53 protein-coding genes, 1 tRNA gene and 4 pseudogenes (1 of these 58 cut by a window edge) are annotated in these 55,162 nt (G+C 62.1%); 21 read left to right on the forward strand and 37 right to left on the reverse strand.

Annotated elements, in window-relative coordinates; translation table 11 throughout:
- Positions 1-247: 247 nt before the first annotated feature.
- The 5 genes from AC13FW_RS00005 to AC13FW_RS00025 form a co-directional block, all read right to left on the reverse strand.
- A complete protein-coding gene (locus tag AC13FW_RS00005; protein WP_481533141.1) occupies positions 248-751 on the reverse strand; it encodes a hypothetical protein in 504 nt (167 codons plus the stop codon).
- 73 nt (positions 752-824) lie between these two features.
- The gene (locus tag AC13FW_RS00010) at positions 825-1,310 is read right to left on the reverse strand and encodes a hypothetical protein (protein ID WP_482987760.1); all 486 of its coding nucleotides are present in this window, start codon (positions 1,308-1,310) and stop codon (positions 825-827) included.
- 402 nt (positions 1,311-1,712) lie between these two features.
- A complete protein-coding gene (locus tag AC13FW_RS00015; protein WP_482987761.1) occupies positions 1,713-1,940 on the reverse strand; it encodes a hypothetical protein in 228 nt (75 codons plus the stop codon).
- 65 nt (positions 1,941-2,005) lie between these two features.
- The gene (locus AC13FW_RS00020) at positions 2,006-2,305 is read right to left on the reverse strand and encodes a ribonuclease E inhibitor RraB (RefSeq protein WP_482987762.1); all 300 of its coding nucleotides are present in this window, start codon (positions 2,303-2,305) and stop codon (positions 2,006-2,008) included.
- Positions 2,306-4,755: 2,450 nt separating this feature from the next.
- Positions 4,756-5,052, reverse strand: a complete 297-nt coding sequence (locus AC13FW_RS00025) for a hypothetical protein (RefSeq protein WP_482987763.1) — start codon at positions 5,050-5,052, stop codon at positions 4,756-4,758.
- A gap of 169 nt (positions 5,053-5,221) precedes the next feature.
- Here AC13FW_RS00025 and AC13FW_RS00030 point away from each other — a divergent pair, with 169 nt between their 5' ends.
- Complete coding sequence (locus tag AC13FW_RS00030) at positions 5,222-6,280, forward strand: integron integrase (protein ID WP_482987764.1); 1,059 nt, start codon at positions 5,222-5,224, stop codon at positions 6,278-6,280.
- Here AC13FW_RS00030 and AC13FW_RS00035 read toward each other — a convergent pair.
- Together AC13FW_RS00035 and ilvD are read right to left on the reverse strand one after the other, a co-directional pair.
- Positions 6,268-6,873, reverse strand: a complete 606-nt coding sequence (locus tag AC13FW_RS00035) for a hypothetical protein (protein WP_482987765.1) — start codon at positions 6,871-6,873, stop codon at positions 6,268-6,270. The genes AC13FW_RS00030 and AC13FW_RS00035 overlap by 13 nt on opposite strands.
- Positions 6,874-6,903: 30 nt before the next feature.
- Positions 6,904-8,742, reverse strand: a complete 1,839-nt coding sequence (ilvD, locus tag AC13FW_RS00040; protein WP_482988037.1) for a dihydroxy-acid dehydratase — start codon at positions 8,740-8,742, stop codon at positions 6,904-6,906.
- 554 nt (positions 8,743-9,296) lie between these two features.
- Here ilvD and AC13FW_RS00045 point away from each other — a divergent pair.
- Both AC13FW_RS00045 and AC13FW_RS00050 read left to right on the forward strand, forming a co-directional pair.
- Positions 9,297-9,863, forward strand: coding sequence for a DUF1190 domain-containing protein (locus tag AC13FW_RS00045; protein ID WP_482987766.1), 567 nt, complete (start codon positions 9,297-9,299; stop codon positions 9,861-9,863).
- Positions 9,864-9,867: 4 nt separating this feature from the next.
- Positions 9,868-11,055, forward strand: a complete 1,188-nt coding sequence (locus AC13FW_RS00050) for a glutathionylspermidine synthase family protein (protein WP_482987767.1) — start codon at positions 9,868-9,870, stop codon at positions 11,053-11,055.
- Between the two features lie 653 nt (positions 11,056-11,708).
- Here the strand turns inward: AC13FW_RS00050 and AC13FW_RS00055 are convergent.
- The 11 genes from AC13FW_RS00055 to AC13FW_RS00105 form a co-directional block, all read right to left on the reverse strand.
- A complete protein-coding gene (locus tag AC13FW_RS00055; RefSeq protein WP_482987768.1) occupies positions 11,709-13,007 on the reverse strand; it encodes a DUF58 domain-containing protein in 1,299 nt (432 codons plus the stop codon).
- 160 nt (positions 13,008-13,167) lie between these two features.
- The gene (locus AC13FW_RS00060; RefSeq protein ID WP_482987769.1) at positions 13,168-14,193 is read right to left on the reverse strand and encodes an AAA family ATPase; all 1,026 of its coding nucleotides are present in this window, start codon (positions 14,191-14,193) and stop codon (positions 13,168-13,170) included.
- Positions 14,190-15,338 carry a DUF4350 domain-containing protein gene (locus tag AC13FW_RS00065; RefSeq protein WP_482987770.1) on the reverse strand — a complete coding sequence of 383 codons (1,149 nt, stop codon included), beginning with the start codon at positions 15,336-15,338 and terminating at the stop codon, positions 14,190-14,192. The genes AC13FW_RS00060 and AC13FW_RS00065 overlap by 4 nt, the downstream gene beginning before the upstream one ends.
- Positions 15,335-16,918 (reverse strand): DUF4129 domain-containing protein, encoded by a 1,584-nt coding sequence (locus tag AC13FW_RS00070; RefSeq protein WP_482987771.1) that lies wholly within the window; start codon positions 16,916-16,918, stop codon positions 15,335-15,337. The genes AC13FW_RS00065 and AC13FW_RS00070 overlap by 4 nt, the downstream gene beginning before the upstream one ends.
- Positions 16,908-17,900, reverse strand: a complete 993-nt coding sequence (locus tag AC13FW_RS00075; RefSeq protein ID WP_482987772.1) for a stage II sporulation protein M — start codon at positions 17,898-17,900, stop codon at positions 16,908-16,910. The genes AC13FW_RS00070 and AC13FW_RS00075 overlap by 11 nt, the downstream gene beginning before the upstream one ends.
- Positions 17,897-18,592 carry an RDD family protein gene (locus AC13FW_RS00080; protein WP_482987773.1) on the reverse strand — a complete coding sequence of 232 codons (696 nt, stop codon included), beginning with the start codon at positions 18,590-18,592 and terminating at the stop codon, positions 17,897-17,899. The genes AC13FW_RS00075 and AC13FW_RS00080 overlap by 4 nt, the downstream gene beginning before the upstream one ends.
- Positions 18,593-18,775: 183 nt before the next feature.
- Complete coding sequence (locus tag AC13FW_RS00085) at positions 18,776-19,696, reverse strand: DUF2167 domain-containing protein (RefSeq protein WP_482987774.1); 921 nt, start codon at positions 19,694-19,696, stop codon at positions 18,776-18,778.
- 78 nt (positions 19,697-19,774) lie between these two features.
- Positions 19,775-20,314: a gamma carbonic anhydrase family protein gene (locus AC13FW_RS00090; RefSeq protein ID WP_282267913.1), complete on the reverse strand. Its 540-nt coding sequence runs from the start codon at positions 20,312-20,314 to the stop codon at positions 19,775-19,777.
- A gap of 65 nt (positions 20,315-20,379) precedes the next feature.
- Positions 20,380-21,198 (reverse strand): nucleotidyltransferase domain-containing protein, encoded by an 819-nt coding sequence (locus AC13FW_RS00095; protein WP_482988038.1) that lies wholly within the window; start codon positions 21,196-21,198, stop codon positions 20,380-20,382.
- A gap of 222 nt (positions 21,199-21,420) precedes the next feature.
- Positions 21,421-23,310 (reverse strand): tRNA uridine-5-carboxymethylaminomethyl(34) synthesis enzyme MnmG, encoded by a 1,890-nt coding sequence (gene mnmG, locus AC13FW_RS00100; protein WP_482987775.1) that lies wholly within the window; start codon positions 23,308-23,310, stop codon positions 21,421-21,423.
- 491 nt (positions 23,311-23,801) lie between these two features.
- Positions 23,802-24,416, reverse strand: coding sequence for a hypothetical protein (locus AC13FW_RS00105; RefSeq protein ID WP_482987776.1), 615 nt, complete (start codon positions 24,414-24,416; stop codon positions 23,802-23,804).
- A gap of 144 nt (positions 24,417-24,560) precedes the next feature.
- Between AC13FW_RS00105 and AC13FW_RS00110 the strand changes: the two genes are divergently transcribed.
- Both AC13FW_RS00110 and AC13FW_RS00115 read left to right on the forward strand, forming a co-directional pair.
- Entirely contained in the window at positions 24,561-25,523 is a 963-nt protein-coding gene (locus AC13FW_RS00110; RefSeq protein WP_481533125.1) for a pyridoxal-phosphate dependent enzyme, read from the forward strand.
- Positions 25,520-26,128, forward strand: a complete 609-nt coding sequence (locus AC13FW_RS00115; protein ID WP_282267903.1) for a YdcF family protein — start codon at positions 25,520-25,522, stop codon at positions 26,126-26,128. Before AC13FW_RS00110 ends, AC13FW_RS00115 begins: the two co-directional genes overlap by 4 nt.
- A 231-nt stretch (positions 26,129-26,359) precedes the next feature.
- On the opposite strand, the gene bioC is transcribed toward AC13FW_RS00115, so the two are convergent.
- The 4 genes from bioC to bioB form a co-directional block, all read right to left on the reverse strand.
- Positions 26,360-27,247, reverse strand: coding sequence for a malonyl-ACP O-methyltransferase BioC (bioC, locus tag AC13FW_RS00120; protein ID WP_282267901.1), 888 nt, complete (start codon positions 27,245-27,247; stop codon positions 26,360-26,362).
- Positions 27,248-27,346: 99 nt separating this feature from the next.
- Positions 27,347-28,114: a pimeloyl-ACP methyl ester esterase BioH gene (gene bioH / locus AC13FW_RS00125; protein ID WP_296246765.1), complete on the reverse strand. Its 768-nt coding sequence runs from the start codon at positions 28,112-28,114 to the stop codon at positions 27,347-27,349.
- Between the two features lie 17 nt (positions 28,115-28,131).
- Entirely contained in the window at positions 28,132-29,340 is a 1,209-nt protein-coding gene (gene bioF, locus AC13FW_RS00130; protein ID WP_482987777.1) for an 8-amino-7-oxononanoate synthase, read from the reverse strand.
- Positions 29,341-29,430: 90 nt separating this feature from the next.
- Positions 29,431-30,459 carry a biotin synthase BioB gene (gene bioB / locus AC13FW_RS00135; RefSeq protein ID WP_481513442.1) on the reverse strand — a complete coding sequence of 343 codons (1,029 nt, stop codon included), beginning with the start codon at positions 30,457-30,459 and terminating at the stop codon, positions 29,431-29,433.
- Positions 30,460-30,532: 73 nt separating this feature from the next.
- Here bioB and AC13FW_RS00140 point away from each other — a divergent pair, with 73 nt between their 5' ends.
- Positions 30,533-31,234: a ComF family protein gene (locus tag AC13FW_RS00140; protein WP_482987778.1), complete on the forward strand. Its 702-nt coding sequence runs from the start codon at positions 30,533-30,535 to the stop codon at positions 31,232-31,234.
- 141 nt (positions 31,235-31,375) lie between these two features.
- Entirely contained in the window at positions 31,376-31,957 is a 582-nt protein-coding gene (locus tag AC13FW_RS00145) for an HdeD family acid-resistance protein (protein ID WP_482987779.1), read from the forward strand.
- Positions 31,958-32,107: 150 nt separating this feature from the next.
- On the opposite strand, the gene ubiA is transcribed toward AC13FW_RS00145, so the two are convergent.
- Positions 32,108-33,001, reverse strand: a complete 894-nt coding sequence (gene ubiA, locus AC13FW_RS00150) for a 4-hydroxybenzoate octaprenyltransferase (RefSeq protein ID WP_482987780.1) — start codon at positions 32,999-33,001, stop codon at positions 32,108-32,110.
- Positions 33,002-33,128: 127 nt separating this feature from the next.
- Between ubiA and AC13FW_RS00155 the strand changes: the two genes are divergently transcribed.
- From AC13FW_RS00155 to AC13FW_RS00165, 3 genes are all read left to right on the forward strand, one after another.
- A tRNA-Arg gene (locus AC13FW_RS00155) sits at positions 33,129-33,205 on the forward strand.
- A gap of 162 nt (positions 33,206-33,367) precedes the next feature.
- Positions 33,368-34,546, forward strand: a complete 1,179-nt coding sequence (locus AC13FW_RS00160; RefSeq protein ID WP_482987781.1) for a tyrosine-type recombinase/integrase — start codon at positions 33,368-33,370, stop codon at positions 34,544-34,546.
- A 71-nt stretch (positions 34,547-34,617) separates the two neighbouring features.
- Positions 34,618-34,845 (forward strand): hypothetical protein, encoded by a 228-nt coding sequence (locus AC13FW_RS00165; protein ID WP_482987782.1) that lies wholly within the window; start codon positions 34,618-34,620, stop codon positions 34,843-34,845.
- 108 nt (positions 34,846-34,953) lie between these two features.
- Here the strand turns inward: AC13FW_RS00165 and AC13FW_RS00170 are convergent, their stop codons facing one another.
- The 3 genes from AC13FW_RS00170 to AC13FW_RS00180 all read right to left on the reverse strand — a co-directional run bounded on the left by AC13FW_RS00170 (position 34,954) and on the right by AC13FW_RS00180 (position 36,469).
- Positions 34,954-35,367 carry a tyrosine-type recombinase/integrase gene (locus tag AC13FW_RS00170; protein WP_482987783.1) on the reverse strand — a complete coding sequence of 138 codons (414 nt, stop codon included), beginning with the start codon at positions 35,365-35,367 and terminating at the stop codon, positions 34,954-34,956.
- 367 nt (positions 35,368-35,734) lie between these two features.
- On the reverse strand, positions 35,735-35,941 hold the full coding sequence (locus AC13FW_RS00175) for a hypothetical protein (RefSeq protein WP_482987784.1): 207 nt from the start codon (positions 35,939-35,941) through the stop codon (positions 35,735-35,737).
- Between the two features lie 225 nt (positions 35,942-36,166).
- Positions 36,167-36,469: a putative quinol monooxygenase gene (locus AC13FW_RS00180; RefSeq protein WP_482987785.1), complete on the reverse strand. Its 303-nt coding sequence runs from the start codon at positions 36,467-36,469 to the stop codon at positions 36,167-36,169.
- Positions 36,470-37,240: 771 nt separating this feature from the next.
- On the opposite strand from AC13FW_RS00180, the gene AC13FW_RS00185 reads away from it, so the two are divergent.
- Positions 37,241-37,549, forward strand: coding sequence for a helix-turn-helix domain-containing protein (locus tag AC13FW_RS00185; protein WP_202935623.1), 309 nt, complete (start codon positions 37,241-37,243; stop codon positions 37,547-37,549).
- A gap of 128 nt (positions 37,550-37,677) precedes the next feature.
- Positions 37,678-38,823 carry an alkene reductase gene (locus tag AC13FW_RS00190; protein WP_482987786.1) on the forward strand — a complete coding sequence of 382 codons (1,146 nt, stop codon included), beginning with the start codon at positions 37,678-37,680 and terminating at the stop codon, positions 38,821-38,823.
- A gap of 134 nt (positions 38,824-38,957) precedes the next feature.
- Here AC13FW_RS00190 and AC13FW_RS00195 read toward each other — a convergent pair.
- The 5 genes and pseudogenes from AC13FW_RS00195 to AC13FW_RS00215 all read right to left on the reverse strand — a co-directional run.
- Positions 38,958-39,152 (reverse strand): annotated as a pseudogene (locus AC13FW_RS00195) (IS3 family transposase); the annotation flags it as partial.
- Positions 39,153-39,181: 29 nt separating this feature from the next.
- A pseudogene (locus AC13FW_RS00200) lies at positions 39,182-39,355 on the reverse strand (integrase core domain-containing protein); the annotation flags it as partial.
- Between the two features lie 270 nt (positions 39,356-39,625).
- Positions 39,626-40,615 (reverse strand): zinc-dependent alcohol dehydrogenase family protein, encoded by a 990-nt coding sequence (locus AC13FW_RS00205; RefSeq protein ID WP_482987787.1) that lies wholly within the window; start codon positions 40,613-40,615, stop codon positions 39,626-39,628.
- A gap of 219 nt (positions 40,616-40,834) precedes the next feature.
- Positions 40,835-41,578, reverse strand: coding sequence for an SDR family oxidoreductase (locus AC13FW_RS00210; RefSeq protein WP_152385616.1), 744 nt, complete (start codon positions 41,576-41,578; stop codon positions 40,835-40,837).
- Positions 41,579-41,717: 139 nt separating this feature from the next.
- The gene (locus AC13FW_RS00215; protein WP_482987788.1) at positions 41,718-42,728 is read right to left on the reverse strand and encodes a zinc-binding alcohol dehydrogenase family protein; all 1,011 of its coding nucleotides are present in this window, start codon (positions 42,726-42,728) and stop codon (positions 41,718-41,720) included.
- 104 nt (positions 42,729-42,832) lie between these two features.
- Here AC13FW_RS00215 and AC13FW_RS00220 point away from each other — a divergent pair.
- Together AC13FW_RS00220 and AC13FW_RS00225 are read left to right on the forward strand one after the other, a co-directional pair.
- Positions 42,833-43,087, forward strand: a pseudogene (locus AC13FW_RS00220) (LysR family transcriptional regulator); the annotation flags it as partial.
- A 48-nt stretch (positions 43,088-43,135) separates the two neighbouring features.
- Positions 43,136-43,273 (forward strand): annotated as a pseudogene (locus AC13FW_RS00225) (IS3 family transposase); the annotation flags it as partial.
- 4 nt (positions 43,274-43,277) lie between these two features.
- Here AC13FW_RS00225 and AC13FW_RS00230 read toward each other — a convergent pair.
- Genes AC13FW_RS00230 through AC13FW_RS00240 form a run of 3 tightly spaced genes read right to left on the reverse strand, consistent with a single transcriptional unit; the run spans position 43,278 to position 45,200 of the window.
- Complete coding sequence (locus AC13FW_RS00230) at positions 43,278-44,186, reverse strand: carbon-nitrogen hydrolase family protein (RefSeq protein WP_482987789.1); 909 nt, start codon at positions 44,184-44,186, stop codon at positions 43,278-43,280.
- A complete protein-coding gene (locus AC13FW_RS00235; protein WP_482987790.1) occupies positions 44,183-44,791 on the reverse strand; it encodes a GNAT family N-acetyltransferase in 609 nt (202 codons plus the stop codon). Before AC13FW_RS00235 ends, AC13FW_RS00230 begins: the two co-directional genes overlap by 4 nt.
- Position 44,792: 1 nt before the next feature.
- A complete protein-coding gene (locus AC13FW_RS00240) occupies positions 44,793-45,200 on the reverse strand; it encodes a ketosteroid isomerase-related protein (RefSeq protein ID WP_482987791.1) in 408 nt (135 codons plus the stop codon).
- A gap of 157 nt (positions 45,201-45,357) precedes the next feature.
- Here AC13FW_RS00240 and AC13FW_RS00245 point away from each other — a divergent pair, with 157 nt between their 5' ends.
- From AC13FW_RS00245 to AC13FW_RS00275, 7 genes are all read left to right on the forward strand, one after another.
- The gene (locus tag AC13FW_RS00245) at positions 45,358-46,263 is read left to right on the forward strand and encodes a LysR family transcriptional regulator (RefSeq protein ID WP_482987792.1); all 906 of its coding nucleotides are present in this window, start codon (positions 45,358-45,360) and stop codon (positions 46,261-46,263) included.
- A gap of 581 nt (positions 46,264-46,844) precedes the next feature.
- Entirely contained in the window at positions 46,845-47,300 is a 456-nt protein-coding gene (locus AC13FW_RS00250) for a hypothetical protein (protein ID WP_482987793.1), read from the forward strand.
- A gap of 76 nt (positions 47,301-47,376) precedes the next feature.
- Positions 47,377-47,955 (forward strand): MltR family transcriptional regulator, encoded by a 579-nt coding sequence (locus AC13FW_RS00255; RefSeq protein ID WP_482987794.1) that lies wholly within the window; start codon positions 47,377-47,379, stop codon positions 47,953-47,955.
- Between the two features lie 429 nt (positions 47,956-48,384).
- Positions 48,385-49,326 (forward strand): DUF932 domain-containing protein, encoded by a 942-nt coding sequence (locus AC13FW_RS00260; protein ID WP_482987795.1) that lies wholly within the window; start codon positions 48,385-48,387, stop codon positions 49,324-49,326.
- Entirely contained in the window at positions 49,326-49,508 is a 183-nt protein-coding gene (locus tag AC13FW_RS00265) for a cytochrome b (RefSeq protein WP_482987796.1), read from the forward strand. The genes AC13FW_RS00260 and AC13FW_RS00265 overlap by 1 nt, the downstream gene beginning before the upstream one ends.
- A gap of 424 nt (positions 49,509-49,932) precedes the next feature.
- Positions 49,933-51,411: a SulP family inorganic anion transporter gene (locus AC13FW_RS00270; protein ID WP_482987797.1), complete on the forward strand. Its 1,479-nt coding sequence runs from the start codon at positions 49,933-49,935 to the stop codon at positions 51,409-51,411.
- Positions 51,412-51,518: 107 nt separating this feature from the next.
- Positions 51,519-52,052: an arsenate reductase ArsC gene (locus AC13FW_RS00275; RefSeq protein WP_482987798.1), complete on the forward strand. Its 534-nt coding sequence runs from the start codon at positions 51,519-51,521 to the stop codon at positions 52,050-52,052.
- On the opposite strand, the gene AC13FW_RS00280 is transcribed toward AC13FW_RS00275, so the two are convergent.
- The 3 genes in view from AC13FW_RS00280 to arsB are tightly spaced (at most 24 nt apart) and all read right to left on the reverse strand, a layout consistent with a single transcriptional unit that may run on beyond the window.
- Complete coding sequence (locus AC13FW_RS00280; protein WP_482987799.1) at positions 52,013-53,098, reverse strand: ArsO family NAD(P)H-dependent flavin-containing monooxygenase; 1,086 nt, start codon at positions 53,096-53,098, stop codon at positions 52,013-52,015. The two genes, AC13FW_RS00275 and AC13FW_RS00280, sit on opposite strands and share 40 nt — an antisense overlap.
- A gap of 24 nt (positions 53,099-53,122) precedes the next feature.
- Positions 53,123-54,109, reverse strand: a complete 987-nt coding sequence (gene trxB / locus AC13FW_RS00285; RefSeq protein WP_482987800.1) for a thioredoxin-disulfide reductase — start codon at positions 54,107-54,109, stop codon at positions 53,123-53,125.
- Positions 54,110-54,112: 3 nt separating this feature from the next.
- Positions 54,113-55,162: the 3' portion of an ACR3 family arsenite efflux transporter gene (gene arsB, locus AC13FW_RS00290; RefSeq protein WP_482987801.1), read on the reverse strand. Its footprint extends 9 nt past the window's final position; the window shows 1,050 of its 1,059 coding nt (coding positions 10-1,059); its start codon lies off the right edge, out of view — the gene reads right to left on this strand; its stop codon occupies positions 54,113-54,115.

A 55,162-nucleotide genomic window follows, 5' to 3' on the forward strand; every position in this document is an offset into this window, starting at 1 on the left:
AACCTGCTTCAACGTCGTAACGATCTGACTCTCGGTGAATTTGCTCTTGCGCATCAGTGGTCTCCTTGGGGCTAGTTTGCCCGGAGACCTCTAAGAATGCCTGGATCAAGTTTACGGGCAGGCGACACGGTGACTTGCCGATGTTGCCGCCGAAAGAAGAAGGGCCAGCCAACCAAACCCGCCGCCGCCTAACTCTGGAATTAAGCCGCGCCGCGAAGCGGCGTCGGCTTGAATGAACTGTTAGGCGTCAATCGAAGTCGGTGACGCAAAGAAACCACCATAAACCTCTGGCGCCCTGCCAACAAAAGTACGACTTGGAAATCGTAGCTTGGCTGGTAAGTACTGACCATTCTGGATCATCCATGCGGAGGACCAGAAGTTCATCAAATGGCTCCGGGAAGAGCGCGGCCACTCCATTTTCCACGAGATGCCTGCCTTCTTGCTTTGGCAGGCTCCCCTGGCCATGGCACCCGCCCTGAACAAGCAAAGATGTAAGTGACCCCTCGAACTCCAAGCGATCCAGTGCTGATGCGGCGCGCCGTGAGGCACAGACCTGGCCGAGCTTGGAAAGTGCGACCTCAAACTCACTTGTTTGAGACAGTTCCTCTAGCGGAAAGTCGGCTCCTTCAAAGTAGGGCTTAGTCGAGGCGGTGCCCTTCATTAACACGGAAATCACGTCGCCGCATTCTTGTAGTGCAGAGTGCAGAGAGGCTGAAGCTGGCTTTTCGAACAACCGCCGGAATGGGTCCATGACGCCTAACTCTGGAATTAAGCCGGCCCGCGCAGCGGGTTCGGCTTGAATGAACTGTTAGCCCAAGTCGCGCTCACTGAAAGAGCCGGCGCCATAGTGGCTTAGCGGGAGGCGCATACACCTCTGCGGGTATGCCAACAAGGGCCGGGCCCGAGAGCGTTGCACCCTCAAGCGGGTTGCCTTGATTAAGTGCCTTATTGACAGCATCCAATGTGGAACCACGAAGTGCGACATTACCAAAAGTGCTTCTTTGCTCGGAATGGTACATGTCCATGCCGAGGCGAATCGCGACTTCAAAGATTGGTTCTAGTTGAAACGAAAATTCTATCCAACTGCCACTTTTTGACCTTGCACTGAACGTGGTTGGCAAATTGACCTTGGCGATGTGAGGGATCAGAATGAGCCCAAACGCCTCAGGTGGCCAATCAATGAGCCGCCTGGCTAGCATCGAATCCTGGGTCAACGATAAAACATTGGACTCGATTTCCGCATCGGTGATGCCGTCCGTGCCGAGGATGGCAACCGCTTGCGCTACTAGCTCAGACAGAACTGTGGACATTGGTAAAGGGCTAACTCTGGAATTAAGCCGCGCCGCGAAGCGGCGTCGGCTTGAATGAACTGTTAGGCGGCTGTGGCCCTTGCCGCTCCCCGGGCCAATGCTGCCTTGCTTGTGCAACCCAATGCGAACCGATCATGCCACAGCTCGCGGGATGGAGCTTGCCCGGGAAGCCTTGCCGAGCGCTGCCGCCGAAGTGCGATGAATTGATTGCGGCAGACCTGTGAAGCGTAAGACGAAGTGGCGGACTTGCCGCTGCCAGGAACAGTTGGAACTGTTACCCGGAGCCGACCGGTGACTTGCCGATGTTGCTGCCGAAAGAAGAAGGGCCAGCCAACCCAGAACACCGCCGCCTAACTCCGGAATTAAGCCGACTCGCGAAGCGAGTTCGGCTTGAATGAACTGTTAGGCGCCGCAAGCATCCTGTGAGCTCATTGACTTGCCTACCCAACCAGCCTCAATAACCTCGACTGCCGATAGAATTTGCTGTGCAAACGAACGGGCCTGAGCCACGTCGAACTCCACTGCATCCTCATGAGGCATTGCCACAACTTTGATGAAAATGAGTCCCTCATCTTGGCGCGGCTCGCAAGTCACCGTCTCTTTGTACTTCTGCTCGGGAGAGTCTGTCATGGCAATCTTGCGCCTAACGCCTGAATTAAGCCGACCCGCGAAGCGGGTTCGGCTTGAATGAATTGTTAGGTGCGCGCCGCCTGGACGACGCACCCCCACCCATCGTAGTCGAGCCCGAACAACTCACAAACACAGGCCATGAAGCCTGACACGGATTGAATGGCATGCTGCTCAATTGGCATGTTGACGACAACCAGAACAACCGGCGAATCCTCCGAGCCTTGCGCTGTAGCAACGCCATACTGTTGGTCGTTGATGAAATCTGCGACGACCGTTGCCTTTTCCGCGGACGGGGACTTGAGCAAGAACTCGACGTCGCGGGGAACGCTGAAGCGATCTCCTTGTGCGTCCAGCTTGCGGAGCAAGTCCGTGTCTGAGACTGCTGTGTCTACCAGTACATCGAGTACTGCCATAGCGCACCTAACTCTGGAATTAAGCCGCGCCGCGAAGCGGCGTCGGCTTGAATGAACTGTTAGGCACCAAGCCCGCCATCTAGATGCGCAGGTATTGGGCCACGATAGAATGTGCCAGGAACAGGCACAGCACGCCACCCAGTAAAAGCGCCGAGCGTAATGTGCTGGAGCAATGCAACACAGCCAAGGATGGTGCCGGACTCGTCGCCACACCAGATAAAGACCGTCGTGCGATCTCTGGCCGGTATTGCAGCAAGCGCATCCTTATCTAAGGCGTAGATGCTCTCGTCGCCGCCACCGGCCCAGCCGCAGGCATTGAAGTCTGCCCAGACATAGGGCATTGGCTGAGTGGGTAGATGGCCTTCCATTGGTGCCTAACTCCGGAATTAAGCCGACCCGCGAAGCGGGTTCGGCTTGAATGAACTGTTAGGCACGGCGTGTGGCCTCGCGCAAGTTTACAACTGCGAGCCAAAGAGCCCCAGCGCTGCCGCCCAGCCAGAACAGAACGCATGTCCAGAACATCTTTGGCGAGGAAGCACGAACGACCTGGAACGCCTCTCTCTTGCTCGGGTACTCGACTACACCTTCAAGAATGCCGGTCAAGCCGAAGTAGAAAGAAACTCCGGCTATGGCCAAGATCATCAACGCAAGAACAATCTGAAAGGAGGGTCTCATCAGCCGTGCCTAACTCTGGAATTAAGCCGACCCGCGAAGCGGGTTCGGCTTGAATGAATTGTTAGGCATCTGCCCGAGAGAACTGAGTTGCTCCTCTAGCCATGCCCTGAACTCTTGCTCCGACAGCGGATGGGGACAGTGGCCCCACTCATTCCAACGCCGATCAACCATAGCGGACCAGTCGCCAGCGACCTCCGCAAGTGCAGGGTGACCGCCCCAGAACTTTGCTGCTGTAGCTAGCTCACTGACGCGACCGTTGAGCTCTTGGATGGAGCATGCCCCTGCCAAGTAGCGTCGACCAGCCTCAAGCATTTGGCGGAACTCTCCGATCTCAGTAGCCATTCTGCTAATGCCTAACTCTGGAATTAAGCCGCGCCGCGAAGCGGCGTCGGCTTGAATGAACTGTTAGGCGGCTGTGGCCAACTACTGCCCCCTGACCAATGCTGCCTTGTTTGTGCAACCCAACGCGAACCGATCATGCCACAGCTCGCGGGATGGAGCTTGCCCGGGAAACCTTGCCGAGCGTTGCCGCCGAAGTGCGATGAAATGATTGCGACCGGGCAGTGAGGCGTAAGACGAAGTGGCGAGCTAGCCGGTGCAAAGAACACTTGGAACTGTTGCCAGGAGCCGACCGGTAACTTGCCGATGTTGCTGCCGAAACGAGAAGGGCCAGCCAACCCAACACATCGCCGCCTAACTCTGGAATTAAGCCGCGCCGCGAAGCGGCGTCGGCTTGAATGAACTGTTAGGCGGCTGTGGCCACTTACCGCTCCCCGGGCCAATGCTGCCTTGCTTGTGCAACCTAACGCGAGCCGATCATGCCACAGCCTGCGGGAAGGAGCTTGCCCGGGAAGCATTGCCGAGCGCTGCCGCCGGAGTGCGATGAAATGATTGCGGCAGAGCAGTGAAGCATAAGGCGAAGTGGCGGGCTTGCCGCTGCCAGGAACAGTTGGAACTGTTACCCGGAGCCGACCGGTGATTTGCCGATGTTGCCGCCGAAAGAAGAAGCGCCAGCCAACCCAACGCACCGCCGCCTAACTCTGGAATTAAGCCGACCCGCGAAGCGGGTTCGGCTTGAATGAACTGTTAGGCGGCTGTGGCCATTGAAGGAGCTCAGGACCAACGCTGCCTTGCTTGTGCCACCCAATGCGATCCGATCATGCCACAGCTTGCGGGATGGAGCTTGCCTAGGAAACTTTGCCGAGCGTTGCCGCCGAAGTGCGATGAAATGATTGCGGCAGGACAGTGAAGGGTAAGACGAAGTGGCGGGCCTACCGGCGCCAGGAACAGTTGGAGCTGTTACCCGGAGACGACCGGTGACTTGCCGATGTTGTTGCCGAAAGAAGAAGGGCTAGCCAACCAAACCCACCGCCGCCTAGCTCTGGAATTAAGCCGACCCGCGAAGCGGGTTCGGCTTGAATGAACTGTTAGGGCCCATGCTAGCCAAAAGCTCGGCGATGAGCAGCCTCTAGCCAGATGCGGTCAACTGGCCCATCGAAACCAATAACCGCATCTACTCCGCAGTGTGGACAGACTGCGGTCTTATCTTCCTCATCGCACCACTCAAAAATGGAGCTTGGTGCGAACTCTTTGAAGCAGTAGACACAGACTGCGGCTTCGCTGGTGAGAAGCCGTCTGCGGTTTGTTGAAGTGTCGGTGATTCTTCCCAAGGGGCCTAACTCTGAAATTAAGTCGCGGCGCGAAGCGGCGTCGGCTTGAATGAACTGTTAGGCCTCATGGCTGGAGATCTCCGACAGCCAATGCGCGCCCCCTGTATCTGCCAACGCGAAGTGCCCAAGAGCAGAGCTGTGGGCGATTGTGCCATTGAATAGCAGCGCATCCCATTTTCCAGATGGGCCTAGCTCCTCTTGGACAAAGGTGAAGCGCGAACCTAGGGCCGAATCAGGCGTTTGGCCCAAGGCTCGAAGGTCATCAAGCGTGCCTTGTACCAGAGCGAAAGAGCGCTCTGCGAGCTGGGAGTTGCCATCAAAGTAGAGACGCGGATGTGCGGTCTTGATCTGCATGAGGCCTAACTCGTATTGGACCGCCTAACAGCGGTGTAGCGCAGAGTATCCTTGTTTTCTTGCCGCTTTCAAACTGAGAAATTCCCACGTTGAATCATGGATTTAGCCGATAGGGGCAACCAAAGCTGCACTGCATGCTTCCCAGAAACTACCGCTTGGGAGCGGCCATATGCGTTACGACCCTGTTCCAAGCGGTGTAACACCGGCGCAGCCGCCGCGATTGCTGGATAGCGTTAGGGCACAGATTCGTTTGCGGCACTACAGCATCCGTACCGAGCAGGCCTATCTGGGGTGGATCAGGCGTTTCATCCTGGCCAACGGAAAGCGCCACCCCCGCGAGATGGGCGGCGATGAAGTTGCGGTATTCCTCAGTCGGCTGGCGACGGAGGGCAAGGTGGCGCCAGCCACCCAGAACCAGGCGTTGGCGGCTTTGCTGTTCCTCTATCGCGAGGTGCTGCGGACGGAGCTGCCGTGGTTGCAGGATGTTGTGCGTGCGAAGCGCCCCAAACGTTTGCCCGTCGTTCTGTCCGTGGAGGATGTTGCCCGGTTGTTGTCGGCGATCCCGGAAGGTGTCACTGCACTGATGGCGCGCCTGCTGTATGGCACCGGCATGCGACTGATGGAATGCCTTCGCTTGCGAATCAAGGATGTGAACTTCGCGCGCAGTGAGATCTGCGTGCGTGCCGGCAAGGGCAACAAGGATAGGCGTGTTCCGCTGCCCGTGTCGCTGCGTGATCGTTTGCTGCAGCAGCGCGAGCAGGTGCTGTTTCAGCATCAACGCGATCTTGCTGCAGGCGTGGGGCGGGTCCATCTGCCGAATGCCTTGGCAAGGAAGTTCCCATCAGCTGACGTACAACCGGGCTGGCAATACCTGTTCCCTTCGCACAGGATGTCCCGCGACCCACGCACGGGGCGGCGTGGCCGCCATCATCTCAGTGAGGAAGTGCTGCAGCGGGCGATCAAGCAGGCGCGCTTGCAGGTGGCAATCCTGCAGCCGGCCAGCTGCCATACCCTGCGGCACTGTTTTGCCACCCATCTGCTGGACGCGGGCTGCGACATCCGTACGCTGCAGGAACTGCTGGGCCATAAGGACATCGCCACGACACAGATCTACACGCATGTACTGGGGCGCGGTGCCGGTGCCGTGCTCAGTCCCTTGGATCGACTGCCGGTGCCGGCTTTGTCGGTGCTGGAAAGCCCCCGCGGGCTTGACGATCAGCGCGTGTGAATCGGGCGGAAGCGTGCAACACCGTACTCGTCGCATTCGAATGCGTAGTGGTCGGGGTCAACCACGGTTGCGATGTGTTCGCGGGCCTGGGCCTGATCGCGGCGCCCGCAGGCAATGGTGGTGAACGTCAACGGCGCGAGCATTTCGATCCTTGCCGGGCCATGCATGCCTTCGCAATGGCCATTGAGCGCTATCCATAACTGGCCGTCGCGTTCACTCAGCGCAAAGCCGCCGTTGTCGAGGGCAAGGTGCTCGCCGGTGTAGAGCAGTACTTCGGGTTCGTCCTTGCTGGCGAACGTGATCTGCATGCCGGCGATGTCGTTGCAGTGCGTCACTGCGCCCGGGCCGCTGCTGAAAGCCGGGCAGTCATGCACACGAAGGTGCAGCGCAGCGGGCGGAAGATCGTCTTCGTCCAGCACGATGTCGTCGGGGTCGATACGCTCGGCGTGGATGTCGAAGTCCCACAGCAGTGCGGGAAGGTGGGCATCCACATAAGCCCCCAGCTCGGCAGTCGTCACCCGATACGGGTGGCCATTCCACAAGCAGCTGGCGATGGCAGGCAGCGGGGGCGGGCAGGGGAGGGCCGTGTTCATGGCCACATTCTGCCGCGCCCGCTTGCACGGTCAAGCGTCCAGCAGCGCCTTGTCGCGCACGGCGCCCTTGTCGGCGCTGGTGGCGAGCAGGGCATAGGCCTTCAGTGCGGTGCTTACCTTGCGTGGGCGTGCCTCGGCCGGCTTCCAGCCCTTGGCATCCTGTTCGCTGCGGCGGCGTGCGAGTTCGGCATCGTCCACCAGCAGGTTGATGCCACGCTGCGGGATGTCGATCAGGATGCGGTCGCCGTCACGCACCAGGCCGATGGTGCCGCCACCTGCGGCTTCGGGCGAGCAGTGGCCGATGCTCAGGCCGGAGGTGCCGCCGGAGAAGCGCCCGTCGGTGAGCAGGGCGCAGGCTTTGCCCATGCCCTTGGACTTGAGGTAGCTGGTGGGGTAGAGCATTTCCTGCATGCCCGGGCCACCCTTCGGTCCCTCGTAGCGGATCACCACCACGTCGCCGGCCTGCACCTCATTGCCGAGGATGCCCTTCACTGCGGCGTCCTGGCTTTCATAGACGCGGGCATTGCCTTCGAACACGTGGATGGATTCGTCCACGCCGGCGGTCTTCACCACGCAGCCATCGGCGGCGAGATTGCCGTACAGCACAGCCAGGCCGCCTTCGCTGGAGAACGCATGGGCAACGTCACGAATGCAACCTTCGGCACGGTCCACATCCAGCGACGGCCAACGCGTGGATTGGCTGAAAGCCACCTGCGTGGGGATACCTGCAGGACCAGCCTTGTAGAACTGATGGGCGGCCTGATCCTGGGTCTGGGTAACATCCCATTGCGCGATGGCATCGCCAAGTGTGCGGCTGTGCACGGTGGATGCATCGGTATGCAGCAGGCCGCCACGCGCCAACTCGCCGAGGATGGCCATGATGCCGCCAGCGCGGTGCACGTCTTCGATGTGGTACTTCTGCGTGTTCGGCGCCACTTTGCACAGCTGCGGAACACGTCGCGACAGGCGATCGATATCGCGCTGGTCGAAGGCCACTTCGGCCTCCTGTGCGGCGGCCAGCAGGTGCAGGATGGTGTTGGTGGAACCGCCCATGGCGATGTCCAGCGTCATCGCATTCTCGAACGCTTCGAAGGTGGCGATGCCGCGCGGCAGCACGTTGGCCTCCTCGCCGCCGTACCAGCGATGGCAGAGCTCGACGATCAGGCGACCGGCGCGCTTGAACAGCGCCTCGCGGTCGCTGTGCGTGGCCACCACGGTGCCGTTGCCAGGCAACGACAGGCCCAGTGCTTCGGTCAGGCAGTTCATCGAATTGGCGGTGAACATGCCCGAGCAGGAACCACAGGTTGGGCAGGCGCTGCGTTCGATCGCGGCCACCTGCTCGTCGCTGACCTTGTCATCGCCGGCAGCAACCATCGCGTCGATCAGGTCGAGTTTGTGGTCGGCCAGCTTGGTCTTGCCGGCTTCCATCGGGCCGCCGGATACAAACACCGCGGGAATGTTCAGGCGCAGTGCGGCCATCAACATGCCGGGGGTGATTTTGTCGCAGTTGGAGATGCACACCAGCGCATCGGCGCAGTGGGCATTGGCCATGTACTCGACCGAGTCGGCGATGATCTCGCGGCTGGGCAGCGAATACAGCATGCCGTCATGGCCCATCGCGATGCCGTCATCCACGGCGATGGTATTGAATTCCTTGGCCACGCCGCCGGCTGCTTCGATCTCGCGCGCCACGAGCTGGCCAAGGTCCTTCAGGTGCACGTGGCCGGGCACGAACTGGGTGAAGGAGTTGACCACCGCGACGATGGGTTTGTGGAAGTCGCCATCGGTCATGCCGGTGGCTCGCCACAGGGCGCGGGCGCCGGCCATGTTGCGGCCGGCGGTGGAGGTTTTAGAGCGGTATTCGGGCATGGGGGCGAGCTGGAACGGGCTGGCAGAAGTGCAGTGCGATTGATTCTGCATCAAGTTCCCGGTTGCAGCTGCAACCATTGGTTTGCGGTGGTTTGAGTGTGGAGTGGGGTGGTTGGTTGGGGCTTGAATGTTGCTCGGTGGGGCAGGTGGCAGAGCCAGAACAGGAACCAAAGCCAGTACCAGAACCACGGCCAGGTAAAGCCAACGCGGAAGCGGAAGCGAAAAGCCCCCCTCCCCAACCCTCCCCTGCGCTGCGCGCAAGGGGGGGGCTGTTTGCTGCGCTTGTTCAGGCCGCGAACGAGCCGCCTTTACCCCCTCCCTTGCGCGCAGCGCAGGGGAGGGCTGGGGAGGGGTGCTCTGGATTTTGATCTTCCAACACATCAGCAACGCCCACGCGCTGAATAGCTGCGCGCGCAAAACCTGCCGAAACCCCAGCCACCCCAAGGCCTTTCCAGGCATCAGCTGAAAACCGATTCAGTTTCGGGAGTTTTCCGGTTTCCGCCTTGCAGCCTGCATCGGGCATTATTGGGGATCAAATTGACGGGGAACCGACCATGAAGCGATCCAAGGCCACCGCACTGGTGCTGATGAGCGCCGTGCCGCTGCTGCTGACCGCCTGCCAGAAGGAAGAAACGGTGCAGGTGCAGGAAGGGCTGTACACCTCGGTAGAAGCCTGCAGCGAAGCCACCGGCAATCCGTCCAGCTGCCGCGAGGCGTTTGCCACCGCGCAGCAGCAGTCGGCCGATGCCGCGCCCAAGTACGCCAGCAAGGAAGAGTGCGCCAAGGAGTACCCGGCCGAGCAGTGCGTGCAGCAGCAGACCAGCGCCGGCACCTCGTTCATCGGCCCGATGATGATGGGCTTCTTCATGTCGCAGATGCTCAACGGCAGCCGTGGCGCCGTGGCCGCACCGCCGGCATCGCAGCCTGCGTTCAAGGACAAGGCCAATGGTTGGGCCAAGCCGGCCGCTCCGGGCGGTACAGGCGGTTTGAACACCGGCAGCGGCATTGGTGCAGGCAAGGCCGGCCTGGCTCCAGTCACTGCCACCCCGAACCGCGCCGTAACCGCCAGCCGTGGTGGTTTTGGTGCGCGTAGCGGCGGCCGCAGCAGCGTCGGCGGTTGATGCAGTGAAGCGCGTTGCAATTGCCGAACGCGGCAACTGGAAGGCCCGTGCTGCGGAGGCGGGCTTCCGCTTCCACACCATCGACGGTGCACCGTATTGGGATGAAAGCGCGTACTACGCGTTTACCCTGCGCCAGATCGAGAACGATATCGAAGATCCCAGCGCCGAGCTGCACGCGATGGCGATGGATCTGGTGGGCGAGGTGGTGGCTAGCGATGCGCTGATGGCGCAGCTGGCCATTCCCGAAGCGTTCCGCGACTGGATCGCCGAAAGCTGGCGCCGCCGTGATCCGCATCTATACGGTCGTCTGGATTTCGCTTACGACGGCAACGGTCCAGCCAAGCTGTACGAACTGAACTATGACACGCCGACCTCGCTGTACGAAGCATCGTTCTTCCAATGGCAGTGGCTGGAAGACCAGCGTAACCGTGGCGCGTTGCCGCAGCAGGCCGACCAGTTCAACTCCATCCACGAGACCCTGGTGGAGCGCTTCGCCGAGTTGACCTCGCGGCTGCCACCGCCGCTGTATTTCAGCGCGGTGGGGGAGTCAGAGGAAGACCAGGGCACGGTCGCCTATCTGCGCGATTGCGCGGCACAGGCCGGGCTGCATGCAGCGGCGCTTGCCATCGAGGATATCGGCTTGTCGGCCGACGGCCGTTTCACCGATCTGGATGATGTGGTGATCGGCAGCCTGTTCAAGCTGTATCCGCTGGAAGACCTGATGCGCGAGGAATTCGGCGCAGCCTTGCCACGGTCGGGCGTGCAGTTGCTGGAGCCGGCATGGAAGGCGGTGCTGAGCAACAAGGGCATCCTGCCGTTGTTGTGGGAACGTCACCGCGGCCACCCGAATCTGCTGGAATCCTATTTCGACGATGGCAGTGCCTTGCCGGCCGGCTGGGTGCGCAAGCCACTGCATTCGCGCGAAGGCGCCAATGTAGCGATGCACATGAGCGACGGTAGCTGGCAGGAGAGCGAAGGGCCGTACAATGGGCCGAGCATTCGTCAGGCGTTCCATGCGCTGCCGGTGTTTGACGGCAACTACCCGTTGGTGGGTAGCTGGATCGTAGGCGACCGTGCCTGCGGCGTTGGCATCCGTGAAGACAACAGCCGCATCACCCGCGACAGCGCCCGCTTCCTGCCGCACGCCATCATTGATGATGCGCCGCAGGGCACCACACGGATCTATCTGTAAGCGGCTGTTGTCTGAAATATCACTGTAGAGCCGAGCCATGCTCGGCTGAGACTTTACCGGGTGACGCCCCTGCCGAGCATGGCTCGGCACTACGTGACGCGGTTTTTGTAGGAGCGGCGTAAGCCGCGAAGCTGGCGCGACATCAGCAGCGGCAAAGCCAATCCCTCCCCGACCCGTCCGGCCCGAAGGCATAGCCTTCGGTCGTTCATCAGGCCGCGCGCCAGTGGCGCGCAAGCAGGCCTTCTTCACCCCCCTTCGCCATGCGAAAGGGAGGGGGCAGAAGCGTAGAGCCGAGCCATGCTCGGCTGAAGCTCTACCGGTGACGCCCCTGCCGAGCATGGCTCGGCACTACAAGGCCCGGTTTTTGTAGGAGCGGCGTAAGCCGCGAAGCTGGCGCGATATCAGCAGCGGCAAAGCCAACCCCTCCCCAACCCGTCCGGCCCGAAGGCATAGCCTTCGGTCGTTCATCAGGCCGCGCGCCAGTGGCGCGCAAGCAGGCCCTCTTCACCCCCTTCGCTGCGCGAAAGGGAGGGGGCAGAAGCGTAGAGCCGAGCCATGCTCGGCTGAAGCTTTGCCGGTGACGCCCCCTGCCGAGCATGGCTCGGCACTACATGACGCGGCTTGTGTAGGAGCGGCGTCAGCCGCGAAGCCGGTTACAGCAGGCCGTCGCGCTTTACTGCGAGGTAGCGTTCGACCAAGGCTGCAGGCAGCTCTTCAGCGGTGACGTCCAGCACCATCACTCTATGGCTACGCAGTGCTTCATGGGCATCGCTGCGCTGCTGCAGGTAAGCGGCAATTGCACCGGCTTGTATCGCCTCGGGAACAGTTTCCACATCGCGTGCCAAGGCCTGGTCCAGCTCGCGCTCGCGCAGGCTGGCCACGCAGACCAGATGCCGCTTCTGCAGCAGGCGCACGGCGGCCAACAGGTCTTCGATGTCTTCATCGCGGACGTTGGTGACCAGCATCACCAGGCTACGCCGTGATTGCCGCAGCGACAATTCGGTGGCTGCGGCGAGATAGTCGGTAGCTACCGGCCTGGGCTGCAGGTCATAGCTGGCGCGCAACAGGCTGTCGATCGCGCCCATACCGCGCTTCGGTGCGACCCAGCGGCTGTCGCCACCGCTGGCGAACAGGCCGACGCCATCGCCCTGGCGCAGCGCCAGATACGACACCACCAGCGAGGCGTTGAGCACGTGGTCGAAATGCGACAACCCGCCCTCGTCGGCCATCATCCGCCGGCCGGTGTCGATCAGTATCACCAGCTGCTGGTTCTTTTCGTCCTGGTATTCACGCGAGATCAGTTTGCGTGCACGTGACGTGGCCTTCCAGTCAATCTGGCGCAGGCTGTCGCCGACGCGGTACTCGCGCATCTGGTGAAAGTCGGTGCCTTCGCCACGACGGCGCTTCAGGTGCGCACCTACCAGTCGTGATGCCATCTCCGCGCTGAGCAGGGCGAAGCGGGTGAGTGGAGCGAAGTTGGGGTAAACACGCACGGTTTGTTCTGTGCCGACGGTGCGCTGTTGCCGCCATAGGCGCAGTGGTGAATGCAGGCGCAGGTGCACACCATCAAACACGAAGGTGCCGCGGTTGGCCGGGGTGAAGCGGTAGCTGAAACGGGTTTCGCTGGCTTTGCCCAGTTTCAGGCTGCGTGGCAGGCCGTTGCTGTTCCAGCCATCCGGCAGCAGGTCGAATACGTCAACGCGCTGCTTGCCGTAGGAGTCCAGCTGCAGCCAGGTTTCCCGTTCGACACCCAGGGCGAGGGAGTCAGGGAGTTCGCGCCGCACCTGCGGGCTGGGCTTGCGCCAGAGCAAAGCAAGGTCGATCAGGGCAAGCAGGGCAATTGCCGCAGCGCTGATGGTCCATGCCTGCATGGGCAGGTAGTGCAGGGCGACTGGCAGGCCTAGCAGGCCCCAGAGCACCAGCAGGGTGATCAATAAGGGGGCGGGTCTCACTGCGTGGGCCTGGTTGTCTGGAGATCTGGTGTTTGGCGTGGTGGAGCAACAGCAAGAACCGAAGCACCCCTTCCCAGCCCTTCACTCCGTGCTTCGCGCGCAAGGGAGGGGGCTGAGGCGGGGGCCTTGTTTGGCATGCTGGCGCTTCTTGCCGCGTTGCTCACTTGCGCGGCGCCTCCACCTTGGCGAGCAGGGCGGTCAGGGCGTCGTCGGCGGATTGGCCTTCGATCTGCAGCTCCGGGGCCAGCGCGATGCGGTGGCGCAGTGCCGGCTTGGCGATCTCACGCACGTCGTCCGGGGTGACGAAGTCGCGGCCGGACAGGACGGCCTGTGCGCGGGCGGCGCGCACCAGCGCGATGCTGCCGCGTGGCCCTGCGCCCAGGGCGATACCGGGCCACTTGCGGGTTGCCGCGACAATGCGCACCGCGTAATCGATCACCTGCGGGTCAACGGTGATCGCGGCCACCGCCTTCTGCAGTTCCACCACATCGGCGCCGCTGAGTACGCGCGGCACCTGGGTGAGGTTGAAATCGCTGGCGGTACGGCCGGTGGTGATGGCCTGCACCATCTGCTTCTCGTCTTCCAACTGTGGGTAGTCGATCAGCACCTTCAGCAGGAAGCGGTCCAGCTGGGCTTCCGGCAGCGGATAGGTGCCTTCCTGCTCGACCGGGTTCTGCGTGGCCATGGTCAGGAACGGCGGGGTCAGTGAGAAGCCCTTGCCTTCGATGGTGACCTGGCCTTCCTGCATCACCTCCAGCAGCGCGGACTGGGTCTTGGCCGGGGCGCGGTTGATTTCGTCGGCCAGCAGCAGGTTGGTGAACACCGGGCCGCGACGGATCTTGAAGCTCTCGGTCTTGGGGTCGTACACCGCGTGGCCGCTGACGTCGCTGGGCATCAGGTCGGGGGTGAACTGCACGCGTGCGTAGTCCAGCTCCAGCGCCTGTGCCAGGGCGCGTACCAGCAGTGTCTTGCCGAGTCCGGGCACGCCTTCGATCAGTACGTGGCCACCGGCCAGCAGGGCGATCAGGATCTGGTCGAGTACGTCGCTCTGTCCGATGAAGGCATGGCCTACCGCGTCGCGGATGCGCTCGACGCGTTCAATCAGGTCCGTGTTGACCGGCGCAGGGGCAGGCGTCGGCGCGGGTGCATCGCCGGGGAGGGCGGGCGGAGTGAGCTCGTCGGTCATAGCTGGTTTCTCATCTGGATGAGCAAGCGGATGCGGTCGCGCAGGGCGACGTCGTCCTGCGAAGGGGGAATCTGCAAGGCAGTCTGCACACGGCCGATCGGCCACTGCAGGTGATCGGCGATGGCCTGTGCCTGGGCATCGCCGGTCAGCGCGGCAGCCACCGGTGCGCGACGGCGCAGGCGGGTGAGGAAGGCCTGGCGCACGGCGTCGTACAACAACGGTGACTTGCGGTAGCGGTGCAGGTGCTCGCCGCTGGCGCGCACATGCTCCAGCAGCGAGCGACGGTCTTCGCGCGGCGAGGGCAGCAGGGCGCCGAAGCGCTGGCAGCGCATCCACAGCCACGCCAGCAGCGCGAGCAGCAACGGCACCCATACCGGCCAACCACGCTGGAACAGCGTCTTCCACAGCGATGGCAGTTCCATCGCATAGATCAGGTGGGTGGTGCCCTTGCCGTAGTTGGGGGCAAGCACCAGACGGGTGAGGTCGCGGTGCGGGATGTCACGCAGGCCGGTGTCGCGCTCGCCGCTGCCATTGAGCAGGAAATCCATGTCGCCCAGCACATCCACCCGGCCCAGGCCGTAACGCAGGCGCGCATAGGCCAGCGTGCCATCGTCGTCTGCATCGGCCCAGCGGCGCTCGGCGCGGGCCTTCCCGGCGAGGGTGAAGCGGTTGCCGCTGCAGAACTCGTTGTGCGATTCCTGGCCGGGGACCTGCCAGATCTGGCAACGCGCCGGGACTTCGCTGGTGACCACTCCCAGGCGTTCCAGCAAGCCTTGGTCATCGCCGTCCAGGTCTTCGTCAGCATCAGGTGCGCGTAGCAGCAGATGGCCGCCGAACTGCACCCAGTCCAATAGGCCCTCGACCTGTGCCGGCGTGAGCAGGCGTGGGTCGTCGAGCATCAGCACGGTATCGCCGGGCTGCAGTTGCATGGCGGGCAGGTCGAGCTTGCGCCGGGTTTCGGCCTTGCTGCCGTCGCGGATCAGGGCTTCGCGAAGTGCATACAGCGCGTTGTATGTAGGCTCGCCATAAGCGGGCAGGGTGATTTCTTCGCTGGCCTTCTCAAAGCTGCGCACGAACCAGAGCGCGACCAAAGCAGTCAGCAACAGCAGTACAACGATCAGGGTGTTGCGCAGGGCGGTATTCATGCCGGCCACCCGTACTGCTGATGCAGTTCCTTGATCAGTGCCTCGAACTCTTCATCGCGGGGCAGACGGCCGGCATAAGCGGCGTACTGCCAGAAGCGCACCATGCGTGCGAACAGGTTGCGGTCAGCCTCCTGCGGCATCTTGCGCGATGCGCGCAGGCATTGCGCTTCGGTGGCCCCCGGTGGCAACACGACATTGCTGCGTTCGACCAGCACTTCCACCGAGGCACGGTAAAGCAATGCCAGTGCGTGCCGCGGCTTGCCTTCGCGCCACAGCCGACGCGCATTGCCGAGGATGTCCGGCGGCAGCACTTCCGGCAGCTGCAGCGCTTCCTGCAGCGCTGGTGCCTGCACGTCGCGGCTGCGGCGGCCATCGCCGCGGAACCACGGCAGCCACCACCGCGCGGTCAGGGCGAGCGCTACCAACAGCGCGCCGAGCAGAATCCACAGGATGCTCTCGCCGATCAGCGCAGCGAACTTGGCGATGGCGCCGAGGATCGGGCCGGGATCAGGTTTGTCGTTGTCGTCGGTATCGGGCCTCTTGTCCGATGCCTTCCTTACCCAGCGGGTGACGCTGCGCTTGGCGCCAAGTTGTGGGTCTTCATAGGCACGTGCCGCGGCCTGCCGGAAGCCGGCGGTATCGGCGGGTGCAGCGCCAAACAGCTGTTGCGGCGTGGTCACTGCAGTGCCGGCCGATTCCGGCAGCGCCTCGGCAGCGTCCTGGTGGTTGCCGTGGTTCTGCGTATCTGCGCTGTCCTGCGCCCGTGCCTGCAGCGATGGCAATGCGAATACGGCCAGCAGCAACACCAGCATCGGCGCCAGGCCAGCCAGTCGCTCGCGCAGGCGGCGGAAGGCGATCTCCACATCCCAGGCTTCCAGCTGGGTGCGACGGTTGAGGTAGAGGCCAAAGCCGGCGCCGCTGTAGAACGGGCTGATCATCGTCATCGCCAACCATGCCAGCAGGTTGAAACCTATCCACGCCCACGCGGGGGTGCCTTGGCCGATCAGTTCCCACGTTGCTCGCAGTGATTCGGACAGCAGCTCCACCGGTACGAACATGAAGATCAAGGCAACACCGGCAAATTGCAGCATGGCCTCGAAATGCCAGCACACCCAGGTGAGCAGGGTGGCGTGACCATAGGCGGCACCGCCGAGTGCATGCCGGCGTCCGCGCCGCTGGTTGGCGTCGCCACCTTCCAGCAGGTCGACCGGCATCAACAGTGAGCGGGCAGGGCTGAGTCGACGCCAGCCGAGATAGGCGCCGACACCGCGCCACCCCCAGTTCCACTGCGCGCGCAGAGTCTGGCCAGTAGTGGGCTCGGCACCAAATGCGCCGCGCGAAATCACGTACAGCGGGATGCGCTCGAACGCGGGCTTGAGCCACCACAGGATGAAACTGGACACCCAGAAGTTGTCCAGCCACCAGCCAAGCAGGTTGAGCAGCGCAAACACCGGCAGTGTCAGCAGTACCCAGGGCTTCCAGATTGCGCCGGCATGGCGGCGGACCAGGGCGGTGCCCAGTTCCATCGCTTCCCACTGCGAACGCGCACGCAGTGCGACATCGAGCTGATCAATCCGCATGATCACCTCCGCGTCCGCCGCGCCACAGCCACAACAGCACGGCCGTCCACAGCACGGCAGACACGCTGAGCTTGCCCCACATCGGCACCCACGCGATCGATGACCAGAACGCCTCGATGAAAGCAGCCACCAGCAGCATGAAGGCCACGCCCAGGCACAGCCGTGCACCAATCACGCCGCCTTCGATCAGTGCATCGATGCGGCGTTTGCGGCCTGGTGCCACCAGACGCAGGCCAAGCTGCAGGCCGGCACCGCCAGCAATCACAATGGCGGTCAGCTCGAACGGCGCGTGGCCGACCACAAAGCGCCAGAACGGATCGCCCGAGCCGATCTGCTGCAGATGCCCGGCCACCGCACCAATGGTGATGCCGTTGAACAGCAATACGAGGATGGTGCCGATGCCGGCCAATAGTCCGCTGGCAAAGGTGCGCAGGCCGATGCTGATGTTGTTCATGATGTAGTGGCCGAACATTGCCCAGTCGGTGCCGCTGTCGCGGCCCAGATTGTCGGCGGCCGGGTCATACATCTTTTCGATGTTCGCCAGCTCGCGTGGATCCATCAGCATGTGGATCAGCTCAGGCTTGTATTGCAGCAGCACGAAGATGCCGACCAGCGGAATCGCGAACAGTGCGCACGCCACCCACATCGCGCCTGCCTGGCTGCGTAAGGTGCTTGGGAAATCGGCGAACAGGAATTCAAGCGCACGCTGCCAGCGCGGTGCCGGTGTGCGGTACAGCAGGTTGTGGCCGCGCTGCATCAGCTGCTGCAGTTGTTCCACCAACTGCGGGCTGTAACCACGGCGGCGCGCCAAGGCCAGCTGCTGGCAGAGGCGGCGGTAGCGCTGTGGGATGGTTTCATCGCCCAGCACGTCGGGGGCGATGCTGGGCCGCTGCTTCCGCGTGCGTTCGCCACGGCGTTGCAGCCAGTCCTCGAACTGCTGCCATTCGTGCTGATAGCGGGTGACAAACTGTTCCTGTCTCATCGCCGCCCCAGCAACCAGTTTGCCATTGCATACAAACGCACCACGCCAGCCTGGCCGCGCTCCTGGCTCAGCCCACTGGCGATGTCGGCCAGCTCACGCTGACGGCCTGGTGAAAGTGCCGGCGCGCGGTCGGCGAAGGCGATCAAGGCAGCCTGTTCGCTGGGCTGCAAGGGCAGCGGTGGTGCCAGTGCGGTATCGATGCGTGCTGGCGGCGTGGCCGGACGTGACACGGTATGGATTACCAGCGAGCCGGCGACCAGATCGCCCAGGCGACGGCCATGCGCGTCAAACAGGCAGGTGACCAGGCCCAGCGCGTAACCAAACGGCAGCGCGTCGACAGTGCGTAGCAGGTTGCGCACGATCGCCGCCATCCAGCCCAACGGTGCGCCGTCGCGGGCGACCACGCGCAGGCCCAGCACCTTTTTGCCCAAGGTGCGGCCGAACCACACCTCCAGCACGATCGGGTAGGCCCAGAACATCAGGAACATCAGCCCGAGATAAAGACCGCTACCGAATTCGCCCAGCGCGACCAGCAACGGGCTCATCACCGCCAGCACGCCAAAGCGCACGCACAGGTCGATCAGCCAGGCCAGGGCACGCGGTACCGGGCCTGCGGCGGGCAGGTGCAGCGGCACGCCTTCGGGGGTGATGACCTCGCGATAGGTGTCCAGCATCGGCCGCGCTGTGCTCATTGCCTTGGCTCCAGCACCTGCTGGTGGTCTTGCATGCGGCGGATGGAAGCCCGGAGTCCAGCCCGGACGGATGCCTGTGGCATTCGTGTCTCTGCTACGTCCCTATCAGAATGCTGACTTTAGCTGGCGGCAGCAGGAAAACCCAGCCCGCCGTTGGCAGCGGCAGGCCGGGTGGGGCGGGTTTCAGCGCACGGTGCGGTTGTCGTCGCCACGCACGAACAGCTTCCTGATCGCACCGCCGAGGAACAGCACGCCGATGAGCAGCAGTTTCCAGAACTTGGCCAGCAACAGGCCGAGCTTGGCAAACAGCCCGGCTTTGGCCGCCAAGCCACCGCCGATCAGGGTAGCCACGCCATAGGCGGCGACCTTGTCGGTGCTGGGGTTGTGATCTGCATAACGTGCGCCCTGGTCGAACTCGGCCATTGGCAGCAGCTTGTCCATGCCCTCGCGTACCAATGCCAGTTCCGACATTCCTGAGACGGCATTCAAGCTCAGGTAGCCGTGCCGGCCGAGCACGCGGATGTCGTAGTTGAGGGTGTGATCGGGCTGGTCGTTGAAGGCCAGCTCGCGTGCCCAGTAGAGCTTCTTGCTGCCTGCCTCATAGCGGGGCGGCACCGCCCAGCCCACCAGGTCGAGCGAGCCATAGCCGGCCTTGATGCGCTCCGGGTTGCTGTCGCGGGTCTCGGCCTGCATGGTCTTGAGCAGGTCGGCGTAGTCGATCTTGCTGGCATCTTCGTCGGACACGTAGCCATCGTCGGACCAGGTCACCACCACCGCCCAGCTGTCCTGCTCGCTCAAGCCCGGACTGCGCGGCACGATCATGCCCAGCACGCTGTCATCGGGCGGATTGCCCCACATGTCTTCCAGCACCCGGCGCGCGTCAGCCTTGTCCAGATAGCGGAACTCGTCGTTCAAATTGAAGTGGGCCCGTGCCTCGGGTACCTCGATCTGCCCGCTGCGGAACTGCAGCGACTGCTCGAACTGCTCCGCGCTCATGCCCTGTTCTTGCTGGGCAGCGTCCTGGGCGGAGGCGGAAAGGCAAACCACGCACAGCAGTGCCACAGCCGCCAACAGGCGCTGCGCCACGATTTTCATCGACTTCATGTCAAACCCTCGAAGGCGTCCCCACGCCAGGGCCGGCAGTGTGCACCCGCAGGGTGGTTGCCGACAATGCCTGCTCGCTCAGCCCTGCATGCCGCGGTACTGGTCCTTGACCCTGACGTAGTGATCGGCGGAGTAGCGCAGGCCCTCGATGTCCTTCTCGCTGAGCTGGCGCATCAGCCGTGCCGGGTTGCCGGCCCACAACTCGCCACTGCGCACCAGCTTGCCCGGCCCGATGACCGCGCCGGCAGCGATGAAGGCATTGGTCTCGATCACCGCACCATCGAGGATGCAGGCACCCATGCCGATCAGGCAGTAATCACCAATGGTGCAGGCGTGGATGATGCAGCCATGGCCGACGGTGACGCCTTCGCCGATCAGCGTCGGGTAGCCGCCCTTGTTGTAGGGACTTTCGTGGCTGACATGGATGATGGTGCCGTCCTGCACATTGGTGCGTGCACCGATGCGGACGTAGTTCACATCACCGCGGATCACCGTGCCCGGCCACACCGAGGCATCATCGCCAATCTGCACATCACCGATGATGGTGCAGGCTTCGTCAATATAGACGCGCTCGCCGAGGGTGGGGGTTTTATCCAGGAAGGGACGCAGTGCGGGCATGGTGATCGCCTTGGGGAACGAATTTGGCAAGCAGCATCATAGTCGCAGTTGCCCTATAGGCGGATTTAGCGCGGTGCGTGGGCAATGAGCATTGGTCTGAAAAGCTCGTCAAGCGCGTTGGCGTCACCCTGGCCTGCGGTCAACAGGGGCGGTGTATTGCTACGCCGCGCAAGCTCGGCATCAATGTAGTCGCTGATGAGGGCTATGCGAGGGCCATCGGCTACCTCTGCGCTGCGCCGCTTTGTCACCAGCAGTTGATCAATGGCGTTGCGCACGTTGCCCTCGGGGAGCAGGCGATCGAGCAGGTCCTCAAAAGCCATGGGCGGCGGTGTGGGTTCGTTCTCTATCCATTGACAGGCGAGCAACGGCCGCAACACGTAAAGGTATTTCTTGGTGCGTACCCGCTCACCTTTCAGATAGCCGCGATGATTGGCGCTGGCCATGTTGAAGTAATGCCACCAGCTGCCCAGGGGCGAGTGAAACTGCTGTACCGCGGCTTGCAGTTCTGAGATTGCCTGAGCGTCACCTCGATAGTGGATGGGTGAGCGCAGCCACTCGGACAGGGTTGGGTTGGACTTGGAGACCAGGCGCAATGCTTTGCGCAGGTCCCAGCCGCTGATATCCAGCTCGTCGTCGATGGGCAGCTCGATCACATCGCGTTGTGCTTCGCCCGGGCCGGTCCGTTCATTGACGCTCAGGTACCACGGCTGGCGATGGACGTAGATGAAGCGGGCATCGTAGTCGCTGTCCGGCGACGAGAATCCCCAGCCGCGACTGCCGGATTCGCAGGCCATCAACACGCGTACATCGTGCTGGCGTTCGATCTGTTCCAGCGCGGCGAGTACGGCTTGGCGTTTTTCCGGGTCGATCGGATGAATGTCCATATTCTGCGGCTCCTTTAGCGGCAGACGCAGTCTAGTGAGGGCGCGCGCGAAAGGCACCCCTCCCCAACCCTCCCCTTCGCCTTCGGCGCAAGGGAGGGAGCTGTTTCGCGTGTTCTCTCAGCTGGCGGAGCGCCGCTTCTGCCCCTCCCTTGCGCGAAGCGCAGGGGAGGGTTGGGGAGGGGTAGAGCTTCTAAGCTCTCACCAACAACCCAAATCAGAAACTCAAGCCACCTTCCCGCGTCGCGCCCGCTCCAGATGTACCAGCAGCAGGGAAATCGCTGCTGGCGTCATGCCTGGAATGCGCTGTGCCTGACCGATGGTCTGCGGACGCACACGCTCCAGTTTCTGCAATGCCTCGGCAGACAAGCCACGCACCGAGGCGAAGTCGAAGCCTTCGACGATCGCAGTGTTCTCGTGCCGCTGCTGGCGTTCGATTTCTTCGCGTTGGCGGTCCAGGTAGCCGGCGTACTTGACGCTGATCTCCACCTGCTCGGCCACGCGCGCATCGCCGACGCCCGGTCCGAGTGAAGGCACCTGCATCAGCTTGGCGTAATCCAGTTCCGGGCGTTTGATCAGGTCCAGCACATTGGTTTCACGGCTGACCGCCACGCCGGTGGCTTCGGCGACTTCGCGGCCCAGTGCATTGCCCGGCGTTGCCCAGATGCCACGCAGGCGTGCGCTTTCACTGGCGACGGCAGCCTGCTTGGTTTCAAACGCGGACCAGCGGCGATCATCGACCAGGCCCAGCTTGCGGCCGGTCGGGGTCAGGCGGGTGTCGGCATTGTCTTCGCGCAGCTGCAGCCGGTATTCGGCGCGACTGGTGAACATGCGGTAGGGCTCGCTGGTGCCGTGGGTGATCAGGTCGTCGACCAGCACGCCGAGATAGGCTTCGTCGCGACGCGGGCACCAGCCGTCCTTGCCCTGCACGAACAGCGCGGCGTTGATGCCGGCCAGCAGGCCTTGTGCGCCGGCTTCTTCATAGCCCGTGGTGCCGTTGATCTGGCCGGCGAAGAACAGGCCGTTGACCTGGCGGGTTTCCAGTGTGTTCTTCAGGCCGCGAGGATCGAAGAAGTCGTATTCGATGGCGTAGCCGGGGCGGGTGATGTGCGCCTGCTCGAAGCCACGGATGCTGCGCACCAGTTCCAGCTGCACGTCGAACGGCAGCGAGGTGGAAATGCCGTTGGGATAGATCTCCACCACGTCCAGGCCTTCGGGCTCGACGAAGATCTGGTGGCTGTCCTTCTCGGCGAAACGCACCACCTTGTCTTCGATCGACGGGCAGTAACGCGGGCCGATGCCTTCGATCTGGCCGCTGTACAGCGGCGAACGGTGCAGTGCGCCACGGATGATGTCGTGGGTGCGCTCGCTGGTATGGGTGATCCAGCAGCTGACCTGCTGCGGATGCTCGCTGACGTCGCCCAGGTAGGACATCACCGGCAGCGGATCGTCGCCGGGCTGCTCGTCCATCACGCTGTAATCCAGCGAACGGCCGTCGATGCGCGGCGGAGTGCCGGTCTTCAGGCGATCAATGACGAACGGGCGCTCGCGCAGGCGCGCGGCCAGCGTGGTCGCCGGCGGGTCGCCCATGCGGCCTGCGGTGTATTGGGTTTCGCCGATATGGATCTTGCCGGCGAGGAAGGTGCCGGCGGTGAGCACGACTGCAACAGCGTGGAAGGTCAGTCCGGTCTGGGTGATGGCGCCACGCACGGCGTCGCCTTCAATCACCAGATCATCGACGGCTGCCTGGAACACGGTCAGGTTCGGCTGCGACTCGACGATGCCGCGGATCGCCATCCGGTACAGGTTGCGGTCGGCCTGGCAGCGGGTGGCGCGCACGGCCGGGCCCTTGGAGGCATTGAGTGTGCGCCACTGGATGCCGGCGCGATCGGCGGCATGCGCCATCGCTCCGCCGAGTGCATCGATCTCCTTGACCAGGTGACCCTTGCCAATGCCGCCGATGGCCGGGTTGCAGCTCATCGCGCCGACGGTTTCGACGTTGTGGGTCAGTAGCAGGGTGTGGGCGCCGCCGCGCGCTGCAGCCAGCGCCGCCTCGGTGCCGGCGTGGCCGCCGCCAATGACGATAACGTCGTAACGGTAGAAGGAGTCGCTCATGGGCGTGAGATCGGTCAGAAAGTGTGAAGTCCGTCAGATGGGTATTTCCCACGATGTGACGGCGTATGTGGTGATTTTACTGCCAAGCGCAATCAGGTACGCATCAACCCTAAAGTTGGCACGCAACCTGCAGTTAATACATTGCACCCAACGTGGCATGCGACATAGGCGCAACAAGGTCGGAATTGGAACAGGGGCCGACCGAAGCGTACGTTGGGGTAGCAGGGGCCGGTAGTCGGGGGACTACCGGCCTTGCAGTCCAGCAGGGCCCGCCTCGGCGGGAAAGCGTTGAAAGACAAAGCCCCGGCCTAGGCCGGGGCTTTGTCTTTATTAGGCGCCGATGTCCGACAGGGCCGGAACAGGGGGGATCCAGATTTCCTGGCGGACATCGACATTGAACTGTCTGGGCGGGACCGGTTTAGGTCACTAAGCGACGCAAGCGGTCACCCGTAGGGCCAAGAATGCCTGCATTTGCGCCAATTGCAACCTTTTTATCGTTCCTGGATGCGAGCGCCGTTCGGTTGCCGGGTTTGTGACGGCTGTCGGGCCGGCATCGGCCGTGCCTGAATAGCCGGACGCGCTGCAGGCTGAGGCCGCTGAATCGCCTGCTGCATGGGCTGGGCGCGCTGCATTGGCTGGTTGTTGGCACGCGGCGGCGGCCGGCTCAGATTGTCCAGATTGCGCCACGGCGATTTGTTGCCGCCGCCGTTCACCGGCGGTGGTGGTCGGGTCGGCCGGCCGTCATTGCCGCCGTTGCCCGGCGGGCGTGGGCGGTTGCCACCATGGTTGTGATCGCCGTCTCCGCCCGGGCGCGGGCCGTTGCCGTGGCCGGGCGGACGCGGACCATTGCCGTGATACGGCGGGCGCGGGCGGTTGTAGTTGGGGCGGTAGACCGGGTAGCCGTAGTTGCCGTAGCCGTAATAGCCACTGCCATAGCCGTAACCGCCGTAGCCGTAGCCACTGTTCGGATAGCCATAGGGATAGCTGTACTGCACCGAGGGAGAGCCGTGGTAATAGCCGCCCGAACCGCCGCCTACGTAGTCGTACGTGGCACAGCCAGAAAGGCCCAACAGCAGGCCGGTGGAAACAATCAGGCGCTTGATCATGAGAAATCCCCCCCTCGTGGGTATGGCAGCCAGCTTCGGGCCATGGCGTTGAATCGGCCCTTAATTCGCATCTACATGGCTGAACATACAACGTGTGCGCAGATGAGATGGTCGCAGGCCCGGGGCCTGGGCTAACCTTTCACCATGAATGAACTTCCTTTGCCCGGATTTGCCGAGGTTCTGGCAGCAGCGGCGCGGATTGCCGCCCATGCGACGGTCACCCCGGTGCTGCGCTCACGCACGCTGGATGCACTGGCCGGCGCCAGCCTGCACTTCAAGGCCGAACACCTGCAGCGCAGCGGCGCGTTCAAGTTCCGCGGGGCCTGCAACGCGGTGTGGTCGCTGGATGTGGAGCACGCCAGTCACGGTGTGGTGACACATTCCTCCGGCAACCACGGTGCCGCACTGGCCTTGGCGGCGCGCTCGCGCGGGGTTCCCTGCCATGTAGTGGTGCCCGAGGGTGCGGTGGCGGCCAAGTTGGCCAATATCGAACGCAACCAGGCCACCCTCTGGCGCTGCGCACCCACCCAGGCCGCGCGCGAAGCCGAGTGCCTGCGCGTGCAGCGCGAAACCGGGGCGACCCTGGTTCACCCTTATACCGACCCGCGGGTCATCGCCGGGCAGGGCACCGCCGTGCTCGAACTGATTCGCCAGGCCGGAACGCAACTGGATGTACTGGTCGTGCCGGTAGGCGGTGGTGGATTGGCCGCAGGCACCCTGCTGGCGATGCAGCAGCTGCTGCCGAACTGCGAGCTGGTACTGGCCGAGCCGGCCGGGGCTGCCGACACCGCGCGTTCGCTGGCGGCGGGTGAGCGCTTGATCGATTTCGTGCCCGACACACTGTGCGATGGCCTGCGCGGCGCACTGGGCGCGCCCAATTTCGAGCTGCTGCACGGCGCGGCACAGGTGATCAGCGTGGACGACGCCGATACCGTGGCCGCGATGCGCTTGATCTGGCAGGTGATGAAGCAGACCGTCGAGCCGTCCTCGGCGATCACTCTGGCGGCCGTGCTGTCCCAGCCGCAGCGTTTTGCCGGGCGCACGGTGGGGCTGGTGTTGTCCGGTGGCAATGTGGATCTGGATGCCTTGCCCTGGGTGCAGGCATGAAGGCAGCTGTTCGGCGCACAGGATTGATGGGCTGGGTATGGCGCTTGTGTGTGTTGCTGCTGTTGTGGCTGCTGGGCGTGGCGGCGTGGATCATCTGGGTAGGTGACCGTGACCAGGCCGCACCTGCCGACGCCATCATCGTGCTCGGTGCTGCGGCGTATGACGCCAAGCCTTCGCCAGTATTTGAAGAACGCATCCGCCATGGCCTGGACCTGTACCGGCAGGGCTATGCACCGAAGTTGATTTTCACCGGTGGCTTTGGCGGCACGGGCGCGCGTTTTTCCGAATCACAGGTGGCGCGGCGTTATGCACTGAAGCAGAAGGTTCCGGGCAAGGACATCCTGATCGAAACCCGCTCGCGCACCACCCGGCAGAATCTGGTTGAAGCCAAGCAGGTGATGGCCAAGCACGACATGCACAAGGTGATCGTGGTCAGCGACCCGCTGCACATGGCGCGCGCGTTGCGTCTATCGAAGGAGTTGGGGATCGATGCGCTGGCGTCATCCACACCAAGCACGCGCTTCCGCAGCTTCCACACCAGCTGGCGTTTCCTGCTGCAGGAAGTCTATTTCTTCCACCGCGACCTGTTTGTAAAAGGGGCTTGAGCGGTTCAGCATCCGCTCCCCGTTCTTGTGGGAGCGGCGTGAGCCGCGAAGCTGGCGCACTGTCCGCTGGATTGTCTGCAAGGCCCCTGCCGAGCATGGCTCGGCACTACGGCTTTAGCCCCTCTCCCGCCTGCGGGAGAGGGGTTGGGGTGAGGGCAGTCTTTCGCTGGTAAAGCCCCTGCCGAGCATGGCTCGGCACTACGGAGCAGCACCTGCCCCTGTCCCTAATCCCTATTCCTGCGTCTTCCGCCGAATCGGAATGGCCGACAGCGGCACGCTCGCCACATCCTGCCCCTGCTCACGGATCGGTGCGCCCGGTGCCGGTGCCCAGGCATGCGCATACACCACTTCCCAACTGCTCGGCAGCTTGCCGTCAGCGCGACGCATTGGTTCGTACGCATCGCGTGCAGCAGCAAAGCGGCTGCGCCCGGTCAGCGTGTGGCGGCGGCTGTGCATGGCGTTGGTGGCGCCAATCGCCTTGAGCTCGCGCATCAGCGTTGGCAGGTCGTCGTAGGTCAGGGTGAACATGTCGCGGTCCAGTACCGGATCGCGGAAGCCAGCCATCATCAAGGCATCGCCGAACTGGGCGATCTGCACGAAGTGGCTTACATGCGAAGTGTCATCGGCCTGCGCAAATGCCTGGCGCAGTTCCACCAGCGTATCGTGGGCAAACGTTGAACAGACCAGCAGGCCATTGGGCTTGAGCACGCGGCGGAAGCCGGCAAATACCGCCGGCAGGTCTTCCACCCACTGCAGGCAAAGGTTGCTGTAGATCACGTCGACGCTGTTGTCGGCCAGCGGCAGGGCGCGGGCATCGGCGCAGACGCGCGAGAACGGGCGCCACCAGCCGGCCTGTTTCTTGGCCTCGGCCAACATCGGCAGGGCCAGGTCCAGCGCGATCACCTGTGCCTTGGGCCAGCGCTTCTTCATCGCCGCGGTGGCATGGGCCGGGCCGCTGCCCACGTCCAACACCACCTGCGGCTGCCGGTCTTCCAGGTAGTCCAGCGACTCCAGCAGGCGCTTGGCCACTTCCTGCTGCAGCACGGCGGCGGCGTGGTAGCTGCTGGCGGCGCGCGAGAAGGCGCGGCGGACGTGTTTGGGGTCGAACAGAGAAGACATGGCGGTGATTCGGATTCGTAATTCAGGATGGGAAGCGCTGCGGTGCTCAGGCAGCCGACGACATCATCGGCCAGCCAGCACCAATGGCCGCGTAACCGCTCACGCGCAGCCAGCAACAAACTGTTGCAGCAGCCCGGCAACGTGATCCGCATGACCAAGGAACGGGGCGTGGCCGCCGCCGTCGATGGTGTGGGCGCTGTGCAGGCCTGCCGGCGCCAATGCGGCGGCTTGGTGCATGGCCTTGGACGGCACCAGCCGATCGCGCTGTCCGCCTATCCACAGGCCGGGTTTGTGCAGGCTGGGCAGGCTGCCGCGCAGGTCGCTGCGTTCCAGCAGGGCCAGGCCTTCGTGCAGGGCGCGCGGGGCCGGTTCGCCACGTTCGACCAGCGCATCGCGCAGGGTGCGCAGTTCGCTGCGGGCGTGCTGCGAGCCCATCACGTCCAGGGCGAGGAAGCGCTCCAATGTGCCGCGGTAGTCCTGTTCCAGATCGTGGCCGAACTGTTCGAACACCACCGGCTCCACCGCATCTGGCCAATCGGGGTCGCGGACGAAGCGTGGCGTCGCTGCCAGCATTGCCAGCCCGCGCACCTGTGGCAACGTGGCTGCGCCGTGCAGGGCGACCAGCCCGCCCAGCGACCAGCCGCACCACACCGCTGCCGGGGTGGCGCTGGCGATGGCATTGACCAGGTAGGGCAAGCGCAAGGGCGTGGCGTCGTCGCGGCTGTGGCCATGCCCGGGCAGGTCGACCACGTGCAGCTCGAAGTGCGGGGCAAGACGTTCCACCAGCGGCGCGAAGATGCCGCCATGCAGTGCCCAGCCGTGGATCAGGACCAATGCCGGGCCGCTGCCGGTGACGTGGATATGCATGGCGTTACAACCGGTTCTCAGGCAACAGTGTTCAGGGACTTCTGGTACAGCACCACGTCGCGGGCCTTGGCGATGGCGTCCACCAGCGCCTTGACCTGCTCGAGGGTATGCAGCGCGGACAAGGTCACGCGCAGGCGCGCCTTGCCTTCGGGCACGGTCGGCGGACGGATCGCGCTGACCAGGAAGCCGGACTGCTCCAGCGTCGCCGACAAGGCCATCACCGTCGCTTCGTCGCCGCACAGCAGCGGTTGGATCGGGGTTTCCGAGGCCATCAGCTCCAGCCCGTTGCGGCGCGCGCCCTCGCGGAAGCTGGCGATCAGTTCGGTGAGCTTGTCGCGGCGCCAATGGTCGCGGCGTGCCAGTTTCACCGCCGCCAGCGAGGCGGCCGCCTGCGCCGCCGGCAGGGCGGTGGTGTAGATGTAAGGGCGTGCGGTTTCGGCCAGGTGCTGGATCAGCGCGTCTTCGCCCACAACCACCGCGCCGTGGCTGCCCAGCGCCTTGCCCAGGGTGGCCAGCTGCAGCGGAACCTCCTTCACGCCCAGGCCGGCGTCGGCGACGCAGCCGCGGCCGTGTTCGCCGATCACACCAATGCCGTGGGCGTCGTCCACATAGAACAGCGCCTCCTGCATGCGTGCCACCAGCGACAGTGAGCGCAGCGGGGCGATGTCGCCATCCATGCTGAAGACGCCGTCGGTGACCAGCATGGCGGCGCCGTCGGCGGTGTTCTTGAGCTGACGCATGGCGCCTTCGCTGTCCAGGTGCGGATAGCGGCGCAGGCGGCAGCCGGCCAGGCGGCTGGCATCAAGCAGGCTGGCGTGGTTGAGCCGGTCCTGCACGCAGATATCGGTTTCTTCGCTCAGCAGCGCCTGCTGCACGGCCAGGTTGGCCATGAAGCCGCTGTCGAACAGCAGGGCGCGCGGATAGCCGAGCCAGTCGGCCATCTCGCGTTCCAGCTGCTCGTGCACGCTGTGGTGGCCACAGACCAGGTGCGAGGCGGTGCTGCCAGCGCCTTCGCGGCCGGCGGCGTCCTGCAGCGCGGCGATCACCTCGAACTGTTGCGACAGGCCGAGGTAGTCATTGCTGCAGAAGCCGGTCAACCAGCGCCCGTCCAGTTCCAAACGCACCCCGTCACGGCGGCTGATGTTGCGCCTGGTGCGGATGCGGCCCTGGGCAAGCCGCAGCTTGCGCTGGGCGTGGATGCGGTCGTGGATGTCAGGACGGGCCATGGCAAGGTTCATGGTCAAGCGGGCGGCTAGCGTACCCGGTTGCCTGTAAGAATGCCCAAGCGGCGCCCCGCGGGCGGGGCGCCAGCCAGGTCAGGCGCTGCGGGCGCAGAGCGGGGCGATATCCAGGTGCACCGTGCCCGGGTGGTCGTGGTCGTCGGCGTCCACATGGACCTGCATCGGGCTGATGCCGAGGCGGGCGAACAGGGCCTGGTCGCGCTCGGTGTCCGGGTTGCCGGTGGTCAGCAGCTTTTCGCCGTAGAAGATGGAGTTGGCGCCAGCCAGGAAACACAGCGCCTGCAGCTCGTCGCTCATGCTCTCGCGGCCGGCCGACAACCGCACCATCGAGCGCGGCATCACGATGCGGGCGACCGCGATCATGCGCACGAACTCGAACGGGTCCAGCTCGGCGCTGCCGTGCAGGGGCGTACCGGCAACCTGCACCAGACGGTTGATCGGCACCGAGTCCGGATGCGCCGGCAGGTTGGCCAGTGCCTGCAGCAGGCCGGCGCGGTGTTCGCGGGTCTCGCCCATGCCGACGATGCCGCCGCAGCAGGTCTTCATGCCGGCGTTGCGCACGTGTTCCAGCGTGTCCAGGCGGTCCTGGTACTGGCGGGTATGGATGATGGAATCGTAGTAATCCGGCGCGGTGTCCAGATTGTGGTTGTAGTAGTCCAGCCCGGCGTCCTTCAGTGCCTGCGCCTGGTGGCCTTCGAGCATGCCCAGGGTGGCGCAGGTCTCCAGACCCAGCGACTTCACCTCGCGGATCATCGCCGCGACCTTGGGGATGTCACGGTCCTTGGGCGAGCGCCAGGCCGCACCCATGCAGAAGCGCGAGGCGCCGGCCTGCTTGGCGGCGCGGGCGCGGGCCACCACGCTGTCGGTGTCCATCAGCTTCTGCGCGTCCACGCCGGTGTCATAGCGCTGGGCCTGCGGGCAGTAGGCGCAGTCTTCCGGGCAGCCGCCGGTCTTGACCGAGAGCAGGGTGGAGACCTGTACCTGCGCCGGGTCGAAGTGCTGGCGATGCACGCTGGCTGCGCGGTGCAGCAGTTCGGGGAAGGGCAGTTCGAGCAGGGACAGCAGCTCTTCGCGCTTCCAGTCGTGGCGGATGACGGTGGACATCGGTGTTACCTGACAGATGGGGCGATGGAAGCGGCGCAGTCTGGTCAGCATACACATTGCTGTCAACCATCAAATGAAGAGTCTGGTTTACAGGGTCGGGGGGCGGCTATCGGCCTTGCTGTTCCCGCCGCGCTGCCTGGTCTGCGGGGAGGACGGTATGCCGGGGCGGGACCTGTGCCTGGCCTGCGGCGCCGGATTGCCTTGGCAACACGCCGCTTGCCGGCGTTGTGCGCTGCCGTTGCCGGGTACCGACGCGGATGGGTTGTGCGGTGCCTGCCAGCGTTCGAGCTCGCCCCTGCAGTCGGTGCTGGCGGCCTTTACCTACAGCGCGCCGATTGACGGCCTGCTACTGCGCTTCAAGTTTCATCATGATCTCAGCGCTGGGCGCTTGCTGTCAGCGCTGATGCTGGATGCATTGGGCGCTGCCGAGCGCCCGCAGGCGATCGTGCCGGTGCCGCTGCATCTGTCGCGGCTGCGTCAGCGCGGCTATGACCAGACCTGGGAGCTGGCCAAGCCGCTGGCGCGCGCGCTGCAGCTACCGCTGTGCAGGGGCCTGCATCGGCGGCGTTCCACCCAGCCACAATCGGAGCTGGATGCGGTGGAGCGCAAACGCAATCTGCGTGGTGCCTTCATTGCGGTGGGGCAGTTGCCGGCACATGTGGTGCTGCTGGATGACGTGATGACCACCGGTGCCACCTTGCATGCCGCAGCGCTCACACTGCATCGCGCCGGTGTGCAGCGGGTGGATGCCTGGGTCTGTGCGCGGGTGCCGTGAGCGCTGGTGTGCCTGCAAGGCCGCGCCTGCGCTGCAACTGGCTTGAAATACCGGTTGTCATCTCTACATGCCATGACTACGGCTATGGGCCTAGACTGGGATTGAAAGGCCTTTACACCTGTTCAACATGAGGAGACAGACATGGGTGCTTCCCCGGGTTTTCCTGCTGGATCGCTGTTTGGCACATTGACGCGCAACTGGTGGGTGCTGCTGCTGTTCGGCCTGTTTGCGGTGATATTCGGCGTGCTGACGGTGATGGCGCCGGTGCGCACCGCGGCTGTCCTGGCGTGGTGGCTGGGCATCATGGCCATTGTTGAAGGCGTGGTGGTGCTGGTCTCGGCCTTCAATGGTTCGGCACCGGTCTCGCGCGGTTGGGCGCTGTTCTATGCGCTGGCATCGATTGCCTTTGGTGTACTGGCGGTGATCAACCCATTGGCGACCGCGAGTGTGCTGTTGCTGTTCCTGGCCGCCTGGCTGGTGGTTGGCGGCATCTACCGCATCGTGTTCGCCATCCGCGTGCGCAAGCAGATCAGTGGCGAGTGGATGCTGATTGTCAGCGGCCTGCTGGCGGTGGCATTGGGCGTGATGTTCGCACTCAACCCGATCGCCGGCCTGGCAGTGACCTCGCTGTGGATCGGTGTGCTGGCCTTGATCTACGGCGTGCTGCAGATAATTGCAGCGTTCCGCCTGCGTTCGCTGGGGAAGACAATCGGCGCGATGTAACGTTTACCCCTCCCCAACCCTCCCCTTCGCTGCGCGAAAGGGAGGGGGGTAGTGCCGAGCCATGCTCGGCAGGGCTTTCCCGGCAATGCCTCAGCCGAGCATGGCTCGGCTCTACCCAAAGCGAAACGGCCCGCACTGCGGGCCGTTTCTTCAATCCAGATACTGGCTGGTGACGATGCCGGCAAACAGCACCGCGCCGACCCAGTTGTTGTGCAGGAAGGCCTTGAAGCAAGGCTCGCGCTCGCGATCGCGGCACAGCCAGAACTCGTACACCACCAGCGCCATCGCCACGCCGATGCCGGCCCAGTACGCCCAGCCCAGACCCGCGCGCTGTCCGACCAGCGCCATCGCAGCGAAGAACAGCGCGTACAGGATGCCCTGGATGACCAGGTCCAGATCGCCGAACAGGATGGCGGTGGAATGCGAACCGACCTTCAGGTCATCGTCGCGGTCGACCATGGCGTACCAGGTGTCATAGGCGGTGGACCAGAGGATGTTGGCGGCATACAGCACCCAGCCCAGCGGCGGAACTTCGCCCTGGATGGCGGCGAAGGCCATCGGGATACCCCAGCCGAAGGCCATGCCCAGATAGACCTGCGGCAGATGCGTGTAGCGCTTCAGGTAGGGATAGCTGGCGGCCAGGAACACGCCGATGAAGCTCAGCGCTATGGTCAAGGCGTTCAGGGTCAGGACCAGCGCGAATGCGACCAGCATCAAGCCTGCGAACAGCATCAGCGCCGCGCGGCCGGAGATTGCGCCGGTGGCCAGTGGTCGGTCCTTGGTGCGTTTGACGTGCGGGTCCAGCCAGCGGTCGGCGTAGTCATTGATCACGCAGCCGGCCGAGCGGGTCAGCCAGACGCCGGCGCTGAACACGAACAGTATCCACAGCGGCGGCAGGCCATCGGCGGCCAGCCACAGCGCCCACCAAGTGGGCCACAGCAGCAGCAAGGTGCCGATCGGGCGGTCGGCGCGCATCAATTTCCAGTAGTGCCCGAACCGCGACGTGTCAGCTGCGGTGGACGGTGTAGTTGGGAGACGGCTCATGCGCAAAGGTTACCAGCTGGGCAGGTTTTTCCCGCCCAACTACAGCAATCCAAAGGTGGGGGCAGACCTGCGGCCGCTTTTGCCGTTAGAATGCGCGTCCGCCCGGCTCAGCCGGCCGGAGCACAATGCGCCCGTAGCTCAGCCGGATAGAGTAGTGGCTTCCGAAGCCATTGGTCGGGGGTTCGAATCCCTCCGGGCGCGCCAGATTGAAGTCCGAGCATGTCTCAGGATGTCCAAAACCCCAGAGAAATCTGGGGTTTTTCTTTATCCGTAGTCCAATCAGGTCCGGGGGCATCTATTGCAATCCGGGTCATCCGGGGGCAACTTCGGGGGCATCCCGACCCCCGAAATGCGGACATGCCCCCAATGGCCCTGACTGATATCCAAGTACGTAAAGCCAAGCCGGTTGAGAAACCCCAGCGACTCTTCGATGGCGGAGGGCTCTACCTTGAGGTCACCCCAGCGGGTGGCAAGCTTTGGCGGTGGAAGTATCGCGTTGCTGGAAAGGAAAAGCGGCTGGCCTTGGGTTCGTACCCTGAGGTGAGCCTGGCTGAAGCCCGCGAGAAGCACATGGTGGCGCGAAAGACTTTGGCTAACGGCATTGACCCTGGCGAGCAGCGGAAGCTCGAAAAGCTGGTTCGCAGCGGAGGCTCTGAGAACAGCTTTGGGGCGATCGCGCTGGAGCTTCTTGCTATGCGGACCAAGAAGAACGCTAAATCCACGGCTGTAAGGAACGGAAGGATCATTGAGAAGGATCTCAATCCTTACATTGGTGATCGGCCGATCAATGAGATTTCCGCTGTCGAGCTGCTTGCAGTGCTGCGAAAGATGGAGAAGAGGGGGGCAGTGGAGACGGCGCATCGAGCGCGTGGTATTGCAGGAATGGTTTTCCGGTACGCCATCGCTACAGGCAGGGCAGAGCGAAACCCTGCTGTTGACCTGATCGGCGCGTTGGAAGCGCCTCAAACGAAGCACTTCGCTAGCTTGACGGAGCCATCCGCGGTTGCGCCGCTTCTACGTGCCATTTGGGGTTACGAAGGTAGTGCCATAGTAACCGCCGCGTTGAAGCTCTCGCCGTTGCTATTTCCCCGCCCAGGCGAGCTGCGTAGCGCACGCTGGGCTGATATTGACCTTGATGCGGCGGAGTGGCGCTATGTCGCTACCAAGACCGACACACCGCACATTGTTCCGTTGTCCAAGCAAGCAATTGAAGTTCTCACTGAGCTGCGCCCTCTCACCGGCCGAGGCCAGTACGTTTTCCCGAGCCTTCATGGGAAAGGACGTCCGATGAGCGAGAACACGATAAATGCGGCCATACGCCGGATGGGGTTTGACTCAAAAACCATGACGGGGCATGGGTTCCGTGCAATGGCGCGGACTATTCTTGATGAGGTACTAGGGTTCCGTCCCGACTACATCGAGCATCAGCTTGCTCATGCGGTTCGTGACCCCAATGGACGCGCCTACAACCGCACTGCTCACTTGGGTGAGCGTCGCAAGATGATGCAGGAATGGGCAGACTATTTGGACAAGCTGCGAGCTTAAAAGATTGACTTGTGCCCAATGTCGCGTTGCCGCGTGACGCAATTCGAACAGCGGTCTGCCGGAGTTTTTAGATGATTGTTTTCGTTCGGTTAGTCAATGAAGGCGTCGAAGTGTTCCGCCCGGTGGATGCTAAGCGAGTTTTCGATCACGTGTTTGAAATCATTGATGAGTGGCAGGGTCTGGACGAGGTTTGGGAATTCAATCATGGTGATCGTGTGCTCTGTATTGACCATACCTTCCAGGATGGCTCGCAAGGTCTCCTTGCGGTTTCAGCTGTTCCACGTGGCCTCACCAATTGATATGTCTGTTTCTCGATATGCCCTGTTGAAGCGCTGTGAGCATCTTCTCCTGCTCCTACGACTTCATGCGACCCAAAGCGGACATCGAGGGATGCCCGCCCCAGTTGCCTAGTTCATGTTGAGTCGATCCAGTGGGCTGACTGTCTTGCGAACCGCCTGCTCAACGTGGGTGTAAATCATTGTGGTCTTCAGGTTGCGGTGACCTAACAGCAGTTGGATCGTCCGAATATCGGTGCCGGCGGCAAGCAGGTGCGTGGCAAAGGAATGTCGCAGCGTATGCACTGATGCGTGCTTGGCAATCTGGGCTTCGGCTAACGCTGCCTTGAAGGCCATCTGCACGCCGGATTCGGAAGCGTGCCAGCGAAGGCGTCGGCCGGTCTGAGGGCAGGTCCGTACGACGCGCGAAGGGAAGACGAACTGCCATGCCAAGCTCTGGCTTGCGCTGGCATACTTGCGCGACAGTGCGTCAGGTAATGGTGGTAAACCAGCACCGCGTGCAGATCCGCGTACCAACGTTCGCATCCGGATCGATATCGAAGCGGAAGACGCACGAGGGTTCAGCGAGACCACCGTAAGGGCAGCCAAGGAGAACGGCAGGCACCTTGGGGTCAAGACGGATTTTGACTGATGGGCATCACAGCCGAGTTCGCGAAACTGGGGGCCAGAATGGTGAACAACCAGTGGGCCGTTTCCGCGCTAACCGGGACTGAGATGGTTGCGAGCCTGTGGTTCCACAGGCTCAAGGCTGAGAACGGACAACTCGTCTACCGCGACTATCTCGGTCGTTGGTGCGGGCACGGCAACCGCCTGCTTGCAGAACACCTCAGGATTGCGATATCTGATCAACGCCCGGTGCGCCTGGTCATCGCAAAGATGGAGGATGTGGACCTCATTGAGTCAGGCGAAGATGGTTCCAAAGCCACTCACCGTTCTGCAGATACTCGTCGGCCAGCATCGAGTACCAGCGCTCTGCCTCCGGACCGGCGCGATGCTTGGCCCAGTAGGTGTCGGCATCGTTCTGCAGGGCACGCACCCGCACAAGAATCGAGATCAGCGTGCCGTTGATTTGCTGCAGTGGGCCACGCGGGCGCGTCACCCGGTTCGCCATGACCGCGCTGATCGCGCCTTGATCGCGAATGACAGCAGGAAGCGGAGCAGACGCTCGGCATCCGGCAAGCGGCTGCGTGTTGGTGGTGAGACAGCGAGTGGGGGTTGTCCCTCTGCAGCTTTCCGTTCAAGCCAACGTGCCTTCTCCTGCTCCGGCACTGACCAGCGATCAGGGCGGGACGCCCAAAGCAACTGGGGAAGGCACTTCCAGCCGTTATGCAGGCAGTTTGGCTGCAAGCAGTTCGACCTTCTCGATATTGGGCGGAGAACTCAGCAAGGTCGCGGCGTTGGCCATCAAGGCCGCGGCGATCTGGCCGTTCAGATGTGCCTGGCGACCTGCCTCATCGTCGAAGGCATCGAACACACCGAATGTCGAAGGGCCAAACTTCAATGCGAACCAGGCAGTGGTGCCGGACTCGGCGTTGGCGAGCGGCAGTGCGCTGGCCAGGAAGTCGGCAAGCGCAGCCTCCTGGCCGGGTTTAGCTTCGAGGCGAACAAACAGGGCGAGCTTGGTCATGCTGTATTCCTTTGGGTAAATGGAAAAGTGGGTGAAGGGATCGAAGAGACTGCAGTCTGAGTCTTCATGACAGACATCTCTATAGGCAATAATGACAACATTGATATCATTGTTGCCATGAAACTCCACCTCCTTGTTTGTGATGGCGTGTTTGATCTGGGGCTTGCGGCGCTCACAGACACAGTGGGCTTAGCCAATGCGATGGCGGGCTCGCTGCCACAGGCTCCCGCGCACATAGAGCTCACGCTGGTGGGCGTGCGGCGTCGCATCCGAACTGCGCAAGGCTTGACGGTCCCCGTGGTCACTGCGCATGGTGTGCCCGAACCAGACGTCGTGCTCGTGCCAGCGTTTGGCGACAAGATGCCTGACACGCTCTCGGCTCGACTCACACGCCCCGATGTGCCCGACGCGGTCGCGGCGCTACAGCAGTGGTCCACCGCTGGCGCGCACCTTGGTGCCGCTTGCTCCGGTAGTTTCTTGTTTGCAGAGAGTGGCCTGCTTGATGGGCATCGTGCGACGACGTCATGGTGGCTGGGGCCGATGTTTCGGCAGCGCTATCCGAACGTCACGCTGGACGAGTCACGCATGATCGTGAACTCGACACGCTTCACCACCGCGGGTGCCGCTTTGGCCCACGTCGACTTGGCCTTGCGCATCATCCGAGGGCGCAGTCCGGCGCTGGCGGCCCTGGTGGCACGCTATCTGCTGGTCGAGACACGCAGTTCGCAAGCCGAGTTCGTGATTCCCGACCACCTTGCGCATGCTGACCCGATGGTGGAGCGCTTCGAGTGCTGGGCCAGACGTCGGCTCGCGCAGGGGTTCTCGCTGGCCGAGGCGGCCAGCGCCGCGGGCACAAGCGAGCGCACCTTGGCCCGGCGGCTGCAAAGCGTTTTGGGAAAGACACCGCTGTCGTATTTCCAGGACCTGCGCGTGGAGCATGCCGTCCATCTCTTGCGCACCGGGAACGCCAGCGTCGACCAGGTCGCCGCACAGGTCGGGTACTCGGATGGGGTGACCCTGCGGGCCCTGTTGCGCCGCAAGCTGGGCCGGGGTGTCAGGGAGTTGCGACGCGGTGGATGACCAAAGGCGTTTGGTGCATGTACGGCTGGAGACCACCGCGAAACTGTCGGAAGCAAAGGCTTACCCACTTGCGTCTACTACATCGTGCGTTGGGTGCAAAAGCACCAGCCGTGCCAAAGCAGTCTTCAGTGACCTTTCAAAGTCTGAGTATTGGGAATACTGTTAGCTTTACCACTGTTTTCTGTTCACTAATCTGGGTTTTCATCCACATGCTATTCAATCCACTTCAAGTAGGTTCTCTCACCCTGCCCAACCGCATCCTTCTGGCACCATTGACACGCGCCCGTGCCGACGCTGGCCACATGCCCAACGCGCTGATGGCCCAGTACTACAGCCAGCGAGCCACCGGCGGCCTGCTGATTTCCGAATGCACCATGGTGGCGCCCGGTACATCGGCCTTCGTCAATGAGCCTGGCATCTACAACGACGCGCAGATTGCAGCCTGGAGGCAGGTGACCGACGCGGTGCACGCCAAGGGCGGACGCATCTTCCTGCAGATCTGGCACGCTGGCCGCGCAGCCTACCCTGGCGCTGCCGATGGCGCCCCCATTGTCTCCAGCAGCGCTACCGCTATTGAGGGTGAGATCCACACGCCCCAAGGCAAGGTGCCGCACGCGGTGCCCCGCCCCCTGACCGTCGAAGAGATTCCCGGCATCGTGGCTGCGTTTACTCAAGGCGCACGCAACGCCATTGCTGCCGGCTTTGATGGTGTGGAAGTACACGGCGCCAACGGCTACCTGATTGACCAGTTTCTGCGCGACACGCCCAACCAGCGCACCGATGCTTACGGCGGATCGCTGGAAAACCGTGCACGTTTGCTGTTCGAGGTACTTACTGCCGTGACCCAGGCGATCGGTTCCGAACGTGTGGGTCTGCGCCTGTCGCCCCTCAACAGCTTCAACAGCATGAAAGACAGCCACCCGCTGGCCCTCATCGGCTTCCTGGCCGATAGGCTCAATGCCTTCAAGCTAGCCTACCTGCACGTGATGCGTGCCGATTTCTTCGGCGTGCAGAAGGCCGATGTCATGCCCGTAGCGCGTGAAAAGTACAAGGGTGTGTTGGTGGGCAATATGGGTTACAGCGCTGATGAGGCAGAGGCAGCTATTGCCGAAGGTAAGCTTGACGCTGTGGCCTTTGGCACCGCCTTCCTGGCTAACCCGGACCTGCCCGCACGCATCAGGGCCAAGGCACCGCTGAACGCACCTGACTCCAACACGTTCTACACAGGTGGCGCCAAGGGCTATACAGACTATCCGACACTGCAGGTCTCGTAAATCACCGCCCCAACAGATCGAAGAAACGAGCCGCTTTATACCCAAGGCTCTGCCATTCGATCTTGCGAAGCTGTGAATCGATGGCATCTACCGAGTGAACCGCACCGGGTTTCGTGGAGGCAGTTTGGTTTAAGTCAGGTCGCCACCGAGGTGGCCTGACTGGCGAGTTGCCGGTAGTAGTTTGCCTCAGCTTCTGCGGGCGGAATGTGCCCCATGGGCTCAAGGAGCCTGTGGTGATTAAACCAGGACACCCATTCGAGGGTGGCCAGTTCCAGAGTTTCTTTTGTTTTCCACGGTGCCCGGCGGTGAATCAACTCGGCTTTGTACAAGCTGACCTGAGTATGGAACTTGTAGCCAATCAGGCAGTGAGTCCGGGGTGGAGGGTATCGGGTTCCGACCAGTTCCGGCGAACGGTCGCTGGGGGTTTATAGCCATGGGCGCTGTGAGGCCGCTGCTCGTTGTAGAACTGCCGCCAGCGTTCGATCAGAACCTTCGCCTCTGGCGGCGTCTCATCATCGAGCGAACGCAGCCAAGCGAGTCTTTCTCCCAGCCTGCGCTCAACACCTCTGTCCGCTGGCTGATACCAACCCGGCCGCGCCACGCCCTCGGGAAAATAGGTTTGCCCAGCGGCTTAAAAAGCTAGAAATGGTGTCCACTTAAATCAGGTGGACACCATCGCCTTTGGCGTCGGGGTCAGGAAGGTGTGTTGGCCGGACGGATACACAGAATCGGCCAAAAGCGGTCATCAGGGCTGGCTTGAATCGGGGCCGAAGGATTACGCTCTCAGCCCCATAATTGCCGGTCAGACAGTTACCACGATCTTGCCGATCTGCTGATTGGCTTCAAGGAAACGATGGGCATCCTGGATGTCGCTAAGTGCGAATGTCTTTGCGATGATCGGGCGCAACGCACCGGACTTCAACCCTTGCAGAATAAAAGCCTTCGCTCTCTCCAGGGCTTCAGGGTCTGCCACAATCTCTGCGTAGAGATAGCCCTTCAAAGTCAGGCTTTTGCCCAGCACGGTAAACAGTGGGAATGGCGTCGGTTCAGAGCTGAGTGCGCCGTACACCAGCAAAATTCCGCCCCGCGCCATGCTCTGCGTGAGAGGTTCAAAGGACGGCCCGCCTACAGGATCGAATACAACGCGAGCGCCTTGACCGCCAGTTATCGTCATAACACGCTCGACGATATCCTCTTCATCGCTGACGATGACATGCGCAGCGCCTGCATCAAGCAGGGCCTGCTTCTTCGCGTGAGTTCGAGTGATCGCAATCGATGTGGCGCCGACCATACGAGCCATTTGGAAGGCGGCCAAGCCAACACTGCTTGACGCGGCGGTAACGATGACAAAATCGCCCTGCCGTAGCTTCGCCTGTTCAATCAATGCCCCCCAGGCGGTGACGTACTGCATCCAAGACGCCGCAGCCTCTTCAAAGGACAAGTTCTCAGGGCTCTTTACCACCAGGTGGGCCGGAATATTGGCCAACTCGCCGTAGGTGCCCCAGCGAGCAATATCCAGAGGTGGGACCAGAGCGACCGAGTCACCAACCGTGATCTCGGTTACGTCGCTCCCGACTGCCGTTACGATGCCTGCGGCCTCGTAGCCTAAGCGGCTGGGGAACTCCGCTTCTTGCAGGTATGCGTGATTGCGAAACATCACTTCGGCTCGGTTCAAGCCAATAGCTTTAACACTAATCTGCACCTCGTTTGCTGCTGGTGCCGATACTTCCAGATCTTCCAGCTTCAGAACGCTGGCGTCACCGTATTCATGAATTCTGACAATGCGTGCCATCTTAAATACCTCGTTTATCAATGGCCCTCGACGTTGAGGGGTTCGTTTGTTCAAGTTCCCCGAGGGGGATCCCCCTCCGCCATAACGCTGCTTGATCATCCCGCAGGCAAAAGCCATCAGCAGGAGTGACCATGCTCAACAGCGATTCAGTTGCGTTGCTCGCAGCTTTTCACTCCAGATAAGCGGGGCCTGACGCCGAAGAGACAGGCCCTCATCTCATTAGAATTCCTGCACGGTTGGGCGCAGAACGATCTCGTTAATATCCACGTCAGCAGGCTGCTCAATTGCGAAGGCGATAGCTCGAGCGACGGATTCGGCGGGAATTGCGTGCTTGTAGAAGTCCACCACGAAATCGCGGCTCTGTTTGTGGGAGCTGCCGAATTTCAGTTCGGAGTCCACGGCGCCCGGTTCGATAGTCGTGGTGCGGATGCTGCCGCCGACTTCGTGACGCAGTCCTTCCGAGATAGCCCGCACAGCAAACTTGGTGCCGCTGTACACGGTGCCACCTGGGCTGAACACCTTCAGGCCTGCAACCGATGCGATGTTGATGAAGTGACCACTGTTCTGTTTCTGGAAGACTGGCAATGCAGCCGCGACTCCGTACAGCAGACCCTTGATGTTGATGTCGATCATGCGATCCCACTCGTCAGTGCGAGCATCGCTGAGCGGTGCAATCGCCATCAGTCCGGCATTGTTGACCAGTACATCAATGCGACCGTAGGTGTCCACGGCACCTTGAATGAGCGTTTTGACCTCTTCCTGAGAGGTAACATCGGTCTGATACGCGATTGCCTGACCACCTGCATTGGTCAGCTCAGCCACCAGTGCGTCGAGTTTATCTTTGCGACGTGCAGCCAGCACTACGCGAGCGCCAAGCGCAGCAAGGTGGCGTGCAGTAGCCTCACCCAGGCCGCTGCTGGCACCGGTGATAACGACAACTTTTCCAGAAATGTTATTGCTCATGCTGAGAACCTCATCGGTGGGTTTGTACTTCGGGGCTTTGCCATGGCTGGTTAACCTGGCAGTGCGCAAACTGTAGACCCATAATTGATCTCAATAAATGGGAATGATTGGATTATGCTATTCCTGAAAATGGAATAAATCAGAAGCCTTCCAAGACGATCTTGCCCATGGCCTTGCCGCTTTCGATCAGTGCATGGGCACGCCGCAGGTTGGCCGCGTCGATGCGCCCGAAATGCTCCCCTACAGTCGTCTTCAGCACACCAGCGTCGATCAGCTCCGCCACGCGGTTGAGCAACTGGTGCTGCTTAATCATGTCGTCCGTCCCGTACAGCGAGCGGGTGAACATCAGCTCCCAGTGCAGCGCCAGCGACTTGCGTTTGAGTGGTACTACATCGAGCACAGCCGGATCGTCGATCAGTGCCAGATGACCCTGGGGCCGCAACACCTCAATCAGTTGAGGAAGGTAGCTGTCGGTGTGGGTGAGGCTGATCACATAATCCACCACCTCGATACCGATGTGCTTCAGCTGCTCGGCCAGCGGTCGGCTGTGGTCGATCACATGATGCGCACCCAGGGCGCTGACCCATTCCCGGGTTTCCGGGCGAGACGCAGTACCGATCACCTTCAGGCCGGTCAACTGGCGGGCCAGTTGCGTCAGGATCGAACCCACACCGCCCCCGGCACCCAGGATCAGCAGACTCTGCCCTGCTCCACCGTGCTCGCCGATGCCCAGGCGGTCGAACAGCAGTTCCCAGGCGGTAATCGACGTCAATGGCAAAGCCGCCGCACTGGCATCGTCCAGGCTACGCGGCTTGCGCCCGACGATGCGTTCGTCGACCAGATGCAACTCGCTGTAGCTGCCAGGACGGTCGATGGCGCCGGCATAAAACACTTCATCGCCGGGCTGGAACAGCGTTACGTCGGAACCCACGGCGCGCACTACACCGACCGTGTCCCAGCCGAGCACTTTGGGCTGGGGGGTGGCGCCCTTGCCGGAACGCACCTTGGTATCGACTGGATTCACCGCGATGGCCCTGACCTGCACCAGCAGGTCATGCGGGCCAGGGGTAGGTTCTGGAAGCTCGCTGTCGAACAATGCACGAGGGTCGTCGATTGGCAGGCCGTATTCGGTGAAGACGATAGCTTTCATGTGGGCAATCCTTGAAGGTCAGGAACAAGTAAAAGTTTGGTGATTTTCGTCTACCAATACCTTTGGGAAAAAGCTCAAAATCCACCAGCACTTTCATCGCAGGAGTGAAAATGGTTCGGATCGAAGACCTGCAGTTGTTTGTACGCACAGCCGCGCTGGGTAGCTTCTCCAACGTCGCTCGCGAGGTCGGCCTGCATCCAGGCCAGGTGGCTGCGGCGATCAAACGCCTCGAGCGAGAGCTGGATATCCGTCTATTTGCTCGTTCTACGCGCAGCCTGCGGCTGACTGCCGAAGGAGAGCAGTACTTGCCGTTTGCCCGCGAGGCGCTAGATACGTTGCACGAAGGTCAAGACCGGATAGCCTTCCCGATCCCCCATCTGTTGCATGAGCTTCGTTGGTGCATTGCGTACCCGACGCGGGCCACCGCCGCATCGGACGTGTTCGACTACATCGAGATGTTCTACAACCCGATTCGCCGGCATGGTTCCGCTGGCGGCATGTCACCGGTAGAGTTCGAAAAGCGCTACGCGCAGAGCGGCGAATGAGTGTCTACGGAACTCTGGTCGGTCCAGGGGCCTGCGGATTCGAGTGCCGAGCGCTTTGGAATGCTGGCCTTTTCTGGTCGTCCCAATCGCGATCAACAGCGACTTGATCGTGTGCCCGGTTTCGTTCCAGGGCATCGATGTCGAGATCGGCGATCGCCCATGTCTGCGCGCCATGGGTCCTCGCGAGGATGCCGTCCTCCGGAAAGCCGTGATCCATCGGCGCATAGATCGTGGCCTCCCCTGTATTCGTATCCAGGGCTGGACTCCAGTCGGCGACGCCGGAGGTCACCGCCTGCGCGACGAAGATCCGGTTTTCCAGGGCGCGCGCCATACACCCGACACGCACCCGGGTTGCACCGGCTCGGGTATCCGTGCAACTCGGCACCAGCAGCAGTCGCGCGCCAGCCTCGCGTTGGGCGCGAACGGGCAAAGGGAATTCACTGTCGTAACACACGGCAATGCCGGTGCTGATGCCATCAAGTTCGAACACCTTGAGGTCGTCACCGCCCTCGATGACGCCGGCCTTCTTCTCGAATCCCGTCAGCTGCAGCTTGTCCTGATAGTCGCGCGTGCCGTCGGGCGCGAACCACCAAGCCCGGTTGCGATAGCGCTCCGGAGCCACCTTGGTCAGGAACGTCCCGGCCAGGATGGTCATGCCGAGTTCGCGCGCCAGGTCCGAGTACAGTGAAAGCCACGCCGATTCCATAGTCTGCAGTGCAGACAACGACGCATTCAGATCACTGCGGATGTCAGGCGCGAACGTTGCCGCCAGCTCAAGGGACAGGTACTCGGGCAACACGGCCAGCTCCGCACCGGCGCGACGCGCTTCGTCCAGAATCAACCGCTGGCGCGCCGCGAATGTTTCGAAACTGGCGGGTTGGCCCACCTCGTATTTCGCAACAGCCAATTTCATCTGGAGTTCTCCAAAGGGCGCAGCCACATCGTTAATGCCTGTTCGGTTTCGTGCGTCTGGCCCACCTGTTTCCAAGGCAGCCGCACCTTCATGTCCGGCTGTCGCACGTAGCCGCGACGGGCCCAGAAGGAATCGTTGCTGCGGTAATCGACCGGGCGTCGAGGATCGTCATCTGCGCGATCCACGGATGCGAACGCCGTCCACCGGATATCGCCCAGCGAACGGGCGTGCGCTTCACGTTCGTCAAAGAAACGATGACCCAGGCCAAGGCCACGGAAGGCCGGAAGCAGCACGGACTCGCCGCAATAGAACGCGTTCTCTACCGGGATTCCCCGCTCGGTAAACGGCGCCTGGATGGCGGACTCCGCATCGCCCAGCGGCAAGCCCGTGGATGCACCGACGACCTGGCCGTCGGCATGCACGAGCACCAGCAGGCTATCCGCCGAGCGGGTATACATTGACAGATAGTGCTTCTCGTATGCGGCGTCGCCTTCGTACAGATAGGGGAAGTTGCGAAAGACCTCCACGCGCAGGCGTGCTACGGCGTCGAGCCATTCGATCATCTCCGCTCCCCGGAAGGTCAGCACGCGCACGTCGGCCTTCATCTCAGTCGTTCCCGCCCACCTGCGCGATCCAGTCGTCCAGGTTGTAGTAGTTCGTGACGCGCGCGATCTTGCCGTCGCGGATGTCGAAGAACGCACCGCCCGGCAGCACGTAACGCTGGCCTTGAGCTTCCGGCAGCCCCTCGTCCGTCACCTTGTACTCGCCATGCACGACGTACTCAGCGCCTGCACGCAGGCCGTCGGCGCCGACCATCACCACGATGTCGCGCAACTGCTCGCCATAACAGCGATCCATGCGCTGCAGGAACGTACGGAACGTATCGCGTCCGGTTTCGCGCGCACCCTGGTTGAGGTCGTGCGCAACGTCATCGGTCAGCATCGACAGCATGGCCTCGCGGTCGCCGCGGTTGAAGGCGTCGTAATAGGCGGTGATCAGATTCGTCGTGTTCATGTGGGTTCCGTGTTCGGGTGGACAGAAGCCGGGTATCCGGGAATGACACCAAGTTTGGGAACCCGCTTTCGATATGTATATGGAATTATTTAGCTTTCATAATTCCTAGATATGGAATAATGTTTGAGCGTCGGAAAATGGCCGCGAGGCGCGCGCTGTGAACAAGGGAATCGAATTACTGCGGATCTTCCGCGTGACTGCCGAGTGCAGCAGTTTTCGTGATGCGGCTGTACGGCTGGGGACATCGCCCCAAGGCGTCACACGCGCTATCAAGCGCCTGGAGGCGCATTACGGCGAGGTATTGTTCCATCGAACCACACGGCAGGTGCGCATCACGGCTTTTGGCGAGGGCTTGCTGGAACAGGTGCGTCCTGCCCTGGAGCGCTTCGAAGACCTGTGGCGGATACCTGGTGCGGATCAGCAGGCTTCCCTGTCGGGCACGGTTCGGATCACCACGCCACACAGCCTCGGCACCAGGGCAGTTCTACCCGCAATGGAGCGCGTTGCCGCGCGCCATCCCGGCATCACGCTGGACGTGCGCCTATCCGATCGCGTCAGCAACCCCGTTGACGAAGGAATCGACGTCGGGATCAGGGTCGGATTCATGCGCGACAGCCGCTTCGTTGCGCGAAAGGCCGCCGACATGCGGCTTCCGATCGTTGCGGCTCCGCGCCTGATCAAGAAAGTGGGCGTACCTGTTGGGATCGAATCGCTCGCAAGGTTGCCGGTTGCAGCTGCCGTGGATATCAATACCGGCCGCCCTTGGCCTTGGCACTTCAAGGCGGGACACCAGTGGACGCCCACTTCGCCGGCCTTCATCGCAGATAACGCCGATATGGAAATGGGGGCGGCGTTGGCCGGGATTGCCTTCGCTCAACTGGCCGACTACATGGCGGCTCCTTACATCGTCAGCGGAAAGCTCGTGCAGGTACTGGAGCAGGAGGAACCTCCTGCATGGGGGTTGTACGTCTACCGGCCTCAGCGCGGGCCCGTATCAGGCAGGGTTCGGGTGGTGTTTGATGAGTTGCGCGCCGCGGTTGGATCGCTACCAGCTTTGCGCTAATACGCCGGAGCCCGCTTCCTGCCACGCTTTGGCGCTAGCGACGATTGCAACCGGCATACGAGCCAATGAGGCCATATGAAAGACTCCGAAAGGAACTACTAAATCTGCAGAGAGGGCTGCCGGAGGATCAATTCTTCCAACGCGTTGAGTCGTTCTGTCAGTTCCAGACGGAATGAACCTTCATCGCTGTGTGTTACAGCCAATCTCGCCTGCTCCAACGCTGCCGAATAGTTTCCAGCATGCTTCAGGCAGCGGCTGACCATGTCGAAGTACGACGCGAGGTGGACCGGCCAGAGTTCCGTAGACGCCGAGCGTCCGCTTCTGGCCGATAGCGGGCATGGGCAGGGCAGGGGATTAGGGATTTTTATCGGGGGTATGGCGGCTCCCGCCCCATAGCGGCCATTGGTGTAGGCGTCGAGCGTATCGCTGGGTCCTGTTATACGCTGGCTTGTTAGGCGGACTCAGCCGCCCTAAGATCGAGCTGTATCAAGGGGGACGGCCTAGTGCAAGGCGCCTTGTGGATAAATCGTATGGCCGGACCCAAGGGTCCGTCTGTTAAGTAGCCACCAAAGGGGGAAATCATGGATGAGCTGGTGATTGGCGTTGTATCTGGCCTAGTTGCCTCATTCATCGTGTTTGTGTTGCACAAGGTCTATCTATCGGTGATCCGACCGTGGATTGAGGACCGTGTGTACAAAGACGCACGAATCGAGGGCCGCTGGTGCATCAGCTACCCAGAAATGTCAGAAGTCGAAGAGCAAGTCACGCTGGAACGTTCTGCTCACAAGGTTACGGGCCAGATCAACTGCACGAAAGGACCGGATGCAGGAAAGATCTACGACGTCGAGGGGACTTTCAGGAACCTCCTCCTCACCTTGACCTACGCATCCGCGGATCGTTCCGCACTTGATCGTGGCGCGTTCGTTCTGCAACTAAATGGCAATGGTGGCTCGTTCTGTGGTCGCTCGTCCTACTACTACAACCAAGATCACTCCATAGTTGGCGCCGCATGTGAGTGGCGCCGCACTGGAGGCTAAAAACTCACTCAGGCCAAATCCGCTTCGCGAGTGGCCTCTATTCAAGCGTTAGGTCCCTTCCAGAGATTTGTAGCGCATGCCAGAAAGTCCATTAAACGATGAGAGTCGTAACCTTCCGGAGTCGGATGATCCTGACTTTGCCTCAATCAATAGATTCAATCGCGCTCTTTCAGCACACGATGAGCGCGGCCTCGCTCTCGCACTAGCTGCTTTCGCTGAGGACACGCTGGGCCGCCTGCTGCTGACTTACCTTATTGACGGCAAACAGGCAAAGGATCTGGTTGAAGGTTTCAATGCCCCTCTTGGCACGCTTGCTAGTCGCATGAAGGCCGCTTATGCAGTGGGCCTTCTTACAAGGGAGCAGTACGAAGATCTTGAGATCGCAAGAAAGATCCGCAATGTTTTCGCTCATGATTGGGAGGGCGTCTCCCTAAGTCAGCCCGACATCAGAGCCATGATCGGCCAGTTACATGGTTACAATTTCGATCAGACTCCTATGACCAGGGAGCCGCGTGATCGACTTCAGCAATCCATTTCAAATGTGCTTGCCGAGCTTCGCATCCAGATTGCACAGCACCGTAAGCATCGCAGGCGTGCGCCACAAGTAGGATTTCGCCTCACTACTGTTAAGCCGGGCTCAGGCAATAGGGGCTAACGGCTCATTCAAGCCCAAGCCGCTCCGCGGCGCGGCGCGGCTTAAATCCAGAGTTGAACATCCGCTCCTGGCCGGTAGCCGCCGGTTGCCATGTCAGGCATAACTGTCGGGCGGTATTGCGGTGCAACCTTTGATTGGAACTAATTTCAGACCCTTAGTACTACGTTGAAGCAGGATCCTCCTGCTTTGCGTGTGCGCCGCGCATCGGCGTATCGCTTCGAGTACTAGGTATGAAAGATAAATCCGAGTTCCTCTACTGCGTCTTCATCGTGGCTGCGGCCATCTTGTCGGCCGTAGCTCGATGTTCGTTCACCCGCCCCGACCAGTTCGGCCGCGATTCCTACGACTAAACCAACTATCCAGATAGACCCACAAGGCCCGGCATTGTCCGGGCCTTGTGCGTTATGCCGTCTATGAAAGGAGACCGAGATGCATCACGTTGAAACCATGGCCTATGCAGGCCAAGTCCCATGGCATGGCATCGGAAGCCAGCTGGCTCCAGGGCAGTCCATTGAAGTATGGCGCGAGCGCGCCGGCATGAACTGGTCCTTGGAGGAAGCCGAAGTGCGATTCGCCGCCGAGGCTGAGGATCAGTATCCGGTGCGGGCATTCCCAGGGCAGAAGGTGCTTTATCGCTCTGACACCAAGCGACCTTTGGCTGTGGTGTCCAACCGCTATCAAGTAGTCCAGCCGCGGGAGATCCTGGAGTTCTACCGCGACCTGACGCGCTACAGCGGTTTCGAGCTGGAAACCGCCGGTGTCCTGCGTGGCGGGCGTAAGTTCTGGGCATTGGCCCGTACTGGGCAGGGTGTGGCTCTGAAGGGTCAAGATCAGGTCAACGGCTACCTTCTTCTGGCTACGGCCTGTGACGGAACGCTGGCTACCACCGCCCAGTTCACCTCAGTTCGCGTGGTGTGTAACAACACCCTGCCCGATCGATTCGATGGCGGTAGACAGGGAACCAACCAAGCAAAGGAAATAATCGTGAGGAAAGATTCCGGGAGCTACACCGCGACAGCAAAGCTGCTCCACTGGTTGATGGCTGCAATGTGGATCACGGCAGCCGCCCTTGGAGTTGCTGCGGTCTACTTGCGGGCCTACGTCAACACTGATCACAGCGTGACCTTCTGGCACAAAGCGATCGCGTCAGCTTTGCTGTTCCTCCTCGTTGCCAGGGTTGCCTGGCGCGTCTTCCACCATCCTCCTGAGATGCCAGACAGCATGTCCGCATACATGAGGCGATTGGCTCATATGGGACATGTCGCGCTGTATGCAGTCGCACTACTTGCATTGCCAATGTCCGGCTGGGTATGGAGCTCCGTGGCGGACAAACCCATCATGGTGCTCGGGGTGCAGCAGCTCCCCCTTTGATGGCCCCTGATCCTGGAGCATATGCCATTGCGAAGCAGGTGCATTTCAGCTTCGCATGGCTGTCCATTGTGCTGGTTCTTGGTCATATCGCAGCGGCCCTGAAGCACCATCTCATCGATAAAGACTCGGTACTGCTCAGCATGCTTCCTAACAAGTTCTCGGATAAGCAGACACGGCGGTGAAGAGTTCACATTAGGGTGATCCTCGACGGCTATCGCGTTGGGTCGTAACCGAATGAACTTGAGGTCATGTCCGGTTCTGGCCGATAGCGGACATAGGACCCGCGGCGAATGTCCACCTCTTCATTGGCGATTCGGTCAGAGCTCAATTCAATCTGATCAACTGCCTACCAGCTTGTCGACCTCGCCTACGAAACGATCTTGGGATCTGGGAAGCTACCCTTGAGAATGCACCGAGGCGACCGCGATGCCTGATTTCCCCTCAGGCGCTATGCCGGTCTACAATAGACCGTCAAATACCTAACGGATCGGCTAGCGATGACTCCACCCTGACGCTTGATTGAAGAAGCGATCCAGACACTTAGGTCTGGAAGGGTGCCTGTTTCTTTCGTTTGGCGCGCATGGCTGTGCGCGGAGATCATTTCCTATGTCTGCAATTTATCCCCTGCGCCAGCAATGGCTCGGTAACATCCGTGGTGACCTGCTGTCGGGCATCGTCGTTGCGCTAGCCCTGATTCCCGAGGCAATCGCGTTTTCCATCATCGCCGGCGTCGACCCGAAGGTAGGTTTGTATGCCTCGTTCTGCATCGCCGTCATCACCGCCATCGCCGGTGGTCGCCCTGGCATGATCTCGGCTGCGACCGGCGCCATGGCGCTGCTGATGGCCACGCTGGTTCGCGAGCACGGCATACAATATTTGTTTGCTGCCACGATCCTGGCTGGCGTGCTGCAGATGCTGGCCGGCGCCCTGCGGTTGGGCTCGCTGATGCGCTTTGTGTCGCGCTCGGTGGTGACCGGATTTGTGAATGCACTGGCGATTCTCATTTTCATGGCGCAGCTTCCCGAGCTCATCGGCATGCCGTGGATGGTGTATGCGATCTGTGCTGTGGGTCTGGCAATCATCTACCTGCTGCCGCTGCTGACCAAAGTCGTTCCTTCGGCATTGGTGGCGATCGTGGTTCTCACGGCCGCTTCCATGTATTTCGGCTTCCAGGTACGCACCGTAGGCGACATGGGGGCGCTGCCTGACAGCCTGCCGTCGTTCCTGATTCCGGACGTGCCATTCACCTGGGAAACACTCCTAATCCTGCTGCCGGTTTCAGCAACACTGGCGGTCGTCGGCCTGTTGGAATCGCTGATGACCGCGCAAATCGTCGAGGACATGACTGATACCCCCAGTCAGAAGAACCGCGAGTGTGCAGGCCAAGGCTTGGCTAACACCGTGACGGGCTTTTTCGGGGGCATGGCGGGTTGTGCAATGATCGGCCAGTCAGTGATCAACATCACGTCCGGTGGCCGGGGCCGCCTCTCCTGCCTTGTGGCCGGCGTGGTTCTGCTACTCCTCGTTGTTTATGGGTCAAACCTGGTGAGTCAGATTCCAATGGCCGCGCTGGTCGCGGTGATGATCATGGTCAGCATCGGCACCTTCAACTGGCGCTCACTGCGCGAACTGGCCATTCATCCCAAGAGCTCTTCAGTCGTGATGATTGGCACCGTCATCGTGACCGTGGCTACCCACGACCTTGCCAAGGGCGTGCTGGCAGGCGTGCTCCTGTCGGCGGTGTTCTTCACCCGCAAGGTCGGCAAGATGCTGATCATTGACGACACCCCGATCGACACCGACTCGCGCGTCTACGTGGTGAAAGGACAGGTGTTCTTTGCGTCTGCCGGACAGTTCGTCAGCAGCTTCAACTATCTGGATGTCCCCAAGAACGTCAAGATCGATCTGAAGGATGCCCACTTCTGGGACCTCACGGCCGTTGATGCGCTCGACAGGGTAGTGATGAAGCTGCGCGAGCACGGCGCGACCGTTGAAGTGTCCGGTCTCAACGATGCAAGTGAGACCTTGGTTGACCGCCTAGGGAAGCACCGTACGCCAGGCGCCGCGCTGTCGTTGGGTCATTGAATGAGCGAAGCGGGCACCGAAGGGTGCCCGCGTCCTTACCGGTAGTCATCGAGCTGACATATGGGACGGTAATACCTCGATTATTCTGGATTGATGGTTTCGACAATATGCGTACGTTGAATGTTCTGTTCCTCTGCACAGGCAACTCGGCGCGCAGCATTCTTGCCGAGGCACTAGCCAACCATTTTGGGCGCGGACGTATCCGCGCTTACAGTGCCGGCAGTTATCCCAAGGGCGTAGTTCATCCAGTGGCCCTGCAGGTGCTCTCGGAGATTGGCTTCGACGTTGCCGGGCTGTCGAGCAAGCCGTGCGAGGCATTCGTAGGTCCGGAAGCACCACAGATGGATCTGATCGTGACCGTGTGCGATCGCGCCGCGGGTGAAGCGTGTCCAGTGTGGCCAGGTCACCCGGTTACGGCTCACTGGGGTATCCCCGACCCGGCTGCAGTACAGGGCAGCGCGGAGCAGGTCCACAAGGCGTTCCTGAGCACGCTTCACCAGCTCCAGCATCGTCTCGGCTTGCTGTTGGCGCTCAAACCTGAAGCGCTGGACCGCATGACCCTGCAATCGCAGGTGCGGGCGCTGGGCAATGGCGCTGAGGCTCACGCGCCAGATGACAGCGGAGAAACAGCCCCGACGTAGTCGCTGATTTGCCTTACTGCCTCGCGCGCGTATCGGGTCACCCCGATCAGCGTGGCCGACGCTGCGCCATTCCAGTCGCCATAGCCAAGCAGCCAGACCGATGGCGCTGCGACCGAACGGACCTGGGTGTCATCCACGTCGATCCGGCCCAGGGCGTTGACCATGCCCATTTCTTCCAGGTGCGACAACGCCGGCCGGAAGCCGGTGCACCAGATCACGGCGTCCAAGTTGCGTTCGCTGCCATCTGCCCACTGCATGCCGGTGGCGGTGAAACGGACGGGTGGTGGCATGGAGACCAGTACACCGCGGCGCCGTGCATCCACCACCGGCGGCACCATGACGATGTCGCCAAAACCACCCCGCTGAACATCCGGTTCGCGGCCTTCCTGCTGAGCCCTCCACTTCTCGGTTGCGCGTGCGAACAGAACGCGCCCGTCCACATCGTCGGCCAGGAAGGCTGGCTTGCCCTGGGTGATCCAAGTGGTGTCGGCCACCTTTGATACCTCGGCCAGAATCTGTGCCCCTGAGTTGCCGCTGCCGATGATCGCCACGCGCATTCCGGCAAGGGATCCAGGATGGCTGTAGTGGGCCGAGTGCAGCTGCACGCCGCCGAATGCGTCCATACCTTCATAGTCGGGCGTGTAGGGATGCTGCCAGGTGCCTGTGGCGCTAATCACTGCACGCGTATGCCACTGTCGGCCGTCATCTGCTTCCACCAGCAGCCGGGTACCCGAACGACTGACGCGTTCCACCTGCACGGGACGGATGACGGGCAGTGCATATTTGTGCTCGTAGCGCGTGAGGTAGTCCAGCACTTCTGCTTGCAAAGGGTACGGTTCCCGGGTGGCGGGCATCGGCCAACCGGGAATCGAGCTCCAGCCCGCCGGCGAAAACAGATGCAAGGATTTCCACGCATGCTGCCACGCCCCACCAGGTGACGTTTCAGCATCAAGAATCACATAGGACAGCCCGCTGCGACGCAGGAAGTAGCCAGCCGAAAGACCCGCCTGCCCACCTCCGATCACCACCACATCGACGCTGTCCATCTGGAATTCCTCACATCGCTGCACTCAGGCGGCGTTCCTGTGCTGCTGTTGATCGGAGATCTTAAGTGCATCCAGATAGCGCTCGGCATCCAGTGCGGCCATGCAGCCGAAGCCGGCGGAGGTGATGGCCTGCCGATAGTGCTGGTCGGCCACGTCGCCTGCGGCGAACACGCCTTCCACCGAGGTCTGGGTGGCATTGCCGCCCAGGCCCGAGCGGATTTCCAGGTAGCCGTTGTTCATCGCCAGCTGGCCGTCGAACAGGGTGGTGTTCGGGTGATGACCGATTGCCACGAAGAAGCCGTGCGCGTCGATGTCGCGGGTGCTGCCGTCCAGGGTGGACTTCACGCGCACACCGGTCACGCCGGCATCGTTGCCCAGCACTTCCTCGACCTGGTGGTGCCAGACGGTTTCGATCTTGCCGGCCGCGGTTTTGGCGAACAGCTTGTCCTGCATGATCTTTTCCGCTTTCAGGGTGTCGCGGCGGTGGACCAGGTAGACCTTGCGGGCGATGTTGGACAGGTACAGGGCCTCTTCCACCGCAGTGTTGCCACCGCCGACCACGACCACGTCCTGGTCACGGTAGAAGAACCCGTCGCAGGTGGCGCAGGCAGACACGCCGCGGCCCTTGAACGCCTCTTCGGTCGGGATGCCCAGGTACTTGGCGGTGGCGCCGGTGGCGATGATCAGGGCGTCACAGGTGTATTCGTGACTGTCGCCGATCAGCCGGAACGGGCGCTGGGACAGGTCGGCCGTGTGGATGTGGTCGAAGATGACTTCGGTCTCGAAGCGCTCGGCGTGAGCCTGCATGCGCGCCATCAGGTCCGGGCCCATCAGGCCATGGGCGTCGCCCGGCCAGTTGTCCACCTCGGTGGTGGTCATCAGCTGGCCACCCTGCTGCAGGCCGGTGATCACCACCGGGTTTAGATTGGCGCGGGCTGCATAGACAGCGGCGGTCCAGCCGGCCGGGCCGGAACCAAGGATCAGCAATGGAATGTGTCGGGTGGTGCTCATGGCTCAGCGGCTCCGTGCGTCGGCAGGAAAGTAGCGCTTGCCCAGCCGCAGGGCGACATGAACCAGCAGGATCAGTACCGGCACTTCCACCAGCGGGCCGATGACGGCGGCGAAGGCGACCGGCGAGGCCAGGCCGAAGGCCGCGATGGCTACCGCGATGGCCAGTTCGAAGTTGTTGCCTGCCGCGGTGAACGCGATCGCAGTGGTGCGTGGATAATCCTTGGCGATCAGCTTGCCCATGAAGAAGCTGATGACGAACTGGATGATGAAGTACAACGTCAGCGGGATCGCGATGCGCACCGCGTCCATGGGAATCCGCAGTACGTCACCGCCTTTCAGGCTGAACATCGCCACGATGGTGAACAGTAGTGCGGCGAGCGTTATCGGGCTGATGGCAGGCAGGAACTTCTCTTCATACCACTGCACGCCCTTGCGCGCCTTCAGCCATCGACTGGTGAGGAAACCGGCCAGGAACGGGATGCCCAGGTAGATCAGAACCGCCTCGGCGATGGTCCAGACGCTGACATCGATGACGCTACCCTGCAGGCCGAACACCGGCGGCAACCAGGAAAGGAAGAACCACGCGTAGACGCTGAACAGCGCGATCTGGAAGATCGAGTTGAATGCCACCAGGCCGGCCACGTACTGGCTGTCGCCGCGTGCCAGCTGGTTCCAAACCAGCACCATGGCGATGCAGCGCGCCAGCCCGATCAGGATCAGGCCGGTCATGTACTCGGGGTAGCCGCGAAGGAACAGCACGGCCAGGCCAAACATCAGGAACGGGCCCACGATCCAGTTCTGCAGCAGCGAGAGCATGAGCACGCGCTTGTCGGCAAAGACGGTGGGCAGTTCCTCGTACTTCACCTTGGCCAGCGGCGGGTACATCATCAGGATCAGGCCAATGGCGATCGGGATGTTGGTCGACCCTACGGAAAGGCTGTTCAACGCGCTTGGCACGCCTTCGAACATCGCGCCCAGGCCGACGCCGAGCGCCATGGCGGCGAAGATCCACAGCGTCAGGTACCGGTCCAGAAACGACAGGCGGGAGGTGTC

This window comes from Stenotrophomonas sp. 21LCFQ19, assembly GCF_056861425.1.

What these genes read in the sequence shown, in the direction of transcription:
- AC13FW_RS00005 (WP_481533141.1), bottom strand. Translation starts at nt 751, where the DNA reads ATGGACCCATTCCGGCGGTTGTTCGAAAAGCCAGCTTCAGCCTCTCTG.
- AC13FW_RS00010 (WP_482987760.1), bottom strand. Translation starts at nt 1,310, where the DNA reads ATGTCCACAGTTCTGTCTGAGCTAGTAGCGCAAGCGGTTGCCATCCTC.
- AC13FW_RS00015 (WP_482987761.1), bottom strand. Translation starts at nt 1,940, where the DNA reads ATGACAGACTCTCCCGAGCAGAAGTACAAAGAGACGGTGACTTGCGAG.
- AC13FW_RS00025 (WP_482987763.1), bottom strand. Translation starts at nt 5,052, where the DNA reads ATGCAGATCAAGACCGCACATCCGCGTCTCTACTTTGATGGCAACTCC.
- AC13FW_RS00030 (WP_482987764.1), top strand. Translation starts at nt 5,222, where the DNA reads ATGCGTTACGACCCTGTTCCAAGCGGTGTAACACCGGCGCAGCCGCCG.
- AC13FW_RS00035 (WP_482987765.1), bottom strand. Translation starts at nt 6,873, where the DNA reads ATGAACACGGCCCTCCCCTGCCCGCCCCCGCTGCCTGCCATCGCCAGC.
- ilvD (WP_482988037.1), bottom strand. Translation starts at nt 8,742, where the DNA reads ATGCCCGAATACCGCTCTAAAACCTCCACCGCCGGCCGCAACATGGCC.
- AC13FW_RS00045 (WP_482987766.1), top strand. Translation starts at nt 9,297, where the DNA reads ATGAAGCGATCCAAGGCCACCGCACTGGTGCTGATGAGCGCCGTGCCG.
- AC13FW_RS00060 (WP_482987769.1), bottom strand. Translation starts at nt 14,193, where the DNA reads ATGACCGACGAGCTCACTCCGCCCGCCCTCCCCGGCGATGCACCCGCG.
- AC13FW_RS00065 (WP_482987770.1), bottom strand. Translation starts at nt 15,338, where the DNA reads ATGAATACCGCCCTGCGCAACACCCTGATCGTTGTACTGCTGTTGCTG.
- AC13FW_RS00070 (WP_482987771.1), bottom strand. Translation starts at nt 16,918, where the DNA reads ATGCGGATTGATCAGCTCGATGTCGCACTGCGTGCGCGTTCGCAGTGG.
- AC13FW_RS00075 (WP_482987772.1), bottom strand. Translation starts at nt 17,900, where the DNA reads ATGAGACAGGAACAGTTTGTCACCCGCTATCAGCACGAATGGCAGCAG.
- AC13FW_RS00080 (WP_482987773.1), bottom strand. Translation starts at nt 18,592, where the DNA reads ATGAGCACAGCGCGGCCGATGCTGGACACCTATCGCGAGGTCATCACC.
- AC13FW_RS00085 (WP_482987774.1), bottom strand. Translation starts at nt 19,696, where the DNA reads ATGAAGTCGATGAAAATCGTGGCGCAGCGCCTGTTGGCGGCTGTGGCA.
- AC13FW_RS00090 (WP_282267913.1), bottom strand. Translation starts at nt 20,314, where the DNA reads ATGCCCGCACTGCGTCCCTTCCTGGATAAAACCCCCACCCTCGGCGAG.
- AC13FW_RS00095 (WP_482988038.1), bottom strand. Translation starts at nt 21,198, where the DNA reads ATGGACATTCATCCGATCGACCCGGAAAAACGCCAAGCCGTACTCGCC.
- mnmG (WP_482987775.1), bottom strand. Translation starts at nt 23,310, where the DNA reads ATGAGCGACTCCTTCTACCGTTACGACGTTATCGTCATTGGCGGCGGC.
- AC13FW_RS00105 (WP_482987776.1), bottom strand. Translation starts at nt 24,416, where the DNA reads ATGATCAAGCGCCTGATTGTTTCCACCGGCCTGCTGTTGGGCCTTTCT.
- AC13FW_RS00110 (WP_481533125.1), top strand. Translation starts at nt 24,561, where the DNA reads ATGAATGAACTTCCTTTGCCCGGATTTGCCGAGGTTCTGGCAGCAGCG.
- AC13FW_RS00115 (WP_282267903.1), top strand. Translation starts at nt 25,520, where the DNA reads ATGAAGGCAGCTGTTCGGCGCACAGGATTGATGGGCTGGGTATGGCGC.
- bioC (WP_282267901.1), bottom strand. Translation starts at nt 27,247, where the DNA reads ATGTCTTCTCTGTTCGACCCCAAACACGTCCGCCGCGCCTTCTCGCGC.
- bioH (WP_296246765.1), bottom strand. Translation starts at nt 28,114, where the DNA reads ATGCATATCCACGTCACCGGCAGCGGCCCGGCATTGGTCCTGATCCAC.
- bioF (WP_482987777.1), bottom strand. Translation starts at nt 29,340, where the DNA reads ATGGCCCGTCCTGACATCCACGACCGCATCCACGCCCAGCGCAAGCTG.
- bioB (WP_481513442.1), bottom strand. Translation starts at nt 30,459, where the DNA reads ATGTCCACCGTCATCCGCCACGACTGGAAGCGCGAAGAGCTGCTGTCC.
- AC13FW_RS00140 (WP_482987778.1), top strand. Translation starts at nt 30,533, where the DNA reads ATGAAGAGTCTGGTTTACAGGGTCGGGGGGCGGCTATCGGCCTTGCTG.
- AC13FW_RS00145 (WP_482987779.1), top strand. Translation starts at nt 31,376, where the DNA reads ATGGGTGCTTCCCCGGGTTTTCCTGCTGGATCGCTGTTTGGCACATTG.
- ubiA (WP_482987780.1), bottom strand. Translation starts at nt 33,001, where the DNA reads ATGAGCCGTCTCCCAACTACACCGTCCACCGCAGCTGACACGTCGCGG.
- AC13FW_RS00160 (WP_482987781.1), top strand. Translation starts at nt 33,368, where the DNA reads ATGGCCCTGACTGATATCCAAGTACGTAAAGCCAAGCCGGTTGAGAAA.
- AC13FW_RS00165 (WP_482987782.1), top strand. Translation starts at nt 34,618, where the DNA reads ATGATTGTTTTCGTTCGGTTAGTCAATGAAGGCGTCGAAGTGTTCCGC.
- AC13FW_RS00170 (WP_482987783.1), bottom strand. Translation starts at nt 35,367, where the DNA reads ATGCGAACGTTGGTACGCGGATCTGCACGCGGTGCTGGTTTACCACCA.
- AC13FW_RS00180 (WP_482987785.1), bottom strand. Translation starts at nt 36,469, where the DNA reads ATGACCAAGCTCGCCCTGTTTGTTCGCCTCGAAGCTAAACCCGGCCAG.
- AC13FW_RS00185 (WP_202935623.1), top strand. Translation starts at nt 37,241, where the DNA reads ATGGTGGAGCGCTTCGAGTGCTGGGCCAGACGTCGGCTCGCGCAGGGG.
- AC13FW_RS00205 (WP_482987787.1), bottom strand. Translation starts at nt 40,615, where the DNA reads ATGGCACGCATTGTCAGAATTCATGAATACGGTGACGCCAGCGTTCTG.
- AC13FW_RS00210 (WP_152385616.1), bottom strand. Translation starts at nt 41,578, where the DNA reads ATGAGCAATAACATTTCTGGAAAAGTTGTCGTTATCACCGGTGCCAGC.
- AC13FW_RS00215 (WP_482987788.1), bottom strand. Translation starts at nt 42,728, where the DNA reads ATGAAAGCTATCGTCTTCACCGAATACGGCCTGCCAATCGACGACCCT.
- AC13FW_RS00230 (WP_482987789.1), bottom strand. Translation starts at nt 44,186, where the DNA reads ATGAAATTGGCTGTTGCGAAATACGAGGTGGGCCAACCCGCCAGTTTC.
- AC13FW_RS00235 (WP_482987790.1), bottom strand. Translation starts at nt 44,791, where the DNA reads ATGAAGGCCGACGTGCGCGTGCTGACCTTCCGGGGAGCGGAGATGATC.
- AC13FW_RS00240 (WP_482987791.1), bottom strand. Translation starts at nt 45,200, where the DNA reads ATGAACACGACGAATCTGATCACCGCCTATTACGACGCCTTCAACCGC.
- AC13FW_RS00250 (WP_482987793.1), top strand. Translation starts at nt 46,845, where the DNA reads ATGGATGAGCTGGTGATTGGCGTTGTATCTGGCCTAGTTGCCTCATTC.
- AC13FW_RS00255 (WP_482987794.1), top strand. Translation starts at nt 47,377, where the DNA reads ATGCCAGAAAGTCCATTAAACGATGAGAGTCGTAACCTTCCGGAGTCG.
- AC13FW_RS00260 (WP_482987795.1), top strand. Translation starts at nt 48,385, where the DNA reads ATGCATCACGTTGAAACCATGGCCTATGCAGGCCAAGTCCCATGGCAT.
- AC13FW_RS00265 (WP_482987796.1), top strand. Translation starts at nt 49,326, where the DNA reads ATGGCCCCTGATCCTGGAGCATATGCCATTGCGAAGCAGGTGCATTTC.
- AC13FW_RS00270 (WP_482987797.1), top strand. Translation starts at nt 49,933, where the DNA reads ATGTCTGCAATTTATCCCCTGCGCCAGCAATGGCTCGGTAACATCCGT.
- AC13FW_RS00275 (WP_482987798.1), top strand. Translation starts at nt 51,519, where the DNA reads ATGCGTACGTTGAATGTTCTGTTCCTCTGCACAGGCAACTCGGCGCGC.
- AC13FW_RS00280 (WP_482987799.1), bottom strand. Translation starts at nt 53,098, where the DNA reads ATGGACAGCGTCGATGTGGTGGTGATCGGAGGTGGGCAGGCGGGTCTT.
- trxB (WP_482987800.1), bottom strand. Translation starts at nt 54,109, where the DNA reads ATGAGCACCACCCGACACATTCCATTGCTGATCCTTGGTTCCGGCCCG.